At 72.4% G+C, this 55492-nt stretch carries 54 protein-coding genes, 1 pseudogene and 1 riboswitch (2 of these 56 running past the window's edge); of the genes and pseudogenes, 26 read left to right on the top strand and 29 right to left on the bottom strand.

The window, feature by feature from the left end; genetic code table 11:
• A protein-coding gene (locus AMK26_RS06595; RefSeq protein WP_073752853.1) for an ABC transporter ATP-binding protein/permease crosses the window boundary here: on the bottom strand, positions 1-1718 show its 5' portion. Its footprint begins 916 nt before the window's first position; only the first 1718 of its 2634 coding nucleotides appear in the window; the start codon lies at positions 1716-1718; the stop codon falls past the left edge of the window.
• Positions 1719-2006: 288 nt separating this feature from the next.
• Between AMK26_RS06595 and AMK26_RS06590 the strand changes: the two genes are divergently transcribed.
• Both AMK26_RS06590 and serB read left to right on the top strand, forming a co-directional pair.
• Positions 2007-3602, top strand: a complete 1596-nt coding sequence (locus tag AMK26_RS06590) for a streptophobe family protein (RefSeq protein ID WP_073752851.1) — start codon at positions 2007-2009, stop codon at positions 3600-3602.
• Positions 3603-4048: 446 nt separating this feature from the next.
• A complete protein-coding gene (gene serB, locus AMK26_RS06585; protein WP_073752849.1) occupies positions 4049-5254 on the top strand; it encodes a phosphoserine phosphatase SerB in 1206 nt (401 codons plus the stop codon).
• Positions 5255-5320: 66 nt separating this feature from the next.
• Here serB and AMK26_RS06580 read toward each other — a convergent pair whose 3' ends face one another.
• From AMK26_RS06580 to AMK26_RS06570, 4 genes are all read right to left on the bottom strand, one after another.
• Positions 5321-5839: a SixA phosphatase family protein gene (locus AMK26_RS06580; RefSeq protein ID WP_073752847.1), complete on the bottom strand. Its 519-nt coding sequence runs from the start codon at positions 5837-5839 to the stop codon at positions 5321-5323.
• A 58-nt stretch (positions 5840-5897) separates the two neighbouring features.
• On the bottom strand, positions 5898-6119 hold the full coding sequence (locus AMK26_RS06575) for a hypothetical protein (RefSeq protein ID WP_073752845.1): 222 nt from the start codon (positions 6117-6119) through the stop codon (positions 5898-5900).
• 207 nt (positions 6120-6326) lie between these two features.
• Positions 6327-6446 (bottom strand): SGM_5486 family transporter-associated protein, encoded by a 120-nt coding sequence (locus AMK26_RS38315; protein ID WP_274536108.1) that lies wholly within the window; start codon positions 6444-6446, stop codon positions 6327-6329.
• Between the two features lie 17 nt (positions 6447-6463).
• Complete coding sequence (locus AMK26_RS06570; RefSeq protein WP_073752843.1) at positions 6464-7753, bottom strand: CynX/NimT family MFS transporter; 1290 nt, start codon at positions 7751-7753, stop codon at positions 6464-6466.
• Positions 7754-7818: 65 nt separating this feature from the next.
• On the opposite strand from AMK26_RS06570, the gene AMK26_RS06565 reads away from it, so the two are divergent.
• Positions 7819-8508, top strand: coding sequence for a FadR/GntR family transcriptional regulator (locus tag AMK26_RS06565; protein WP_073752841.1), 690 nt, complete (start codon positions 7819-7821; stop codon positions 8506-8508).
• Here the strand turns inward: AMK26_RS06565 and AMK26_RS06560 are convergent.
• The 3 genes from AMK26_RS06560 to fabG form a co-directional block, all read right to left on the bottom strand.
• The gene (locus AMK26_RS06560) at positions 8468-8794 is read right to left on the bottom strand and encodes a hypothetical protein (protein ID WP_443333144.1); all 327 of its coding nucleotides are present in this window, start codon (positions 8792-8794) and stop codon (positions 8468-8470) included. The two genes, AMK26_RS06565 and AMK26_RS06560, sit on opposite strands and share 41 nt — an antisense overlap.
• 196 nt (positions 8795-8990) lie before the next feature.
• The gene (fabI, locus tag AMK26_RS06555) at positions 8991-9758 is read right to left on the bottom strand and encodes an enoyl-ACP reductase FabI (protein WP_073752837.1); all 768 of its coding nucleotides are present in this window, start codon (positions 9756-9758) and stop codon (positions 8991-8993) included.
• A gap of 4 nt (positions 9759-9762) precedes the next feature.
• Complete coding sequence (gene fabG / locus AMK26_RS06550; RefSeq protein ID WP_073752835.1) at positions 9763-10479, bottom strand: 3-oxoacyl-[acyl-carrier-protein] reductase; 717 nt, start codon at positions 10477-10479, stop codon at positions 9763-9765.
• Positions 10480-10677: 198 nt separating this feature from the next.
• On the opposite strand from fabG, the gene AMK26_RS06545 reads away from it, so the two are divergent.
• From AMK26_RS06545 to tyrS, 3 genes are all read left to right on the top strand, one after another.
• Positions 10678-12201: a TldD/PmbA family protein gene (locus AMK26_RS06545; RefSeq protein WP_073752833.1), complete on the top strand. Its 1524-nt coding sequence runs from the start codon at positions 10678-10680 to the stop codon at positions 12199-12201.
• Positions 12198-13589 carry a metallopeptidase TldD-related protein gene (locus tag AMK26_RS06540; RefSeq protein WP_073752831.1) on the top strand — a complete coding sequence of 464 codons (1392 nt, stop codon included), beginning with the start codon at positions 12198-12200 and terminating at the stop codon, positions 13587-13589. The genes AMK26_RS06545 and AMK26_RS06540 overlap by 4 nt, the downstream gene beginning before the upstream one ends.
• 66 nt (positions 13590-13655) lie before the next feature.
• Positions 13656-14924, top strand: coding sequence for a tyrosine--tRNA ligase (gene tyrS, locus AMK26_RS06535; protein WP_073752829.1), 1269 nt, complete (start codon positions 13656-13658; stop codon positions 14922-14924).
• Between the two features lie 349 nt (positions 14925-15273).
• On the opposite strand, the gene AMK26_RS06530 is transcribed toward tyrS, so the two are convergent.
• A complete protein-coding gene (locus tag AMK26_RS06530; protein ID WP_073752827.1) occupies positions 15274-15549 on the bottom strand; it encodes a GlsB/YeaQ/YmgE family stress response membrane protein in 276 nt (91 codons plus the stop codon).
• 215 nt (positions 15550-15764) lie between these two features.
• On the opposite strand from AMK26_RS06530, the gene AMK26_RS06525 reads away from it, so the two are divergent.
• Both AMK26_RS06525 and AMK26_RS06520 read left to right on the top strand, forming a co-directional pair.
• Positions 15765-16184, top strand: a complete 420-nt coding sequence (locus AMK26_RS06525; RefSeq protein WP_073752825.1) for a DUF3099 domain-containing protein — start codon at positions 15765-15767, stop codon at positions 16182-16184.
• A 190-nt stretch (positions 16185-16374) separates the two neighbouring features.
• Positions 16375-16602: a hypothetical protein gene (locus AMK26_RS06520; RefSeq protein ID WP_073752823.1), complete on the top strand. Its 228-nt coding sequence runs from the start codon at positions 16375-16377 to the stop codon at positions 16600-16602.
• A gap of 31 nt (positions 16603-16633) precedes the next feature.
• On the opposite strand, the gene moaA is transcribed toward AMK26_RS06520, so the two are convergent.
• The 3 genes from moaA to AMK26_RS06505 form a co-directional block, all read right to left on the bottom strand.
• Positions 16634-17623 carry a GTP 3',8-cyclase MoaA gene (gene moaA, locus AMK26_RS06515; protein ID WP_073752821.1) on the bottom strand — a complete coding sequence of 330 codons (990 nt, stop codon included), beginning with the start codon at positions 17621-17623 and terminating at the stop codon, positions 16634-16636.
• A 164-nt stretch (positions 17624-17787) separates the two neighbouring features.
• Positions 17788-19416, bottom strand: coding sequence for a solute symporter family protein (locus AMK26_RS06510; protein ID WP_073752819.1), 1629 nt, complete (start codon positions 19414-19416; stop codon positions 17788-17790).
• Positions 19413-19790: a DUF485 domain-containing protein gene (locus tag AMK26_RS06505; RefSeq protein WP_073752817.1), complete on the bottom strand. Its 378-nt coding sequence runs from the start codon at positions 19788-19790 to the stop codon at positions 19413-19415. The genes AMK26_RS06510 and AMK26_RS06505 overlap by 4 nt, the downstream gene beginning before the upstream one ends.
• Before the next feature lie 255 nt (positions 19791-20045).
• On the opposite strand from AMK26_RS06505, the gene AMK26_RS06500 reads away from it, so the two are divergent.
• Positions 20046-21593: a S8 family peptidase gene (locus AMK26_RS06500; RefSeq protein WP_073752815.1), complete on the top strand. Its 1548-nt coding sequence runs from the start codon at positions 20046-20048 to the stop codon at positions 21591-21593.
• A gap of 82 nt (positions 21594-21675) precedes the next feature.
• On the top strand, positions 21676-23076 hold the full coding sequence (locus AMK26_RS06495; protein WP_073752813.1) for a CoA transferase: 1401 nt from the start codon (positions 21676-21678) through the stop codon (positions 23074-23076).
• Here the strand turns inward: AMK26_RS06495 and AMK26_RS37615 are convergent.
• A pseudogene (locus tag AMK26_RS37615) lies at positions 23069-23318 on the bottom strand (IMP dehydrogenase); the annotation flags it as partial. The gene AMK26_RS06495 and the pseudogene AMK26_RS37615 overlap by 8 nt on opposite strands.
• An 88-nt stretch (positions 23319-23406) precedes the next feature.
• Between AMK26_RS37615 and AMK26_RS06490 the strand changes: the two are divergent.
• Entirely contained in the window at positions 23407-26514 is a 3108-nt protein-coding gene (locus AMK26_RS06490; RefSeq protein ID WP_198943997.1) for an NACHT domain-containing protein, read from the top strand.
• 3 nt (positions 26515-26517) lie between these two features.
• Here AMK26_RS06490 and AMK26_RS06485 read toward each other — a convergent pair whose 3' ends face one another.
• Genes AMK26_RS06485 through AMK26_RS06465 form a run of 5 tightly spaced genes read right to left on the bottom strand, consistent with a single transcriptional unit; the run spans position 26518 to position 31450 of the window.
• Positions 26518-27228, bottom strand: a complete 711-nt coding sequence (locus tag AMK26_RS06485; protein ID WP_073753114.1) for a VIT1/CCC1 transporter family protein — start codon at positions 27226-27228, stop codon at positions 26518-26520.
• 24 nt (positions 27229-27252) lie between these two features.
• On the bottom strand, positions 27253-28467 hold the full coding sequence (locus AMK26_RS06480) for an amidohydrolase family protein (RefSeq protein WP_073752809.1): 1215 nt from the start codon (positions 28465-28467) through the stop codon (positions 27253-27255).
• The gene (locus AMK26_RS06475) at positions 28467-29750 is read right to left on the bottom strand and encodes an amidohydrolase family protein (RefSeq protein ID WP_073752807.1); all 1284 of its coding nucleotides are present in this window, start codon (positions 29748-29750) and stop codon (positions 28467-28469) included. The genes AMK26_RS06480 and AMK26_RS06475 overlap by 1 nt, the downstream gene beginning before the upstream one ends.
• Positions 29751-29762: 12 nt before the next feature.
• Positions 29763-30647 carry an SDR family NAD(P)-dependent oxidoreductase gene (locus tag AMK26_RS06470; protein WP_073752805.1) on the bottom strand — a complete coding sequence of 295 codons (885 nt, stop codon included), beginning with the start codon at positions 30645-30647 and terminating at the stop codon, positions 29763-29765.
• Entirely contained in the window at positions 30644-31450 is an 807-nt protein-coding gene (locus AMK26_RS06465) for an acetoacetate decarboxylase family protein (protein ID WP_073752803.1), read from the bottom strand. The genes AMK26_RS06470 and AMK26_RS06465 overlap by 4 nt, the downstream gene beginning before the upstream one ends.
• A 103-nt stretch (positions 31451-31553) precedes the next feature.
• Between AMK26_RS06465 and AMK26_RS06460 the strand changes: the two genes are divergently transcribed.
• The 6 genes from AMK26_RS06460 (at position 31554) to AMK26_RS06435 (ending at position 37171) form a co-directional block, all read left to right on the top strand.
• Entirely contained in the window at positions 31554-32207 is a 654-nt protein-coding gene (locus AMK26_RS06460; RefSeq protein ID WP_073752801.1) for a TetR/AcrR family transcriptional regulator, read from the top strand.
• 160 nt (positions 32208-32367) lie between these two features.
• A complete protein-coding gene (locus AMK26_RS06455) occupies positions 32368-33354 on the top strand; it encodes a DEDDh family exonuclease (protein ID WP_073752799.1) in 987 nt (328 codons plus the stop codon).
• Between the two features lie 65 nt (positions 33355-33419).
• Entirely contained in the window at positions 33420-33656 is a 237-nt protein-coding gene (locus AMK26_RS06450) for a hypothetical protein (protein WP_064071372.1), read from the top strand.
• A 59-nt stretch (positions 33657-33715) separates the two neighbouring features.
• Positions 33716-34561 carry an SURF1 family cytochrome oxidase biogenesis protein gene (locus AMK26_RS06445; RefSeq protein ID WP_073752797.1) on the top strand — a complete coding sequence of 282 codons (846 nt, stop codon included), beginning with the start codon at positions 33716-33718 and terminating at the stop codon, positions 34559-34561.
• Positions 34562-34626: 65 nt separating this feature from the next.
• The gene (locus AMK26_RS06440; protein WP_073752795.1) at positions 34627-36411 is read left to right on the top strand and encodes a glycoside hydrolase family 15 protein; all 1785 of its coding nucleotides are present in this window, start codon (positions 34627-34629) and stop codon (positions 36409-36411) included.
• 4 nt (positions 36412-36415) lie between these two features.
• Positions 36416-37171: an SDR family oxidoreductase gene (locus tag AMK26_RS06435; RefSeq protein ID WP_073752793.1), complete on the top strand. Its 756-nt coding sequence runs from the start codon at positions 36416-36418 to the stop codon at positions 37169-37171.
• 200 nt (positions 37172-37371) lie between these two features.
• On the opposite strand, the gene amaP is transcribed toward AMK26_RS06435, so the two are convergent.
• The 5 genes from amaP to AMK26_RS06410 are packed head-to-tail and all read right to left on the bottom strand — an operon-like array spanning position 37372 to position 39655.
• Complete coding sequence (gene amaP, locus AMK26_RS06430) at positions 37372-37935, bottom strand: alkaline shock response membrane anchor protein AmaP (protein ID WP_073752791.1); 564 nt, start codon at positions 37933-37935, stop codon at positions 37372-37374.
• Positions 37936-37941: 6 nt separating this feature from the next.
• On the bottom strand, positions 37942-38541 hold the full coding sequence (locus tag AMK26_RS06425) for a DUF6286 domain-containing protein (protein WP_073752789.1): 600 nt from the start codon (positions 38539-38541) through the stop codon (positions 37942-37944).
• Positions 38538-38939, bottom strand: coding sequence for an Asp23/Gls24 family envelope stress response protein (locus AMK26_RS06420; protein WP_073752787.1), 402 nt, complete (start codon positions 38937-38939; stop codon positions 38538-38540). Before AMK26_RS06420 ends, AMK26_RS06425 begins: the two co-directional genes overlap by 4 nt.
• Positions 38914-39105, bottom strand: coding sequence for a hypothetical protein (locus tag AMK26_RS06415; protein WP_073752785.1), 192 nt, complete (start codon positions 39103-39105; stop codon positions 38914-38916). The genes AMK26_RS06420 and AMK26_RS06415 overlap by 26 nt, the downstream gene beginning before the upstream one ends.
• 22 nt (positions 39106-39127) lie before the next feature.
• On the bottom strand, positions 39128-39655 hold the full coding sequence (locus AMK26_RS06410; RefSeq protein ID WP_073753112.1) for an Asp23/Gls24 family envelope stress response protein: 528 nt from the start codon (positions 39653-39655) through the stop codon (positions 39128-39130).
• Positions 39656-39755: 100 nt separating this feature from the next.
• Here AMK26_RS06410 and AMK26_RS06405 point away from each other — a divergent pair, with 100 nt between their 5' ends.
• Entirely contained in the window at positions 39756-40499 is a 744-nt protein-coding gene (locus AMK26_RS06405) for a hypothetical protein (protein WP_241837799.1), read from the top strand.
• A 3-nt stretch (positions 40500-40502) separates the two neighbouring features.
• Here AMK26_RS06405 and AMK26_RS06400 read toward each other — a convergent pair whose 3' ends face one another.
• The 3 genes from AMK26_RS06400 to abc-f form a co-directional block, all read right to left on the bottom strand.
• Positions 40503-41303 carry an enoyl-CoA hydratase/isomerase family protein gene (locus tag AMK26_RS06400; RefSeq protein ID WP_073752781.1) on the bottom strand — a complete coding sequence of 267 codons (801 nt, stop codon included), beginning with the start codon at positions 41301-41303 and terminating at the stop codon, positions 40503-40505.
• 153 nt (positions 41304-41456) lie between these two features.
• On the bottom strand, positions 41457-41678 hold the full coding sequence (locus AMK26_RS06395) for a helix-turn-helix domain-containing protein (protein ID WP_006123601.1): 222 nt from the start codon (positions 41676-41678) through the stop codon (positions 41457-41459).
• Between the two features lie 310 nt (positions 41679-41988).
• The gene (abc-f, locus tag AMK26_RS06390; RefSeq protein WP_073752779.1) at positions 41989-43587 is read right to left on the bottom strand and encodes a ribosomal protection-like ABC-F family protein; all 1599 of its coding nucleotides are present in this window, start codon (positions 43585-43587) and stop codon (positions 41989-41991) included.
• A 188-nt stretch (positions 43588-43775) separates the two neighbouring features.
• Between abc-f and ypfJ the strand changes: the two genes are divergently transcribed.
• Both ypfJ and AMK26_RS06380 read left to right on the top strand, forming a co-directional pair.
• Positions 43776-44666, top strand: coding sequence for a KPN_02809 family neutral zinc metallopeptidase (gene ypfJ / locus AMK26_RS06385; protein ID WP_073752777.1), 891 nt, complete (start codon positions 43776-43778; stop codon positions 44664-44666).
• Between the two features lie 130 nt (positions 44667-44796).
• The gene (locus tag AMK26_RS06380) at positions 44797-45198 is read left to right on the top strand and encodes a VOC family protein (protein WP_073753109.1); all 402 of its coding nucleotides are present in this window, start codon (positions 44797-44799) and stop codon (positions 45196-45198) included.
• A 7-nt stretch (positions 45199-45205) separates the two neighbouring features.
• Here the strand turns inward: AMK26_RS06380 and AMK26_RS06375 are convergent, their stop codons facing one another.
• The 3 genes from AMK26_RS06375 to AMK26_RS06365 form a co-directional block, all read right to left on the bottom strand.
• On the bottom strand, positions 45206-46648 hold the full coding sequence (locus AMK26_RS06375) for a hypothetical protein (RefSeq protein WP_443333143.1): 1443 nt from the start codon (positions 46646-46648) through the stop codon (positions 45206-45208).
• A gap of 113 nt (positions 46649-46761) precedes the next feature.
• Positions 46762-47889: an alpha/beta hydrolase gene (locus AMK26_RS06370; RefSeq protein ID WP_073752773.1), complete on the bottom strand. Its 1128-nt coding sequence runs from the start codon at positions 47887-47889 to the stop codon at positions 46762-46764.
• 55 nt (positions 47890-47944) lie between these two features.
• On the bottom strand, positions 47945-48595 hold the full coding sequence (locus tag AMK26_RS06365; protein WP_073752771.1) for a class II aldolase/adducin family protein: 651 nt from the start codon (positions 48593-48595) through the stop codon (positions 47945-47947).
• Between the two features lie 365 nt (positions 48596-48960).
• Between AMK26_RS06365 and AMK26_RS06360 the strand changes: the two genes are divergently transcribed.
• The 6 genes from AMK26_RS06360 to cobO form a co-directional block, all read left to right on the top strand.
• A complete protein-coding gene (locus tag AMK26_RS06360; RefSeq protein WP_073752769.1) occupies positions 48961-50241 on the top strand; it encodes an inorganic phosphate transporter in 1281 nt (426 codons plus the stop codon).
• 12 nt (positions 50242-50253) lie between these two features.
• Complete coding sequence (locus tag AMK26_RS06355; protein WP_073752768.1) at positions 50254-50475, top strand: hypothetical protein; 222 nt, start codon at positions 50254-50256, stop codon at positions 50473-50475.
• 158 nt (positions 50476-50633) lie between these two features.
• Positions 50634-50719, top strand: a riboswitch (cobalamin riboswitch).
• Positions 50720-50851: 132 nt separating this feature from the next.
• Positions 50852-51805, top strand: coding sequence for a cobalamin biosynthesis protein (locus tag AMK26_RS06350; protein ID WP_073752766.1), 954 nt, complete (start codon positions 50852-50854; stop codon positions 51803-51805).
• Complete coding sequence (locus tag AMK26_RS06345; RefSeq protein WP_073752764.1) at positions 51802-53316, top strand: cobyric acid synthase; 1515 nt, start codon at positions 51802-51804, stop codon at positions 53314-53316. Before AMK26_RS06350 ends, AMK26_RS06345 begins: the two co-directional genes overlap by 4 nt.
• The gene (locus AMK26_RS06340) at positions 53313-55325 is read left to right on the top strand and encodes a putative cobaltochelatase (protein WP_073752762.1); all 2013 of its coding nucleotides are present in this window, start codon (positions 53313-53315) and stop codon (positions 55323-55325) included. Before AMK26_RS06345 ends, AMK26_RS06340 begins: the two co-directional genes overlap by 4 nt.
• On the top strand, positions 55325-55492 hold the start of the coding sequence (gene cobO / locus AMK26_RS06335) for a cob(I)yrinic acid a,c-diamide adenosyltransferase (protein ID WP_073752760.1). The gene runs 441 nt beyond the window's last position; only the first 168 of its 609 coding nucleotides appear in the window; it begins with the start codon at positions 55325-55327; the stop codon falls past the right edge of the window. Before AMK26_RS06340 ends, cobO begins: the two co-directional genes overlap by 1 nt.

Below are 55492 nucleotides of genomic sequence, written 5' to 3'. Positions count from 1 at the left end.
GCGTACATCTGGTAGTGCTGCGAGCCTTTCCAGCGGCCCGCCCAGTCGTAGTCGCGGTAGTTCTCGAACGCGGAGAAGACGTCGGCCCACGTCTCGTAGCCGAAGAAGTTGAGCGCCTCCTCCGGCGGGCCGAAGTACGCCACCGAGCCGCCGGGCGCCATGACCAGCAGCTTGTCGCAGAGCGCCAGCTCGGCGACGGAGTGGGTGACGACGAGGACCGTACGGCCGTCGTCGGCGAGGCCGCGCAGCAGCTGCATGACGTCGCGGTCCATGCCCGGGTCGAGGCCGGAGGTCGGCTCGTCCAGGAAGATCAGGGACGGCTTGGTCAGCAGCTCCAGGGCGACGGAGACGCGCTTGCGCTGGCCACCGGAGAGGGCGGTGATCTTCTTGGTCTTGTGGATGTCGAGCTTCAGCTCGCGCAGGACCTCGTCGATCCGCGCCTCGCGCTCCTGCTCGGTGGTGTCCGCGGGGAAGCGGAGCTTCGCGGCGTACTTGAGCGCGGTGCGGACGGTCAGCTCCTTGTGCAGGATGTCGTCCTGCGGGACCAGACCGATGCGCTGGCGGAGCTCGGCGAACTGCTTGTAGAGGTTCCGGTTGTCGTAGAGGACGTCGCCCTGGTTGGCGGGGCGGTAGCCGGTGAGCGCCTTGAGCAGGGTCGACTTGCCGGAACCGGACGGGCCGATGACCGCGATGAGCGACTTCTCCGGGACGCCGAAGGAGACGTCCTTCAGGATCTGCTTGCCGCCGTCGACCGTGACGGTGAGGTGGCGGGCGGAGAAGGAGATCTCGCCGGTGTCGACGAACTCCTCGAGCCGGTCGCCGACGAGGCGGAACGTCGAGTGACCGACGCCGACGATGTCGTTCGGGCCGATGAGCGCGGAGCCGGACTTGGCGAGCGGCTGGCCGTTGACGTACGTGCCGTTGTGCGAGCCGAGGTCGCGGATCTCGAAGCGGCCGTCGGGCGTGGCGTGGAACTCGGCGTGGTGGCGCGAGACCTGGAGGTCGGAGACGACCAGTTCGTTCTCGAGCGCACGACCGATGCGCATGACGCGGCCCAGCGCCAGCTGGTGGAAGGTGGTGGGGCTGCGCTCGGCGTGCACCGGCGCGGCTCCGGCCGGCGCGGCGCCGCCGCCCTGGCCCGGGACCTTCTGGGCGTACTGCTCGGCGGAGCCGGTGGGGCCCGGGTGGCCCGGGTGGTTCTGGTGGTTCTGGTGGTTCTGGTGGCCCTGGTGTACGGCGGGGCCGGGCTGCTGGTGCGGGACGTGCGGCTGCTGGGGCTGCTGCTGAGGCCAGCCCTGCGGCTGCTGAGGCTGCTGCTGGTGGGGCGCGGCCGGGGCCTGCTGCTGCCAGGCCTGCGCGGCCTGGCCTTGCGAAGCCTGAGCTTGCGGCGCGGCGGCCTGTGCGCTGTACGCACCCGCTCCCGCCGCGGCACCGGTCAGACTCAGCCGGGGACCATCGGTCGCGTTGCCGAGGTGCACGGCGGAGCCGGGGCCGATCTCCATCTGGTGGATCCGCTGGCCCTGCACATACGTGCCGTTGGTGGAGCCGTGGTCCTCGATGACCCAACTGCGGCCGTTCCAGCTGATCGTGGCGTGCCGCCACGAAACCCTGGCGTCATCGATCACCAGGTCGCCCTGCGGATCACGTCCGAGGGTGTACGACCTGGACGGATCGAGAGCCCAGGTCCTTCCGTTCAATTCCAGTACGAGTTCCGGCACTCCATGCCCCACTACTTGTCCCCCGAGTTCCCCCCGTCGCAGGGAGTCTAGGGATGGCGAACATCGGGGGGAACTATTTCAGGCCCGGCCCCGGAATCGAAAGTCGGGCGGTGTGAAGACAGCGCGCAGACGCCCCGGCACCCTGCTTCCCTGTGCCGCCGGCTCGCCCCCGACTCGCCGTTGACTCAGGAGAAATACGCCCGGAGAGTGGTAAGAACCCATGAGTACGTACGGATCATTCGTGAATGGGGCAACTCGGGACGGATCACAGGCCTTTCGGGGGTCCTTATGCACGAGGACGGCGGTGGCGGGGGAATCCGGTGGGGCGATGTGATCCTGGCCTCGCTCGCCGCCGTGGGCTGGGCGCTGGTGGGGATGGCGGGCGTCGCGGCGCTCGGCCTGCACCTGTTGGGGGCGGATCCGGCGGGTGCTCTCGGGCCGATGACGGCGGCCGTGGTGGTGCTCGGGGTGGGCGGTTCGGTGACGCCGTGGGGCGATGTGTCCGTGTTCGGTGGGGAGGGCACGGCGGCCGGGACGGCCGTCGACATCACGCCGCTGGGCGTAGGCCTCGTCGGGGCGCTGCTGCTGTCGTACGTGTTCCTGCGGTCGCTGCGGGCGGCGGCGGGGCCGGCGTACGTGTCGGGGCGTGAACTCGCGGCGCGGGTAGGTGTGTTGGTGGCGGCGTTCGTCGCGGTGGCCGGCGGGCCGGTGTGGGTGGGGCGCGGCGTCGTCCCGATTGACGCGGGGTCACTGGGCGTCGGCGGTGTCGGGGACCTCGTGGGCGTGGGCGGTAAGGCGTCGGTGGGGTTCCGGGTGGACGTGGCGGAGTCGTTGGCGGGTGCGGCCTGCTGGGCGCTGGGGGTGGTGCTGCTCGCCCTGCTCGCGTCGCGCCGTGCGCCACTGCCGCCGGGGCGCGGCTGGGACGCGGTACGGCGCGTGGTGCGGCCCGCCGCCTCCGCACTCGTGACGGTCGCGGTGGTGGCGGTGGCCGCGGGGTGGGCGGCGGCGGGGTACGCGGCGATCGGTGACGACCATCCGGGGCGGGTGGTGGGCGCCGCGCTGCTCGGCGCGCCGAACGGGGTGTGGCTCGGGGTCGCCTTCGGGCTCTTCGTGCCCTGGGAGGGGCGCGCGTCCGGCGGGTCGGCGGGGGCGTTGCCGGACCCGTTGGGCGATCTGCTGCGGGTGTCGTCCGGCGAGCCCGTGACGGTGGGGCGGCTGGCCGAACTGGATCGGGGCGTGTGGCTGTTGGTGGGCGCGGCAGGGCTGCTGATGCTGGGCGCGGGTGTGCTGACCGCGGTGCGTACGGCGCGGGGCGGGCTCGGTGCGGTGGCGTTCGCGGGGCGGTGCGCGGTGCGGCTGGCGGCGGTCACGGCGGCCGGGCTGCCGTTGGTGGTGTGGCTGACGGGGGTGTCGGCGGGCGCGTCGTTGTCGGCGCTGGGGGTGGACGGGTTTGGTGGGGTCCCTGTCGGCGGGGTCGACCTCGGAGCGGTCGACGTCGGCGGGGTCGACCTCGGAGCGGTCGACCTCGGAGCGGTCGACGTCGGGGCGGTCGACGTCGGTGGCGTGGACGGGGTCGTGGAGCTGCGGGGCGATGGGTCCATGGCGGTGTTGTTGGGTGCGCTGTGGGGCGGGGCGGCGGGCGGCGCCGGGGCGCTGCTGGCGCGGGGGGCGGGGGTGGCGGGGCGGGCGCCGTCGTTGCCTCCGGTGGCCCGGGCGGTGCCGTGGGGCCCAGGAGCGCCGGGTGTGCCGGGGCCGTACACCCCCTCGGTGCCGTACCGGCCGCCGAACCCCGACACGAACCCGTATCTGCGGCTGCCGGACCCCGGCGGCCCGCCGGAGGGGCGGGCGGACGGGTGGCCGGAGCGGGGGCGGCCGGGCGGCTGAGGTGGGCGGCTTGTCCCCCACCCCCGCCCCTTCCCCGAAACCGGGTGCTCCGCCCCCGGGCCCCCGCGCCGGTCCACGTGGACACCGTCATGCAGCACGGCAGCGGGGCGCCGATCGGCCACCCCGCCCACCGCGGCCACATGTCACACGGTCAACGGCCGCCGGTACCACCGGAGGGGCTCACCGGCCCCGGCGGGGTGGCCGTGGCCCCAAGGCCCTGAGGATGCACGGCGAGAACACGGCGCCGGAGATGGGCGCCCGGGACGTGCCGCCCCGGGGCTCCTGGGGCGCTGGGCGCGGACCCGGCGCCCGAGTGCGGGGCGCGCGGATGGCGGGGCCCGGTCGGCGCGGACCGGTCCGCGAGGCCCGGATGTGCGGGGGCCGGGTGTCCGGTGGTCGGGACGGGGCGCGCTCGGGAGCGTGGGGGCCGATACGGTGGGGGGACCATGAGCGCATCGCAGACCTCTGACGTTCCCACCCTTCTCGTCAAGATCTTCGGGAAGGACCGCCCCGGGATCACCGCCGGGTTGTTCGACACCCTGGCCGCCTTCTCCGTCGATGTCGTCGACATCGAGCAGGTCGTCACCCGTGGCCGCATCGTCCTGTGCGCGCTCGTCACCGAGCCGACGGTGAGCACCGAGGGGGAGCTGCGGGCCACCGTGCACAGCTGGGCGGAGTCCCTGAAGCTTCAGGCGGAGATCATTTCCGGTACGGGTGACAACCGGCCGCGCGGCTCGGGGCGGTCGCACGTCACCGTGCTCGGGCACCCCCTGACGGCTGAGGACACGGCGGCCATAGCGGCCACGATCACCCGGACCGGCGGCAACATCGACCGTATCTTCCGGCTGGCGAAGTATCCGGTGACGGCCGTGGAGTTCGCCGTGTCGGGTACGGAGACGGCTCCTTTGCGCACCGCGCTGGCCACCCAGGCCCATGAGATCGGCGTGGACGTGGCGGTGGTGTCGGCGGGGCTGCACCGCCGGGCGCAGCGGCTGGTCGTCATGGACGTGGACTCGACGCTCATCCAGGACGAGGTGATCGAGCTCTTCGCGGCGCACGCCGGCTGTGAGGAGCAGGTCGCCGAAGTGACGGCGCGGGCGATGCGCGGGGAGCTGGACTTCGAACAGTCCCTGCACGCGCGCGTGGCGCTGCTCGCCGGGCTGGACGAGTCGGTCGTGGACAAGGTGCGGTCGGAGGTCAGGCTGACCTCGGGCGCGCGCACCCTGATCCGTACGCTGAAGAGGCTCGGGTACCAGGTGGGTGTGGTGTCGGGCGGGTTCACCCAGGTCACGGACGACCTGAAGGTGCGGCTCGGTCTGGACTTCGCGTCGGCCAACACGCTGGAGATCGTGGACGGCAAGCTGACCGGACGGGTGACCGGCGAGGTCGTCGACCGGGCGGGCAAGGCGCGGCTGCTGCGCCGGTTCGCCGCCGAGGCCGGCGTACCACTCGCCCAGACGGTGGCGATCGGCGATGGCGCCAACGACCTGGACATGCTGAACACGGCCGGTCTGGGCGTGGCCTTCAACGCCAAGCCGGTGGTCCGCAAGGCCGCCCACACCGCCGTCAATGTGCCGTTCCTGGACACGGTGCTGTATCTGCTGGGCATCACCCGCGAAGAGGTCGAGGCCGCGGACGCGGACCAGGTCTAGGCGTGAGCCCCTGACGCGAGGAGGCCCAGTCACACGCGGTGGCCGGGCCTTCCACGTGTACGGGGGTTACTCGTGGGGTGCCCAGTAGCTCAGCAGCTTGCCCACGCCGTGTTCCACGGACTTCCAGGAACCGCTGAAGCCGACGACGGCGAAGGCGGAGGTGGGGAAACCACCCCGGTTCATCCGGGCGAGCGTGTCGCCGTCGGCCTGGCCGGCGAGGGCGTCGGCGACGGCGTGCATGCCCGGGTTGTGCCCGATGACCAGGAGGTCGTTCACTTCTTCCGGGGTCTCGTTGAGCAGCGCGAGGATGTCGCCGAGTGAGGCTTCGTAGAGCCGCTCCTCGTACACGGTCTTGGGGCGCCGTGGGAGCTCCTGGACCGCCAGCTTCCATGTCTCGCGGGTCCTGGCCGCGGTCGAGCACAGGGCCAGACCGAAGGTGATGCCGGTCTCGGCGAGCCGGCGGCCGGCCACGGGTGCGTCCTTGCGGCCTCGCTCAGCGAGCGGCCGCTCGTGGTCGGACACCTGGGGCCAGTCGGCCTTCGCATGCCGGAGTAGCACGATCCTGCGGGGTGTATCGACGCTCATGCTCCCCAGCTTCGCATGAAACACGCCATGGAGCGGTGGGTGTTGGGCAGCTTGCCCACTACCGCGCGAGCGTGTGCTGAATCTGCTCCAGGATGCGGCCCACCGCCGGGTCACCACCCGCCGCGTGCGCCTCACCGCCGCCGGTTATCAGGCCGAAGAGGACGGCGAAGGCGAGCACGGGCAGTGCCACGGCCCACCAGGGCAGCCGCGTGCCGTCAGTGCTGCTGGTGGTGAGGGTGATGGTGGCGTGCGTCCGTTGCGGGCGTGTACGGGCCGGCATGGCCGCCTCCGTGGGTCCGTGATGCCGAGGTCGAAGTGGTGTCAACGCTACGGATCATGAGCCGCCGCGCCCATCCGGCAACCCACCCACTTCACCCTGAGCCTGACCCCCTAGGGGATGGTGGGGACAGCCCCACCATCCCGGTCACAGCTCGCCGGTCACGGCTCCCGGGTCACGGCTCACGGCTCCCGGGTCACGGCTCCCGGGTCACGGCGAGGCGATGGACGCGACGATTCCGATGACCACGCCGATCGCCAGCATCGCGCCGAGCACGATGAGGAGCTTCTTCTGGCCGTTCTGAGGGTTCGGGTCGAGCACAGGCTGCATGGGACAAGTCTCGCACCTCAGGCTTCGTCCTCGATCGTCCGGTCCCGCCCGGCGATGATCCCCACGATCACCTGCGGCACCATCAGCCCCGTCATCAGCACGAGAGGGGTCCCCCAGCCGCCGCTGTGCTCGTAGAGGGCACCGACCAGCGTGGGCCCGGGGATGGAGATGAGGTAGCCGACGCTCTGGGCGAAGGCGGAGAGCCGTACGACCCCGCCTCCGGTCCGCGAGCGCATGCCGATCATGGTGAGGGCGAGCGGGAAGGCGCAGTTGGAGACGCCCAGGAGCAGCGCCCAGGCCCATGCCCCGGCCGCCGGAGCGAAGTGCAGTCCGGCGTATCCGCTCAGTCCGCACAGACCGAGGGCGACGACGATGGGGCCCTGGTTCTTCATGCGGGTGGCGAGCCGGGGGATGACGAAGGCGAGCGGCACGCCCATCACCATGGTCACGGCGAGCAGCACTCCGGCGGTGCCGGCGGAGACCCCGGCGTCGCGGAAGATCTGCGGCATCCAGCCCATGGTGATGTACGCGCCGGTGGCCTGGAGGCCGAAGAAGCAGGCCAGTGCCCAGGCCGTGCGGCTGCGGGTGATCCTTATGGCGGGGGTTTCCTCCGGGGCCGGGGTGCCCGTCCCGGGCGTGGCCGTGTCGCCGCCCCGGTTGCGTACGAGGGGGAGCCAGGCCACGACGGCGAGGGCGCCGAGGACCGCCCACACGGCGAGGCCGGTGCGCCAGTTGCCACCGAGCGCGTCGGTGACCGGGACGGTCGCGGCGGCCGCGAGGGACGTGCCGAGGGCGAGGGCCATCGAGTACAGGCCCGTCATGGTGCCGACGCGGTCGGGGAAGTACCGCTTGACGATGACCGGCATCAGGACGTTGCTGACGGCTATGCCCATCAGGGCGAGGGCGCTGGCGGCCAGGAAGGCCGCCGTACCGCCGGCGAAGGGGCGGATGACCAGGCCGGCGGTGATGGCCGCCATACCGGCGAAGACGACGGCGCCGGGGCCGAAGCGCCGGGCGAGCCGGGGCGCGGTGATGCCGAAGACGGCGAAGCACAGCGGCGGTACGGAGGTGAGGACGCCGGCGACGCCACCGCTCATGTGCAGCCCGTCCCGCACCTCTTCGAGGAGGGCGCCCAGGCTGGTGATGGCGGGGCGGAGGTTGAGCGCGGCGAGGACGAGCCCGACGATCAGGAGCCGGGTGAGCCACACCGCGCTCGCCGGCCGGGTTTCGGCCCGGGTCGGCGTAGGTGCGGCGGGAGCGGGGGTACGTGCGGGGGTGAGGGTCGGGGGCTGCGGCTCGTCGGACATGAGCCCATCATAGAATCATGGGATGATTGGCTGTCCAATCCTCTTCGAAGGAGCCAAGGAGCACCATGGCGCTCAGCTCACCCCGCCGTTCCGCACTCTCCGACCAGGTGATCGCCGAGCTGCGGAACCAGATCACGACGGGCGAGTGGCCGGTCGGCTCCCGGATCCCCACCGAGCCGGAGCTGGTCGAGCAGCTGGGCGTGGCCCGCAACACGGTCCGTGAGGCGGTCAGGGCACTGGCCCACAACGGCCTGCTGGACATCCGCCAGGGCTCGGGCACGTACGTCGTCGCGACCAGCGAGCTGGCCGGGGTGATGCACCGGCGGTTCGCTGACGCCGACCCGCGGCACATCGCCGAGCTGCGCTCCACACTGGAGTCGTCGGCCGCCCGGCTGGCCGCCGAGCGCCGTACGGAACGGGACATGAAGCAGCTGGACGCGCTCCTGGCCCGGCGGGAGGAGGCCTGGGAGGCGGGCGACGCGGAGCGGTTCGTGGCGGCCGACGCGACGTTCCACCTGGCCGTGGTGGCCGCCTCGCACAATGAGGTCATGTCCGAGCTCTACGCCGACCTGGGCCATCTGCTGCGGGACTGGCTGCGCGACGACGTGGGCCAGGACCTGCGCCCGGAGAACCACATGGACCACGCCCGGCTGGTGGAGGCGATCCGGGCGGGGGACGCCCCCGCGGCGGCCTCGGAGGCGGCCGGCTACCCGTTCATGTGCCTGGGCGGGGATCGGGCACCGGCTGGTGGCTGATCCAGGCGCCACCGACCTCTTTCCAGCAGCGCTGGGTCAGCTCGGCGTAGGCCGTGGGGCCGATGTCGACGGGCGCGCTGTCGGAGTCGATGTCCCACCACCGGGCGCACTCGACGTGCAGCTGGACGCGGTCCGTGGCGGGGTAGGGGTTGTGGCAGTACGCGGTGACCCGGGAGCCCTCGACCGACGTACGGCATGAGGCGACGTACACGTCCCTCTCTGCGGCATGAGCCTGGGCGCTGACGGCCAGCCCCGGCAGCAGGGCCGCGGTGGCGGCCAGGGCCACTGCTCGACGGTGTTTCGCATGGCGCTTCGCTCGGCGATTCGTACGCACAGCCACACCTCCTCCCCGAACTCCCCACCAGTCTGCCCTGACAGCGGTGACTCTTCGACTTGGGAGCGCTGCGGAGCGTACATATGTACGAAGGCCGCGCGCCGCTCCCCAGGAGCGGTGCGCGGCCTTCCGGCGTCAGGAGGGAGGCTCAGGCGCCCATGATGTGCACGCCGCCGTCGACGTGGATGATCTCGCCGGTCGTCTTCGGGAAGAAGTCGGACAGCAGCGCGACGATGCCGCGGCCGGCCGGCTCGGGGTCGTTCATGTCCCACTCGAGCGGGGAGCGCTCGTCCCACACCTTCGCCAGGTCGGTGAAGCCCGGGATGGACTTGGCGGCCATCGAACGGAGCGGGCCGGCCGAGATCAGGTTGCAGCGCACGTTCTGCTTGCCCAGGTCGCGGGCCAGGTAGCGGCTGGTGGCCTCCAGCGCGGCCTTGGCCGGGCCCATCCAGTCGTACTGCGGCCACGCGTACTGCGCGTCGAAGGTGAGACCGACGACCGAGCCGCCGTTCTGCATCAGCGGCAGGCAGGCCATCGTCAGCGACTTCAGCGAGAACGCCGAGACGTGCATCGCGGTCGCCACCGACTCGAACGGCGTGTTGAGGAAATGGCCGCCGAGCGCGTCCTGCGGGGCGAAGCCGATGGAGTGGACGACGCCGTCGAGGCCGCCGAGCTCCTCACGGACCACGTCCTCGACGCGGGCCAGGTGCTCGTCGTTGGTGACGTCGAGCTCGATGACCTTGGCGGGCTTGGGCAGCTTCTTGGCGATGCGCTCGGTCAGGGTGGGCCGGGGGAAGGCCGTCAGGATGATCTCGGCGCCCTGCTCCTGAGCCACCTTGGCGGCGTGGAAGGCGATGGAGGACTCCATCAGCACACCGGTGATCAGGATGCGCTTGCCGTCGAGAATTCCGCTCATGTGATCAGTGACCCATGCCCAATCCGCCGTCAACGGGGATGACGGCTCCAGTGATGTACGAGGCGTCGTCGGACGCGAGGAACCGGACCGCGGCGGCGATCTCGTCGGGCTGCGCGTAGCGGCCGAGCGGCACCTGGGCGACGATGCCCGCCCGCTGCTCCTCGGTCAGCACCTTGGTCATGTCGGTGTCGACGAAACCGGGTGCGACGACATTGAACGTGATGTTGCGCGAGCCCAGCTCGCGGGCGAGGGAGCGCGCGAAGCCGACGAGCCCGGCCTTGGAGGCGGCGTAGTTCGCCTGGCCCGCCGAGCCCAGCAGCCCGACCACGGAGGAGATCAGGACGACCCGGCCCTTCTTGGCGCGCAGCATGCCGCGGTTGGCCCGCTTGACCACCCGGAAGGTGCCGGTGAGGTTGGTGTCGAGTACGGAGGTGAAGTCCTCCTCCGACATCCGCATCAGCAACTGGTCCTTGGTGACACCGGCGTTGGCCACCAGCACCTCCACCGGACCGTGCTTCTCCTCGATCTCCTTGTAGGCCTGCTCCACCTGCTCGGCGTCGGTGATGTCGCACCGGACGGCCAGGAAGCCCTCCTTGGCGAGCTCTGCCGGGTCGCCGGACCGGTACGTGATCGCGACCTTGTCGCCGGCGTCGGCGAATGCGCGGGCGATGGCGAGGCCGATGCCCCGGTTACCTCCGGTGACGAGAACCGAGCGGCTCAACGGATCACCCTTTCCCTAGCGGTCTGGTTCACCGGAAACCTATCGGTCCTGCGCTCACTACGGAGAATCGAGCCCTGACAGTGGCGTACGGGTGTCACTGTCGGGTCCCTACAGAAGGGCCTGCGGAAAGTACTGGGCACGGGACCGTGCGGCGCGACATGATCGGGACGACCGGTCTCATACGACAGGAGACATTTCGTGCCTCATTCCATCGACGAAGCCTTCACGGCACTGCCGCTGCGGGCGCTCGCCGACGCGGCGCTCGCGCGGGCCAGGGCGCTCGGCGCCGAGCACGCCGACTTCCGTTTCGAGCGGGTGCGCAGCGCCTCGTGGCGGCTGCGGGACGCCAAGCCCGCCGGATCGTCGGACACCACCGACCTCGGGTACGCGGTACGGGTCGTGCACGGCGGGGCGTGGGGGTTCGCCTCCGGGGTGGACCTGTCCATGGACGCGGCCGCCAAGGTGGCCTCCCAGGCCGTGGCCATGGCGAAGCTGTCCGCACAGGTGATCGCGGCGGCGGGCTCGGAGGAGCGCGTCGAGCTCGCCGATGAGCCGGTGCACGCGGACAGGACGTGGGTCTCGTCGTACGAGATCGATCCCTTCACCGTGCCGGACGCCGAGAAGAGCGGGCTGCTGGCGGAGTGGAGCGCGCGGCTGCTGCGCGCGGACGGGGTGGCGCATGTGGACGCCTCGCTGCTGACCGTCCACGAGAACAAGTTCTACGCGGACACGGCCGGGACGGTCACCACGCAGCAGCGCGTACGGCTGCATCCGCAGCTGACGGCGGTCGCGGTGGACGGGACGACCGGTGAGTTCGACTCGATGCGGACGATCGCGCCGCCGGTCGGGCGGGGCTGGGAGTACCTGACCGGCACCGGCTGGGACTGGGACGCCGAGCTGGAGCGGATCCCGGAGCTGCTCGCCGAGAAGATGCGCGCGCCGAGCGTGGAGCCGGGGACGTACGACCTGGTCGTCGACCCCTCGAACCTGTGGCTGACCATCCACGAGTCGATCGGGCACGCGACCGAGCTGGACCGGGCGCTGGGGTACGAGGCGGCGTACGCGGGGACGTCGTTCGCCACGTTCGACCAGCTGGGGAAGCTGGCGTACGGCTCGCCGATCATGAATGTGACGGGTGACCGTACGGCCGAGCACGGGCTGGCCACGATCGGGTACGACGACGAGGGCGTCGAGGCGCAGAGCTGGGACCTGGTGAAGGACGGCACGCTGGTCGGCTACCAGCTGGACCGGCGGATCGCGAAGCTGACGGGCCTGGGCCGGTCCAACGGCTGCGCGTACGCCGACTCGCCGGGGCACGTGCCGGTGCAGCGCATGGCGAACGTGTCGCTCCAGCCGGATCCGGGCGGGCTGTCGACGGAGGACCTGATCGGCGGCGTGGAGCGCGGCATCTATGTGGTCGGCGACCGGTCGTGGTCGATCGACATGCAGCGGTACAACTTCCAGTTCACCGGGCAGCGGTTCTTCCGGATCGAGAACGGGCGGCTGGCCGGCCAGCTGCGCGATGTGGCGTACCAGGCGACGACGACGGACTTCTGGGGCTCCATGGAGAAGGTCGGCGGCCCGCAGACGTACGTCCTGGGCGGCGCCTTCAACTGCGGCAAGGCCCAGCCGGGCCAGGTCGCGGCGGTCTCGCACGGCTGCCCTTCGGCCCTGTTCCGGGGCGTGAACATTCTCAACACCGCGCAGGAGGGTGGCCGATGAGCCCCGTAGCGAAGCCGTACGAGATCGTCGAGCGGGCGCTGGAGCTGTCCCGCGCGGACGGGTGTGTCGTCATCGCGGACGAGGAGTCGTCCGCCAACCTGCGCTGGGCGGGCAACGCCCTGACCACCAACGGTGTGACCCGGGGCCGGACCCTTACCGTGATCGCCACCGTCGACGGGGCGGAGGGCACCGCCTCCGGCGTGGTGTCCCGGTCGGCGGTCACCGCCGAGGAGCTGGAGCCGCTCGTACGGGCGGCCGAAGCCGCCGCGCGGGGCGCCGGGCCGGCCGAGGACGCCCAGCCGCTGGTGACCGGCGGGGAGGCGTCGCCCGACTTCACGGACGCGCCCGCCGAGACCTCGTCGGCGGTGTTCGCGGACTTCGCGCCCGCGCTGGGCGAGGCGTTCGCCCGGGCCCGCGCGGGGGGCCGGGAGCTGTACGGGTTCGCCAACCACGAGCTGACGTCGACGTACCTCGGTACGTCGACGGGGCTGCGGCTGCGGCACGACCAGCCGTCCGGGACGCTGGAGCTGAACGCCAAGTCGCCTGACCGGACGCGCTCGGCGTGGACGGGGCACGCGACGCGGGACTTCAAGGACGTCGACCCGATCTCCCTGGACGCGGAGCTGGCGCAGCGCCTGGGCTGGGCCGAGCGCCGTGTCGAGCTGCCCGCCGGGCGGTACGAGACGCTGCTGCCGCCCACCGCCGTGGCGGACCTGCTGATCTACCAGCTGTGGTCGTCGGCGGCCCGGGACGCGGCGGAGGGCCGCACCGTCTTCTCCAAGCCGGGCGGCGGCACCCGGATCGGCGAGACGCTCTCGCCGCTGCCGCTGACCCTGCGCAGCGACCCCAACGAGCCGGGCCTGGAGTCGGCGCCGTTCGTGATCGCGCACTCGTCGGGCGACGACTCGTCGGTGTTCGACAACGGGCTGCAGCTGGCGCCGACCGACTGGCTGCGGGAGGGCCGGCTGGAGCACCTGATCACCACGCGGCACAGCGCGGCGCTTACTCGGTTGCCCGTGACGCCCGGTATCGGCAACCTTGTCCTGGACGGCGGTGGCGCGCGGTCCCTGGAGGAGATGGTGGCCTCCACGGAGCGCGGGCTGCTGCTGACCTGCCTGTGGTACATCCGCGAGGTCGACCCGGCGACGCTGCTGCTGACCGGGCTGACCAGGGACGGCGTGTATCTCGTCGAGAACGGCGAGGTCGTCGGCGAGGTGAACAACTTCCGGTTCAACGAGTCGCCGGTGGACCTGCTGTCGCGGGCCACGGAAGCAGGCCGTACCGAGCGGACGCTGCCGCGTGAGTGGAGCGACTGGTTCACGCGTGCCGCGATGCCGCCGCTGCGGGTGCCGGACTTCAACATGAGTTCGGTCAGCCAGGGTGTGTGACCCCCATAGACTGGCGGGGAACACCGCACCTGTTCGATCCCATTTCGCTCAAGGAGAGACGTCACCGTGACGGACATCGTCGACGAACTGCAGTGGCGGGGGCTGATCGCCCTCTCCACTGACGAGGACGCATTGCGCAAGGCGTTCGCGGACGGTCCCGTCACGTTCTATTGCGGCTTCGACCCGACGGCCCCCAGCCTGCACCTCGGCAACCTGGTGCAGATCCTCACCATGCGCCGGATCCAGCAGGCGGGCAACCGCCCGCTCGGCCTGGTCGGCGGTGCCACGGGCCTGATCGGCGACCCCAAACCGAACGCGGAGCGGCAGCTGAACGCGCCGGAGGTCGTCGCCGGCTGGGTGGAGCGCCTGCGGGAGCAGGTCGAGCGGTTCCTCGACTTCGAGGGCCCGTACGCCGCGACCATGGTCAACAACCTGGACTGGACGGCCGGGCTGTCGGCGATCGACTTCCTGCGTGACGTCGGCAAGTACTTCCGGGTCAACAAGATGATCGCCAAGGAGGCGGTCGCCCGGCGCCTGAACTCCGACGCGGGCATCAGCTACACCGAGTTCAGCTACCAGATCCTGCAGGGCATGGACTTCCTGGAGCTGTACCGGCGCCACGGCTGCGTCCTGCAGACCGGCGGCAGCGACCAGTGGGGCAACCTCACGGCGGGCACCGACCTGATCCACCGGGTCGAGCCCCACGCCTCGGTGCACGCCCTGGCGACGCCGCTGATCACGAAGGCCGACGGCACCAAGTTCGGCAAGACGGAGACGGGCACGGTCTGGCTGGACGCCGAGCGGACCACGCCGTACGCGTTCTACCAGTTCTGGCTGAACGCGGACGACCGGGACGTCTCCAAGTTCCTGCGGATCTTCAGCTTCAAGTCCCGCGAGGAGATCGAGGAGCTGGAGAGGCTCACCGAGGAGCGCCCGCAGGCCCGTGCGGCCCAGCGCGCGCTCGCGGAGGAGCTGACGACGCTGGTGCACGGCGCCGAGCAGTGCGCCGCGGTCGTCGCCGCCTCGAAGGCGCTGTTCGGGCAGGGCGAGCTGGCGGAGCTGGACGCGTCGACGCTGTCCGCGGCGCTCGCGGAGCTGCCGCACGCCCGGGTCACCGAGCCCGGCCCGGTGGTGGACCTCTTCGCGGAGGTGGGCCTGGCGCCGAGCAAGTCGGCGGCCCGCCGCACGGTCAAGGAGGGCGGCGCGTACGTGAACAACGTCAAGGTGACCGCCGAGGACGCCGTGGTCTCCGCCGACGAGCTGCTGCACGGGCGCTGGCTGGTGCTGCGGCGCGGCAAGAAGAACCTGGCGGCGATCGAGGTCGCCGCGGGCTGACGGCCCAGCCGCGGGCGGAGCGCCCCGGGCCGGTACCGCGGGGGCGCTTCAGGCGCGGTTGCGGTGGCCCGGCGCGGTTGCGGTGGTCCGGCGCGGTCGTCGCCGGGCACGGCCCCGGGCGGTCCTCCGGCGCGTGTCGCCCGGCACGTGCCGTCGGGGCGCTTCCGGCGCGATTGGCGCACCGGGCGGCCGGTCCGGGAGCGGGCTCCGGCGTCGTCGGGGCTGCCCTCCCCCGGCGTCGGCACCGATATCGCCGCTGGGCGGGCGGAGCCGGCCGGCCGGCCCATGAGGCGCCGGGGGGCGGCGTCCCGGGTGGGGAACACTCGGGGCGCCGCCCTTCGCCGTTGGGTCAGGCGCGCTGTTTGTTGCCGCGCATCGACATGTAGAGCATGTCGCCGAGGCCGACGATGACGACCGCCGCCACGACCTGGAGGGCGTGCCTGCCCCAGTCGATGCCCGGCGTCGCCTCGATGCCGAATGCCCTGGCGAGGGCATTACCGACGATGCCGCCGATGATGCCGAAAATGGTGGCCAGCCACAGCGGACTGTGCTGCTTGCCCGGCAGGATCGCCTTGGCCAGCAGGCCCAGCACGAATCCGACGATAATCGCCCACAACCAGCCCATGGCTGCCTCCTCGGTACGGATTGACGTGAGCAGTCCCGACTAGTCTCGGCCCACCCGGCATACGGCGCATGTCGGACGCGTCCATACGTGCGAGGCCCGGGACCGTCGGCCCTGGTGAAGGGTGACCCGGTCTCGTACGCGGCGCAGGGCGGGCGTACCGTGGAAGCAAGCCGGTCCGGGGAGCGTCCGGCGTGGATGTCGGGTGGTGGAACGTGATGCGGAAGCGTGGGAGCGACGAGGTCTTCCGGATCACCGGCGCCCGTCAGGGGCTGGCGGACGATGTGCGCGGCCGGCAGCGGCGCTACGTCATCTCCATGTCGGTGCGGACCGTCGCGGTGATCGCGGCCGCGTCCCTGTGGAACGTCGAGCGACACGTGGCGATCGTGGCCCTGGTGCTGGGAGCGGTGCTGCCGTATGTCGCGGTGGTGATCGCCAACGCGGGCCGGGAGACGGCGCCTTCGCTGCCGCAGACCTTCGTGCCGACTCCGGTGACCGAGCACCCTATGCTGACGGCGGGCCGCGCCACGGAGGAGCCCGGGGCACGGGCACCGGAGGAGCCGGGGACGGAACCGGTGTCGGAGGATCGCCGGGACCACCAAAAACCGCAGCAGGAACGCCACTACGAGCAGAGCTGAGGCGGCACCGGTCTGCAAAGCTCAAGAAAAGCTCAGATCAATCATGTGGTTTCAGTGCACTCCACCCCGGTCCCCGTGACATACTTCGTAGGCGCTCCGCATCCCCCGTCGGAGCGACGGACCGACGCCGGGCAGCTCCCCCCGTGGCTGCCCGGCGTCGCCTTTGTTCGGGCCTTTGTTTGGACGTGTTGTGAGCGACGAGACCACCACCCCGATCTGTTCCGCCAAGGGCTGCCGTACCGCGGCGGTGTGGGTGCTGGCGTGGAACAACCCGAAGCTGCACACGCCGGAGCGCCGCAAGACCTGGCTGGCCTGTGACGAGCACCGCGAGCACCTGTCCCAATTCCTGGGCGTCCGGGGCTTCCTGAAGGACGTGGTCACGCTCGCCGAGTGGGAGTCCCACGCCGCGGATCACTGACGGCTCACCGACGGCTCACTGACGGCCCCGCTCAGCCGCCGATCGCCGACATCGGCCGCTCGGGCTGCAGGAAGCTCGGGTCGTCCAGCCCCGAGCCGGCCTTCTTCCCCCACATCGCGAGCCGCCATATGCGGGCGATCTCCTCGTCCGGCGCGTCCGAACGCAGGGCGGCCCGCAGGTCCGTCTCCTCCTGGGCGAACAGGCAGGTGCGCACCTGCCCGTCGGCCGTGAGCCTGGTGCGGTCGCAGGCCCCGCAGAAGGGCCGGGTGACGGAGGCGATGACGCCCACGCGGTGCGGCCCGCCGTCGACGATCCAGCGCTCGGCGGGTGCCGAGCCGCGGGCCTCGTCGGGCTCGGGGTCGAGCGTGAAGCGCGTACGCAGCGACTCCAGGATGTCCCCGGCGGTGATCATGCCGTCGCGCTTCCAGCCGTGCTGGGCGTCCAGCGGCATCTGCTCGATGAAGCGCAGCTCGTAGTCGTTCTCCACGGCCCAGGCCAGCAGGTCGGGGGCCTCGTCGTCGTTGAGCCCCGGCATGAGGACCGAATTGACCTTGACCGGGGTGAGCCCGGCGTCGCGGGCGGCCTGGAGGCCCTCCAGGACGTCCTTGTGGCGGTCGCGGCGGGTCAGGGTCTTGAAGACGTCGGGGCGGAGGGTGTCGAGGGAGACATTGACCCGGTCCAGGCCGGCGGCCTCGAGGGCGGTCGCGGTGCGCTTGAGGCCGATGCCGTTGGTGGTCAGCGACATCTTGGGGCGGGGCTCCAGGGCGGCGCAGCGCTCGACGATCCCGGCCAGTCCGGGGCGCAGGAGCGGCTCACCGCCGGTGAAGCGGACCTCGGTGATGCCGAGGTCGGTCACGGCGATCCGGATCAGCCGGACGATCTCGTCGTCGGTGAGCAGGTCGGGCTTGGCGAGCCACTGCAGGCCCTCTTCGGGCATGCAGTACGTGCACCGCAGATTGCACCGGTCGGTGAGCGAGACGCGCAGGTCGGTGGCCACGCGGCCGTATGTGTCGATGAGCACTGTGGGCGCCCTCCCCCGGTTACCAGGTTCCGTATACCAAGGAGCGTACGTGACACCACTGACAACAACACGGGCCATTGCCCACAGGAGCGGCGGGGCCGCGTCGTAGGGATCTACGACGCGGCCCGGGGGCCGGTCACGTACGGTCGCACACGGTGTGCGCGTCAGTGCGCTCCGACACCGGTGAGGGACTTGACCTCCAGCTCCGCGTACTTGCCCTTGTCCGGCTCCTCCTTCGACAGCAGCGAGCCGAGCCAGCCGAGCAGGAAGCCGAGCGGGATGGAGATCAGGCCCGGGTTCTCCAGCGGGAACCAGGCGAAGTCGGCGTCCGGGAACATCGAGCTGGGCTTGCCGGAGACGACCGGCGAGAACAGCACGAGCGCCACGGAGGCGGTCAGGCCGCCGTAGATCGACCACAGGGCGCCCTGGGTGGTGAACCTCTTCCAGAACAGGCTGTAGAGGATCGTCGGCAGGTTCGCGGAGGCCGCGACGGCGAAGGCGAGGGCGACCAGGCCGGCGACGTTCAGGTCGCGGGCCAGCGCGCCGAGGGCGATGGAGACGATGCCGATGAAGACGGTCGCCCAGCGGGCGGCGCGTACCTCCTCCTTGTCCGTGGCCTGTCCCTTGCGGATCACGTTGGCGTAGATGTCGTGCGCGAAGGACGACGACGAGGCGAGGGTGAGGCCCGCGACGACGGCGAGGATGGTGGCGAAGGCGACCGCGGAGATCACGGCGAGCAGGATCGCGCCGCCCGCGGAGTCGCCACCGCCGCCGATCTCCAGGGCGGCCAGCGGGGCCGCCGTGTTGCCCGCCTTGTTGGAGGCGATGATGTCGCCGGGCTCGAGGAGGGCGGCGGCGCCGAAGCCGAGCACGATGGTCATCAGGTAGAAGGCGCCGATGATGCCGATGGCCCAGTTGACCGACTTACGGGCGGCCTTGGCCGTGGGCACCGTGTAGAAGCGGATCAGGATGTGCGGCAGGCCCGCGGTGCCGAGCACCAGGGCGATGCCGAGCGAGATGAAGTCCAGCTTCGAGATGCCGGTGGCGCCGTACTTGAGGCCGGGTTCGAGGAAGGCCGCGCCCTTGCCGCTGTTGGCGGCGGCGGTGCCGAGCAGGTCGGAGAGGTTGAAGCCGAACTTCAGCAGGATGAGGAAGGTGATGAGCAGGGTGCCGGCGATGAGCAGGACGGCCTTGACCATCTGCACCCAGGTGGTGCCCTTCATCCCGCCGATGGTCACGTACACGATCATCAGTACGCCCACGAGGGCGACGATCGCGATCTTGCCGCCGTCCGAGGTGATCCCGAGCAGCAGCGAGACGAGGACGCCCGCGCCCGCCATCTGGGCGAGCAGGTAGAAGATCGAGACGACGATGGTGGAGGTGCCCGCGGCGGTACGGACGGGGCGCTGGCGCATGCGGTAGGCGAGGACGTCGCCCATGGTGTACCGGCCGGAGTTGCGCAGCGGCTCGGCGACCAGCAGCAGGGCGACCAGCCAGGCGACCAGGAAGCCGATGGAGTAGAGGAAACCGTCGTATCCGAAGAGGGCGATGGCGCCCGCGATGCCGAGGAACGACGCGGCGGACATGTAGTCGCCGGAGATGGCGAGGCCGTTCTGGAAGCCGGTGAACTGGCGGCCGCCCGCGTAGAAGTCGGAGGCGTTCTTGGTCTGGCGGCCGGCCCAGACGGTGATGAAGAGGGTGGCGACGACGAAGGCCGCGAAAAGGGTGATGATCAGCGGCCGGTGCTCGGAGGCGTCGGATGCCGCGGCCAGCAAAAGGGTGGGGCTGCTCATGCGCCGGCCTCCATACGGGACTCCATACCGGACTTGATGGCTTCCGCCTTCGGGTCGAGCTTCTCGGCGGCGTGCCGGGAGTAGAACCAGGCGATGAGGAAGGTGGTGACGAACTGGCCGATACCGAGGACCAGCGCCACGTTGATGTTGCCGAACAGCTTGGTGCCCATGAAGCCGCCCGCGTAGTTGGACAGCAGGACGTACAGCAGGTACCAGGCGATGAAGGCGATGGTCAGGGGGAAGGCGAAGGAGCGGTACGTGCGGCGCAGTTCGCCGAATTCCGCACTCTCCTGCACCTCGACGAACGACTCTGTCGTGGGCTGGGCGGGACTGGTGTCCGTACCGCCCTCGGGCGGCGGTGCATCGGTAACCACGGAAACTCCTCGCGACGCGGGTGCGCTGGGCATGGACAAGAACCTCACGATCGGGGGGCCGGCATGTGCTGGTACTCCTCCCCTGATCAACGGCACGGAAGCGGTGGCGACGCGGTTCACCTGGGGCCTTTTTCTTTCTTCCAATCTCTCCAAGTCATTGATGGGCCGGGATGATCGGCGATAACTTCGCTCGTCATGTACCCGTCCACGCGCACCCGGTGTGTGGGCGGACGTCACGGATGATGTGGAGAACCCATGGCTCATCTGGGAACCGGACGCGGGCGCATACTCGCGCTGCCCGCCGGTCTGGCGCTCACGGCCTCGCTCGGCCTGCTTCCGGTGGGTGCCGCGTCGGCCGCCCCGCTGGAGGGGGCCCCGGCCCCCGCCCCGGCCGCCGCTGTCGCGACGAACGGCCCGAAGATGTCGTACGTCGTGAATGTGACGGGTGGTCACTCCACCGTCAAGGCGGTGAAGAGGGCGATATCCGAGGCGGGCGGCACGGTGGTGATCGCCTATGACCAGATCGGTGTCATCGTCGTCCACTCGCAGAACCCGGACTTCGCCAGGACGATCCGCGAGGTGCGCGGCGTGAAGTCGGCGGGGGCCACGAGGACCGCGCCGCTCGCCGCCCAGACCACCACCGACATCGGGGCCGAGCAGCCGCTGTCCGCCAAGGAGGCACGGGCGGCCGCCGAGCAGGCCACCGACGGGCAGGACCCGTTCGAGCCCCTCCAGTGGGATCTGCCGGCCATCAAGGCGGACAAGGCCCACGAGAAGTCCCTGGGCAGCGAGAAGGTCACCGTCGCGGTCCTGGACACGGGCGTCGACGACACCCACCCGGACCTCGCCCCCAACTTCGACCGGGCGGCGTCCGCGAACTGCGTGACCGGCGCCCCGGACACCACCGAGGGCTCCTGGCGGCCGGGCCCCACCGAGAGCGACCACGGCACGCATGTCGCCGGCACGATCGCCGCCGCGAAGAACGGTGTCGGCGTGACCGGCGTGGCCCCGGGCGTGAAGGTCTCCGGCATCAAGGTGTCCGACCCCGACGGCTTCTTCTACACCGAGTCCGTGGTCTGCGGGTTCGTGTGGGCGGCCGAGCACGGCGTCGAGGTCACCAACAACAGCTACTACGTCGACCCGTGGCTGTACACGTGCAAGAACGACCTCGACCAGGGCGCCCTGGTGGAGGCGCTCCAGCGCGCCACGCGGTACGCCGAGCGCAAGGGCGCGGTCAATGTCGCCGCCGCGGGCAACTCGCGTACGGACCTGGCGTCGGACGAGGTGGTCGACAAGACCAGCCCGAACGACACCACGCCGGTCGAGCGGGTCGTCGACCCGAGCGAGTGCCCGGACGTTCCGACGATGCTCGACGGTGTGGTGACCGTCTCCGCGACGGGCGCGAAGGGTCTGAAGGCCTCGTACTCGAACTACGGCGACGGGGTGGTGGACATCGCCGCCCCGGGTGGTGACCGCACGGCGTACCAGCCGCCGGAGGCGCCGGCCACCAGCGGGCTGATCCTGTCGACGCTGCCGGGCGGGAAGTACGGCTACAAGGGCGGTACGTCGATGGCGTCGCCGCACGTGGCGGGTGTGGCCGCGCTGATCAAGTCGACGCGTCCGCACGCCTCGCCCGCCGAGGTGAAGGCGCTGCTCTACATGCAGGCCGACGACATGGCGTGCACGAACCCGTACGACATCGACGGCGACGGCACGGTCGACGCGGTGTGCGAGGGCGGCAAGCGCGACAACGGCTTCTACGGGACGGGCATGACCGACGCGCTGGACGCGGTGCGGAGGTAACGGATCCCGGGGCCCCGGGCGCGGTGCGCGTACCGCGTCCGGGGCTCTTCCATGCGATGGCACTCAGTGCCATAGTGCGGATATGGACGCTGAACTTCCTGCCGGTACGTCCGAGGCATGGGCGGCACTGAGTGCCGATCCGGCTCTAGTGGAGCGGGTTTCCTACGGCGGTCCGTCGGACGGCCTGCCCGCGCGGCTGCCCGTGATGGAGCTGGCCCGCGCGACCGTCGCGGCCTGCGCCCTGGCGGCCGCCGAGCTCACCGCCGTACGCACGGGGCGGCAGGTGCCGCGGGTGCGGGTCGACGACGGGGCGGTGGCCACGGCGTTCCTCAGCGACCGGCTGGTCGCTGTGGACGGGCGGGCGTGGACGACGTTCGCACCGCTGTCGCGGTTCTGGCGTGCTGCCGACGGGTGGGTGCGTACGCACGCCAACTACCCGCACCACCGCGCCCGGCTGCTCGCCGCGCTGGGCCTGCCGGGCGACGCCGGGGCCGACGCGGTCGGCGACGTGATCGCGGGGCGCCGCGCCGTCGACGTGGAGGAGACCGTGTACGCGGCGGGCGGACTCGCCGTCGCGGCGCGTGGCGCACAGGAGTGGGCGGCGCACGAGCAGGGCGCGCTGGTGGCCGGGCAGCCGCTGCTGACGCTGGAGGCCGTCGGTGAGGGCGGGCCCACGCGCGCGTGGAGCCGGATTTCCGGTACGCCGCTGCTGCCCTGCGCCGGGTTGCGGGTGCTGGACCTGACGCGGGTGCTGGCCGGGCCGGTCGCCACGCGGACGCTGGCGCTGCTGGGCGCGGACGTCCTGCGGATCGACGCGCCGCACCTGCCGGAGAGCCAGGAGGCGCACAACGACACCGGCATGGGGAAGCGGTCGACGACCCTGGACCTCGGCGACTCCAGGGACCACCGGGTCTTCGAGGACCTGCTGAGAGGCGCCGACGTGGTGGTGACCGGCTACCGGCCCGGCGCTCTGGACCGGTTCGGGCTCTCCCCCGAGGCCCTGGCCGAGCGCCGCCCCGGCCTGGTCGTCGCCCAGCTGTCGGCGTGGGGCCGGTACGGGCCGTGGCACGAGCGGCGGGGCTTCGACAGCCTGGTCCAGGCGGCGACGGGCATCGCCGCGCTGGAGGGCTCCGACGGCGAACCCGGCGCGCTGCCCGCGCAGGCCCTCGACCACGGTACCGGCTACCTGCTGGCCGCCGCCGTGCTGCGAGCCCTGACCGAACAGCACCGCCGGGACGGCGGCGGCACGCGGCTCGCCCGCCTCGCCCTGACCCAGACCGCCCACTGGCTGGTGCACGGCCTCACCAAGACCCCGGAGCGGGAGCGCGGCTTCGCCCCGGAGCGCCGGCTGACCGAGACGGACAGCCCCATGGGCCGGCTGCGGCACGCCCTGCCCCCGGTCTCGTACGAAGACGGCCCGGTGAACTGGGCCCGCCCACCGGGCCGGTGGGGCACGGACCCGGCCGCGTGGGTCGCGGCCTGATGAGAACCTTCAGGGCGGTGCGTTCGTCCATCGCCTTGTAGCCGCCCGGCGCGGACGGGCGCGCCGCGGCCGCGCAGGGCGATGTTCCGGTTGGACATGTCGCCCGGGTCGTGCCCCGTCCTGCTGCCGGGCGGCACGCCGTCGTAGCCGATGGGACCGCCGTCGCGGACGATCCCGAGGACAGTGCCCATGGACTGTTCCGTGCCGACGGCCTCGATCACGACGTGGGCGCCCGAGAGCCTGTCAGCGCCTTTACCCACGTCCGGCGAGGGTGACGTCGTACGATCCCGCCCAGGGCGTCTTGGGGGGGGAGCAACCACCGTGCAGGGTATGGAACTTCTGGTCACCCGTCTAGCGGGCACCGTGCTGAGTACGGTGGCCAGATCGATCCTCGCCCCTCGTGCCGGCGCGGGTCTCGTCGACCGCCCGGTGCGCCCGCTGCGCCGCCCGCCGAAACCGGACCGGCTGGCGAAGGTCCTGTCCCGGCGCCTGGCCGAGGCGTATGCCTCACTGCCCGAATACGAACGGCTTGCTGCCGTCGGCGCCGTGCAGGACAGCTTCGCCACGGCGGGCGAGATCGACGCGGAACGGCTCTTCGCGCTGGACCTCGACCCGTCACGGCTGTGCGCGGAGTTGCGCTCCCCGGCGGCTGTTCGCGGGTTGAGCGCGCGAGCCCTGGATCTGTATGAGGAACTGCTGGCCCTGTGCTGCGCGCACGTGGTGGAGCAGTTCACGACGCATCCGACCTTCCCGGCACGGGCGGCGGTCGAACAGACCCGCACGGCCGGCCGTACCCAGGCGTTGGTGGAGGGCCTGGCGGCGGGCAGCCGCCGCCCGGTCGCGGCGGCGCTGGAGTTCGAGCAGCGGTACGCGGACTATGTGGCGGCGACGCACGGACGCCTGGAGCTGTTCGGGCTGACGCTGGGGCGGTCGGCGAGCGAGTGGCCGCTGGACACGGCCTACATCAGCCTGGCGGTGAGCGGGGAGGGCGTTCACCACGACCGATTCAGCCCGCCCGGCACGGGCCAGGTCGCCGTCAAGGCGGAGCAGGCACTCGCCGAGACCGACCGGATTCTGCTACGCGGCCCGGCCGGCTCGGGCAAGAGCACGATGGTGCAGTGGCTGGCGCTGAATGCCGCCCGCCGCCGATTCGACCGGGACCTCGACGACTGGAACCGTTGCGTCCCCTTCGTCCTGCGTCTGCGCGCCTTCACCTCGTCCGGTTCGCTGCCCGGCCCCGGGGACTTTCTCCGGGCGGCCGGTGTGCCACTGCACGGAGCGGCGCCCGCCGGCTGGGTGGAGAACCTGATGACTGACGGCCGGGCGCTGATCCTCGTCGACGGCGTGGACGAAGTGCCGCCGCGGCTGCGCAAGCGGACCCAGGACTGGCTCAAGGGTCTGATCGCAGCCTTCCCGCACGCGCGCTATGTGGTGACGACCCGGCCTTCCGCAGTGCCCGAGGACTGGCTCGCCCCGTGCGGTTTCGCCACCCACTCACTGCTTCCGATGGAACGGGACGACATCCGGGCGTTCATCGAGCACTGGCACGACGCGGCGCGACACGAGTGCGGCGCCGAGCCGGAGCGGGCACGGCTCAACACGTACGAGACATCCCTGCTGCAAGCGGTCGGCACCCGTCGGGCACTGGGGCGGCTGGTCACGAACCCGCTCATGTGCGCGCTGCTGTGCGCCCTCAACCGGGACCGCCGGATGCAACTCCCCCGCGCGCGCAAGGAGCTGTACGACGCCGCCCTGGACATGCTGCTGGTTCGAAGGGACACCGAGCGCGAAGTCGTCGGGGTAGAGGGCGTCGACCTCACGCGCGAGGAACAGATGGCGCTGCTCCAGCGGTTCGCGTACTGGCTTATCCGCAACGGGCAGACCGAGGCGGACCGGGCTGACGCCGTGGCAATGGTGGAGCAGTGGCTCGGTGCCATGCCGCAGGTGGAGGGCACTTCGGAGCAGGTCTTCTCGCACCTGCTGATCAGGAGCGGGCTGTTGCGGGAGCCCCGGCCGGGCGCGGTCGACTTCGTCCACCGGACGTTCCAGGACTACCTGGGCGCCAAGGCCGCGGTGGAGTCACGCGACTTCGGGGTTCTGGTCCGGCACGCGCACGACGACCAGTGGGACGACGTCGTGCAGATGGCGGTCGGGCACGCGCGCGTGGACGAGCGGGCACGGCTGCTGACCGACCTGTTGCAGCGGGCGGACGACGAGCCGTGCCACCGGCACCGGCTGGTGCTGCTGGCGGCGGCGTGCCTGGAACACGCCCCCGAGCTGGACCCGGAGGTCCGGGCGACGGTGCAGCAACGGACTCAGGAACTGTTGCCGCCACGCAGCCAGGGCGACGCCGAGGAGTTGGCCAAGGTCGGCGAGCTGGTGCTGGAACTTCTTCCGGGACCGGAGGAGGGGCTCGACGAGTACAGCGCGGCGGCGGTGGTGCGGACGGCTGCCCTGATCAAAGGCGATGCCGCCTTCCAGGTGGTCGCCCGCTTCCGGGAAGACACGCGTCCGCCCGTCCCGTTCCACCTGTCGCAGGCCTGGGGGTCCTTCGACACGGAGGCCTACCTGCGCGAGGTCCTGGCCGCCCGTGTTTGGGAGGAGGACTACCTGCACGTGAAGACGGTGGAGCAGTTCGAGGCCCTGGGGCGTGTCCCCAAGGTCCACGCTGTGCACATCGAGGGTGATCACAGCGACCTCAGGCCGCTGCTCGCCGTCGACAACCTCCACCGCCTCTTCCTGTACGAGAACGGCACGCTCAGCGATCTCTCCACGCTCAGGCACTTCCGGGGCCTCAAGGACGTCGGGCTGAGCCGATGCTCGTCGGTCAGGGACCTGGCGCCCTTGACCGGCCCGGCCCTGGAGCGCCTGTCGTTGTTCGAGGTCCATCCCGGGGCCTCCCTCGAACCGCTGCGGGAGATGACGAGTCTCACCTTCCTGCACCTGGCCCACTGGGTGCTGGTGGAGAGCGTCGCCGAGTTGCCTGTCGGACACCAACTGACCGGCCTCTCGCTCCAGCGGCAGGCCCGGTACGTGAGCCTCGAGGGGATCGAGCGGTGGCCCTCGCTCACCTCCCTGGCCCTCTCCGGCGCAACCCAGCTGCGCCAGCTGTCCCAGTCACCGGCCCGGTCCCGCCTGACCTCCCTGACGCTTAACGAGCTCGCTCCCTTCGACCTCGAGCTGCTCGGTGAATGCTCACAACTGGAGATGCTCTTTCTCTGGCGGTGCGAGCTGCCGAGCGACCTTGCGCCCCTACGGGACCTGCCGGCGCTGACCCGCCTGAGCCTGTGGCAGTGCGAGTCAGGTGGCAGTCCGATCGATCTGAGCCCCTTCGCCGGCAGGGAGGAACTCACGATCACACTGAGCGATGACATGCCATTCACCGGCGGTGAGCTGCTGGACCCGTCCCGGATCGTGGTGCGACGGACTCAGCTCTGATCCTCACACCCCCGCCGCGCCCAGCAGCGTTCCAGCGCCGTACGTCACGGCCATGGCGAGGGCTCCGCCGCCGACGTTGCGGAGGATGGCCGGGCGGGCGGGGGCGTCGCCGAGGCGGGCGCTGGAGAAGCCGGTGAGGGTGAGGGCCGCCAGGACGGAGAGGACGGTGACGTAGAGGCGGGCGGGGGCCGGGGGGAGGACGATGGCGAGGAGGGGCAGCAGGGCGCCGATGGTGAAGGCGAGGAAGCTGGCGCCCGCCGCGTGCCAGGGGTTGGTCAGTTCGTCGGGGTCGATTCCCAGCTCCACGCGCGCGTGGGCGCGCAGTGCGTCGCGTTCCGTGAGTTGTTCGGCGGCCTCGCGGGCGACGTCGCGGGTCAGGCCGCGGGCTTCGAGGAGATCGGTGAGTTCGTCGAGTTCGGCTTCCGGTTGTTCGCGCAGCTCCCGCTTCTCCACGGCCAGGGCGGCCTTCTCGGAGTCGCGTTGGGTGGAGACGGAGACGTACTCGCCGGCGGCCATGGACATGGAGCCGGCGAGCAGGCCCGCGAGGCCGGCCGTGAGGAGGGTGGCGCGGTCGTCGGTGGCGCCGGCGACGCCGACGACGAGGCCCGCGGTGGAGACGACGCCGTCGTTGGCGCCGAGGACGGCGGCACGCAGCCAGTTGAGGCGTGTGCCGAGCGCGCCGCCGTGTTCCTCTTCATGGGGTGCGTCAGTCACCACGGGAGGGTCTCACCGTTGCGTTCACCAGACGCGTACCGACCCGCCCGGGGCGAACGCGGGGCTCGTCGCGTCCGCCGGGGCCTCCGTCAGAGGTTCGGCGATCTCGGCGACGGTGGGGCCGTGGACGGCCGCGAGCGGGTCGAGGAACGCCAGGTCGAACCCGTACACACGGGCCGCGTTGCCGCCCGCCATGGCGGCGACCTCCTCGCGCGGCAGGCCCGCGTAGGCGATGCGGAGGCCTTCGCGGGAGTACGGGGCCGTGCCCTCGTCGTGCGGGTAGTCGCTGCCCCACATGATCTTGTCGAGGCCGATCCGGTCCCGCAGCGGCACCTCGTGCGGGCGCATGAAGCTCGCGCCGACGAAGCAGTTGTCCCGCCACACCTCGCTCGGGCCCTTGCCCATGGCGGCCGACAGTCCGGCGCCGAACTTGGACTCGGCCGAGGTGGAGGCCGCGACCAGGCGGGCGTGGTAGTAGTCCAGCATCTCCAGGACGCCCGGGATCCAGCCGGAGCCCTGCTCGGTGAGGACGAGTTTCAGCCCGGGGTGGCGGCGGAAGGCGCCGCCGAAAACCAGGTGCCATAGGGCGCGGTGCGAGAACCAGGTCGTCTCCACCATGAAGACCGCCCGCGCGGCCGGTTCGTCGCCGAGCGGCGGGGACGCCGAGCCGCCGTGGTGGTTGACGGGTACGTCCAGCTCCTCGCACACGGCCCAGATCGGGTCGTACGCCCGGGAGTACAGCTCCGGCAGGCGCGAGCCGGGCGGGGTGCCCGGGAGCATGATGCCGCCGGTCAGACCCGCCTCCTTGGTGCGGCGGACCTCGCGGGCGGCCTCCTCCGGGTCGTTCAGCAGGATCTGCGCCACGCCCGCCCGCCGCCCGGGCGCCAGCGAGCAGAAGTCGGCGAGCCACCGGTTGTGGGCGCGCAGGCCCGCCCAGCGCTGTTCGTACTCCTCACCGGTCGGCGCTGGCGCCATCAGGGACGCGGACGGGAAGAAGGGCGGAATGGTGTTGGGGAAGACCACCTCGGCGACGATGCCGTCGGCCTCCAGTTCGGCGAGGCGCCGGTCGGAGTTCCAGTTGCGGTCGGCGGTGTCGGCGAGGAGGTCCTCGTACGGGTTGACGTAGCCGGCCGCCCAGGCGTCGAAGTCGTCGTGGTACTTCTTCTCCAGGTACGGCTTGTAGTCGAGGAGGTCGGCGCCGGCATGGCAGTCGGCGGAGATGACGGTGTAGCGGTCCATCAGGCGCCTCCGAGGTGCGGGAAGTCGTGGCCGGTCAGCCAGTGGCGGCCCACCTCGCGCGAGCGGGCCCAGGACGCCTCCACGGCCGCCTGGTCGTCGCTCTGGCCCAGGTCGGCCGGGGTGGGCCCGATACGGCGGGCGACGGGCTCCAGTTTCGCCGCGTCGAACCCGAAGACCTCCACCGCCGCGAGGCCCAGCATGCGCCGGGTCTCGGCGACGGGGATGTCGTGGAAGGTTTTCCGCAGCCACGCGCGCGTGTCGGGCCAGGTGCCCTCGGGGTGCGGGAAGTCGCTGCCCCACAGGATGTTGTCGACACCGATCTCGTACCGTTGCGCCAGCTCGCGCCGCTTGGTGTTGGTGGCGCAGATGAAGACCTGGCGGTCCAGGTACTCGCTGGGGGGCCGCTTCAGCTCGGCGAAGGGCGAGAGTTTCTTGCCGCCATGGGCACCCAGGTAGAGCCGGTCCATGAACCACAGCAGGTTCGGCAGCCACCAGCAGCCGGACTCGGCGACGCCGAACCTCAGCCCCGGGTGGCGTTCGAAGACGCCCGACCAGAGCAGGAACCACAGGGGCCGGGCCGGCCACCAGGTCACCTCGCTGACGTAGATGCCGAGATGGTCGCCGTACTCGTGGTGGGGCGCCGCGCCCGAGTGGGTGAGCACCGGCATGCCGGTCTCGGCGGCGGCCGCCCACACCGGGTCGTAGCGGCGGTCGTGGTACGGCGCCTTGTCGACCCACATGGAGGGGATCATCAGCGCGCCCAGCCCGGACTCCCTGGCCCGGTGGATCTCGGCGACGACCCGGTCCACCTCGCCCGTGACGGGCAGCAGGGCGACCCCGCAGTGCCGTTCGGGATGCTCCGACACGAACTCGGCCAGCCAGCGGTTGTGCGCCTGCGCGCCCGCCATGCCCAGTTCCGGGTCCTGGTCGCCGGACAGGCCCAGGCCCACGCCGAACGGCGCGGCCGTCCGGCTGTCGACGGCGTCCGCGTCGGGGAAGACGACCTCGGCGGCCACCCCGTCGCCGTCGAGCTCCTTGAGCCGCTGGGCGGGCTCCCAGCCGCCCCGGAGGCCTTCCTCGTTGTCGCTGAACCACTTGCTCGCGAACGCCTCGTTGCGTACGCCGAGGCGGGTCATCTCGGCGCGGCGGGCGTCCCGCCCGGCGAGGAACTCGTCGAAGGCGCGGTGGAAGCGGGAGTCCAGGTAGGGCCGGTACCGCTCGGTCGGCAGTCCGGCGTGGCAGTCGGAGGAGATGATCAGATACGGATCGTTCGCGTCGGTCATGGGGCACACCCCTCAGTCGAGTACGAAGTTCTCCAGGTACGTCGGGTCGGCGCGGTCGAGCATGGACCGTGCCCTGGCCCTGATCTGCCGGTCGCTGTGCTCGCTCGGCGGCAGCATCCAGAAGCGGTCGGCCCTGATGCCGTCCACCACGTGCTCGGCGACCTCCTCCACCGGCGTGAAGGCGACCTCGTGGCCGGCTTCCTTCATGGCGGCCTCCCACTGGTCGAGGCTGCGGTACGGGGTCCTGCGGGGGCGCTGTTTGGCGTACCGGGCGGGCCGGTTGCGGTGCGACTCCCACAGGCCGGTGCGCAGCATGTGCGGGCCGGGGAAGAGGACGGAGGCCCCCACGCGCGCGTGCTCCGCCTTGAGGTGGGCGTACAGGGACTCGGTCATGGTGACGACGGCCGCTTTGGTGACCGCGTACACCGAGGCGGTGGGCAGCGGCGCGATACCGCCGTCCCCGGAGGAGGTGTTGACGACGTGGCCGGGCTCGCCGGAGGCGATCATGCGCGGGACGAAGGCCTGGATGCCGTGGAAGACGCCCCAGACGTTGACGGCGAAGGCCCACTTCCAGTCGGCCGGGTCGTGTTCCCACATCCGGCCCTCGGCGCCGGAGCCGACGCCCGCGTTGTTGCACAGCACATGGACGGCGCCGAAGGTGTCGTACACCGCGTCGGCCAGGGAGGCGACCGAGTCGGGCTCGGAGACGTCGACGGTACGGGCGAGGACCTCGGCGCCCTCCTCACGCAGCCGCGTGAACGCCTTGTCCAGGGCGGCCTGTTCCACGTCCGCGAGTACCACCTTCAGGCCCTCGGCGGCGAAGCGGCGGGCCATCGCGAGCCCGATGCCGCTCGCGGCGCCCGTGACCACGGCGACCTGGCCCGCCTCCAGCCTCATCGGCCGTCCCCTCGGGGCGGCGGGGCGTCGAGGATCTGCTGCGGATCGTCGTAGCGCTGGTGGATGTACGGCAGGAGGGCCTGGGCGCTGACCCGTTCCACCACCCGGCCGCGCTGGTCGGTGGTCTTCTCGCCGATCGTGATCTCGACGAGGCGGCGTACGGCGAGGTCGGCGACCGGGTCGTACATGGACTCGCGCAGCACCACGTCGCCCGTGATCCGTTCCAGTGCGCGCACCTTCTCGCGGCGTACGCAGTGCACGAGGACCGGGTCGGTGTCGAAGCCGGAACCGTCCACGGCGGGCAGGAACTTGAAGTAGAAGTCCACCTTGGCGACCGGCTCGGCGGGCAGCGGCAGCGGGCCGTCCACGGCGCCGCGCACCTCGACGAAGGCGATGCCGTGCCGGGCCAGTGCCGCCCGTACCGTCAGCCCGTCCCGCTCGACGGTCACCTCGCCGAGCTTCTTCGGCTCGCCGAACACCTCGCGTCCGCCGGTCAGCGCCCGCTCGTGCGTCATCGGCATGACCAGCGGATACCAGCCCTCCTGGTCGTCGTGGGTGGCCGCGACCGCGACCGAGCCGGCGCCGAGCGGGTAGCCGGGGAGTTCGACCTTGCTGATGGCGGCCCGTACGAGCGGGCGTGGTGCGGGCTTGAGCGGCGGCGGGAGCACGGCCGCGACCACATCGGGGTCGCTCTCCCACACGGCGACCACGCCGGTGGACCAGATGTCGGGGAGCTTCGCGCCCGCGGCGCGGGCCGCGGCGATCTCCTGCTCGGTGCGGGCGCCGTACCGTACGCGTGCCATGGCGTACCACCCTTCGTCGGCGGGTGAGGAGCAACTCTGTAACACTGTTACACCGAGGGCGATGAAGTGGGAACAGTCGTGCGCGTACGGGGGTGGAGCACCGATGCCGAAGCCGTCACTGACCCGGGAAGAGGTCCTGGACGCCGCCACCCGGCTGGTGAAGCGGGACGGTCCGGCGGCCCTCACCATGCGCAAGCTGGCCGCCGAGCTGGGCACGGCCGTCACGTCGATCTACTGGCACGTGGGCAACCGCGAGTCGCTCCTGGACGCCCTCGCCGACCGTACGGTGGCGGACCTGGGCGCGATCACGCCCCGGGGCGGCACCCCCGCCGCGCGTATCGTCTCCGTCGCGCGCACGCTCCGCCGCGAGCTGCTGGATCGCCCGCACCTGGTCGCCATGGTCCATGAACGGGGCCTTACGGAGCGGATGTTCCTGCCCGCGCAGCGCGCCCTCGTCCACGAGGTCCACGCGGCGGGCCTGCGCGGCGCCCGCGTGGCGGAGGTGGTGCGGGCGGTGCAGTTCCAGGTCGTCGGGTACGTCCTGGTGGAGCGCAACCGAGAGCGGGCCCCGGCGCAGTCGCCGGCCGAGCACGAGCTGTGGGACACGGAGACCGCCGAGCACGACCCGGCCCTGGCCCGCGCGCTGACCCGCCCGGTGGACGCGGAACGGCTGTTCGTCACGTCCGTACGGGCGCTGGTGCAGGGCCTGCTGGGGCCGGACGCGCGGAACGCCGGCCCGTCGGGGCGGACCGGCTGACAGGTGCGACGTATCCGTACGAAAAGGGCGCGGGGTGCGCGGTGACGGCAATCTTCCCAACTGGCCCCCGGGCCACGGCTTTCCGGGTGCGGGGCGTCAACACGGCCGCCGCACGGGGCATGCCCGGCGGTGCCACTGTCAGTGGCGGCCTCTATTCTCAGTGACCATGCTCGACGACCGTACGACAGCAGCACCGTGGCCGGCCGCCTACCCGACGCAGGGGTACGCGGTCGTCGACGTGGAGACCACCGGCCTCGCCCGCGACGACCGGATAGTGTCCGCTGCCGTCTACCGGCTCGACGCGCAGGGCAATGTGGAGGACCACTGGTACACACTGGTCAATCCCGAGCGGGACCCGGGACCGGTGTGGATCCACGGGCTGACGAGCGACGTACTGGAGGGCGCGCCGCTCTTCACGGACATCGCGGCCGAGTTCTCCGCACGGCTCGACGGCCGGGTGCTCGTCGCGCACAACGCCATGTTCGACTGGTCGATGATCTCCCGCGAGTACGCGCGGGCCGAGCGCACGGCGCCGGTGCGGCAGCGGCTGTGCACCATCGCGCTCTCCAAGGAGCTGGGGCTGCCGCTGTCCAACTTCAAGCTGGAGACGCTGGCCACGCACTTCGGCGTCGTGCAGCGACGCGCGCACAACGCGCTGGACGACGCGCGCGTACTGGCCGAGGCCTTCCGCCCGAGTCTGCACGCGGCGGCGGAGCGGGGCGTACGACTGCCGCTGCTGGAGTGCCGTCCGCTCACCGAATGGGCCTCGTCGCCCACCTCACCGGGGGTGCCGCGCATCGGCCGCCAGACGTCGTACGGCACCAACAGCTGGCGGCCGTCCCGCAAGCGGCCGGCGTGCCCGTACCCGAACCCCGGGCGGTACGAAGTGGACAAACCGCTCAAACAAGGCATGCGGGTGGCGTTTTCGGGCGATACGTCCATCGACCGTGAGCTGCTGGAGGACCGGGCGGTCGAGGCGGGCCTCCATGTGGCCACCAGCGTCTCCCGCCTGACGAGCCTGCTGGTCACCAACGATCCCGACTCGGCCACCTCCAAGACGGTCAAGGCCAAGTCGTTCGGCACACCGATCGTCGACGAGGCGGCGTTCACCCAGTTGCTCCGTGACGTGGCCCCGGCAGACGAGTAAGCAGACGGGTGACCGCCGGGCGTTTCGCCGCCCCTTACGGGACGCCGGACAGCACCCTGTGGCGCATGGCACGTTGTGAGGTCTGCGGAAACGATTACGGCATGTCCTTCGAGGTGCACGCGCAAGGCGCCGTGCACGTCTTCGACTGCTTCGCCTGCGCCATCCACCGCATGGCGCCCATCTGCGAGCACTGCCGGGTCCAGATCATCGGCCAGGGCGTCGAGGCCGACGGCCAGTGGTTCTGCGGGGCGCACTGCGCCCGCGCGGAGAAGGGCCAGGTGGGCATCGTCGACAAAGTGTGATCCGTCCCGGATGGGACCCCCCATCCGGGACCCGGACCCGAGCAGGTACGGTCGAAGCCGTGTACCGCTTCCTGTTGTCCCGGCAGTGGGTGATCCTCACCCTCATCGCCCTCGTTCTCATCCCCGTGATGATCGAGCTGGGCTTCTGGCAGTTCCACCGGCACGAGCACCGCGTCGCGCAGAACCAGCTGATCGAGGACAACCTGAAGGCGGAGCCCGTCCCCGTGACGGAGCTCACCTCGCCCGGGCACACCGTCCCCCGCGCCGACTACTGGCGCCGCGTCACCGCCACCGGCACCTTCGACACGGACCACGAGGTCGTCGTACGCCGCCGGACCTCCGCCGACGAACGGATCGGCGTCCTGGTCCTGACCCCCCTGGTCCTCGACGACGGCCGCGCGGTCCTGGTCAACCGGGGCTGGATCCCGGCCGCCGCCGACCAGAGGAGCTTCCCCGACGTGCCGCCCGCGCCCAGGGGCGAGGTGACCGTCACCGGCCGGCTCAAGGCCGACGAGACGACCGGGGCCAGCGGCATCAAGGACCTCAGTGGTCTGCCGGACCGCCAGGTCATGCTGATCAACAGCGAGCAGCAGGCGAAGAGCCTCGGCCGCGAGGTGCTCGGCGGCTACCTGGAGCAGACCGCGCCGGCCCCGGCCGGGGACACCCCGGAGCTGATCCCCGAGCCCGACCACGACTCCATCGGCGCGCACATGGCGTACGCGGTGCAGTGGTGGCTGTTCGCTGCGGGCGTGCCGGTCGGCTGGGTGGTGCTGGTACGCCGCGAGAAGCACGACCGCGCGGTGGCGGCGGCCGCCGCCGGGACGGCAGGCGAAGGCGGTGGCGGCGACGGCGGTGGCGGTGGTGTCGACGGCGACGCGGAACCGGCCGCGCACGCGGCCACGTAGAGCGCCGCACGCCCCAGCCGTACCCCGCTGCTTAGCCGTCCGTCCTGGCGGGAAGACGCCAGAGCGTGACGCAACGCATCGAGGACTACGCCCTCATCGGCGATCTGCAGACCGCGGCCCTGGTGGGCAGGGACGGTTCGATCGACTGGCTGTGTCTGCCGCGTTTCGACTCGGCGGCGTGTTTCGCCGCGTTGCTCGGCGACGAGAACAACGGCCACTGGCGGATCGCCCCCAAGGACGCACACGCCTGCACCCGGCGCCGTTACGTCGGCGACTCCCTCGTCCTGGAGTCCCTCTGGGAGACCCGCACCGGCACGGTCAAGGTGCTGGACTTCATGCCACAGCGCGACGAGGCCCCCGATGTCGTACGCATCGTGGAGGGCGTCTCCGGCACGGTCGAGATGGCCGGGGTACTGCGGCTCCGCTTCGACTACGGCAAGATCGTGCCGTGGGTGCGCCGGACGGACGGCCACCGGGTGGCGATCGCGGGCCCCGATTCGATATGGCTGCGCAGCGAGCCTGAGGTCAAGACGTGGGGTCAGCAGTTCAGCACCTGCTCGTCGTTCACGGTCCGGGCCGGCGAGAAGGTGGCGTTCGTCCTCACCTGGCACCCCTCGCACCGGCCGCGCCCACCGCTGATCGACCCGCACGAGGCACTGGAGCACACGCTCGAGGACTGGAAGTCCTGGGCCGCGCAGTGCACGTACGAAGGGCCCTACCGCGAGGCCGTGCTGCGCTCGCTGATCACCCTCAAGGCGCTGACGTACGCCCCGACGGGCGGCATCGCCGCCGCGCCCACCACCTCCCTGCCCGAGGACATCGGGGGCGTACGCAACTGGGACTACCGCTACTGCTGGCTGCGCGACTCGACGCTCACCCTCGGCGCGCTGCTGTCGGCCGGTTATCTGGACGAGGCGGCCGCGTGGCGCGACTGGCTGCTGCGGGCGGTGGCCGGTGACCCGGCGGACCTCCAGATCATGTACGGGCTCGCGGGCGAGCGCCGGCTGCCGGAGACGGAGCTGCCGTGGCTGCGCGGGTACGCGGGGTCGGCACCGGTACGGACGGGCAACGCGGCGGTGCGGCAGTTGCAGCTCGATGTGTACGGGGAGGTCATCGACTCGCTGTACCTGGCGCGCGAGGCGGGGCTGGCCGCGCAGTCGCACGCCTGGAACCTCCAGCTGAGCCTGCTGGGGTTCCTGGAGTCGACCTGGCGACAGCCCGACGAGGGGCTGTGGGAAGTGCGCGGGCCTCGCCGCCACTTCGTCCACTCCAAGGTGATGGCATGGGTCGCCGCCGACCGCGCGGTGCGCACGCTGGAGAAGGACCCGTCGCTGCGCGGTGACGCGGGCCGGTGGCGGGCGATGCGCGACGAGGTGCACCGGGAGGTGTGCGAGAAGGGGTACGACCCGGAGCGGAACACGTTCACGCAGTCGTACGGCTCCCGCGAGCTGGACGCAGCGACGCTGCTGATCCCCCGGGTCGGTTTCCTGCCGCCGGACGACCCGCGCGTGGTCGGCACGGTGGACGCGGTGTGGGCGGAGCTGAACCACAACGGGTTCATCCGGCGGTACAGCACCGAGGGCGTGTCGGTCGACGGGCTGCCGGGCGACGAAGGGACGTTCCTCGTCTGCTCGTTCTGGATGGCGGACGCCCTGCGCATGACCGGCCGTACGAAGGAGGCGCGGGAGCTGTTCGAACGGCTGCTGGCGCTCCGTAACGACGTGGGGCTGCTGGCAGAGGAGTACGACGCGGCGGCGCGGCGGCATCTGGGCAACTTCCCGCAGGCGTTCAGCCACATCGGGCTGGTGGGGACGGCCCTCGCGCTGGCGCGGGAGGAGGCGGCAGGATAGGCCCATGGATCTTGGACTGAAGGATCGTGTGTACGTCGTGACCGGCGCGTCCCGCGGGCTGGGCCACGCGTCGGCGCGTGCGCTGGTGGCGGACGGCGCGAAGGTCGTGGTCTCCTCGCGCGACGAGAAGGCGGTGGCCCGGGCGGCGGAGGAGCTGGGCGCCGGTGCGGTGGGCGTCGCGGCGGACAACGCCGACCCGGCCGCCGCCGACCGCCTGATCGGCGCCGCCCGGACGCACTTCGGGCGCTTCGACGGCGTCCTCATCAGCGTGGGCGGCCCGGCCCCGGGGTGGGCGGCGGACAACACCGACGAGCAGTGGCAGGCGGCGTTCGACTCGGTGTTCCTGGGCGCGGTGAGGATGGCCCGGGCGGCGGCGGCCGCGCTGCCGGAGGGCGGGGTGATCGGGTTCGTCCTGTCCGGCTCGGTGTACGAGCCGATCCCGGGCCTGACCATCTCCAACGGCCTGCGCCCGGGCCTCGCCGGCTTCGCCAAGTCCCTCGCCGACGAGCTGGGCCCGCGCGGCATCCGGGTCGTCGGCCTGCTGCCGGGCCGCATCGACACCGACCGCGTCCGCGAACTGGACGCCCTGTCCGGCGACGCCGCCGCCGCCCGCGCGGACAGCGAGTCCCGCATCCCGCTGCGCCGCTACGGCACCCCGGAGGAGTTCGGCAACACGGCGGCGTTCCTCCTCTCCCCCGCGGCCTCCTACCTGACGGGCGTGATGGTCCCCGTCGACGGCGGCGCCCGCCACGGCTTCTGACCGGGGCGGTGCCCAGTGTCCCGGGCGGTGCCCAGAGTCCCGGGGCGCGCGCCCGGAGGCCGGGCGGCTCGCCCGGAGGCCGGGGCGGTGCCCAGAGCCCAGGGCGGTGCCCAGAGTCCCGGGTGCGCCCAGTGTCCCGGGCGGTGCCCAGAGTCCCGGGGCGCGCGCCCGGAGGCCGCGCGGACGTCCGTGCGGCGGCGTCAGGTGACGCGGCGGGGCGGGTGTTTGGCGGCGCGGAGGTGGGCCTCCGTCGGGAGGGACGGCAGGCCCGCCGAGTCGCGGGCGTGTTTCAGCGCACCGTCACGGAGGCGGGACAGGGCCTCGGCCGGGGACGCGTGGGGCTCCAGGAGCATCGAGACCCGCGCCGAGGGCGCCGTACGGCGGCCGGTGAGCCGGACGCGGGCGCGCGACACGCCGTCCACCGCCTCCGCCTCCGCCTCCACGGCGCCCTCCAGGGCCCGGCCCCGCAGCACCGCGCTGTCCCCGTCCCGGCTGTCGACCAGCACCTCGTCCAGGCGCGGGCGCCGCAGCTGTGCCAGCAGCCATCCGAGCGCCAGGAGCACCACGGCCGCCAGCACCGCGATGACGACCACCCACCCCCAGCGCCTCCGCGCCGACTCGCTCAGCAGCACGGCGTCCGGGCCCCGCCAGGGCCACCAGGACGGCACGCCCAGATCCAGGCCGGCCGCGAGCACCGCCCCGCCCGCGCACACCAGCACCGCTCCGGCCAGGCCCAGCACCACGCGGTTCACCGCCCGCAGCATGTCCGCTCACCCCTTCCGCGCCGGGCGCACCACGTGCACCGACAGGTCCGGCGGCCGTGCCAGGTCCAGTTCCCCGACCCCGGCACGCAGCGCGTCGTCCAGGTCGGCGCGTACGTCGTCCAGTTCGCGGAAGTGGGACACGGCCCGTACGACGGCCTTGCGACGCCGCGCCCGTACGCGTACCGCCTGCACGCCCGCCACCGCCATCGCCCGGTCGCGCAGCACGATCTCGACCGCTTCCCGCCCGAGCCCGGCGCGCAGCGGGTCCTCGCCGCGCCGCATCGGCAGGACGGCGCGCAGCCCGGGCGTGGCGGCCAGCACGAGCAGCCACACGCCCAGCCCGATGGCGACCACGGCACCGATGAGTACCCACAGGTTGTCGAGCGGCCGCGTGGCCAGCTCGTCGGCGAGGGCGCGCCGCCATCGCATGCCGGGCCGCCCGGCCCGTACCGCGGCGACGTCGTACAGCAGCAGCCCCGCACCGGCGAGGACCAGCAGCGCGAGCAGCGCGGCCGGGACGCGGCGCACGGACCAGAAGCGGCGCGCGGTGCCGACTCCCGTCTTCTCCAGGACCGGCACGGGATCGGCGGGCACGGTCGTGCTCATCGCACCCTCCCCCGCCCCTTGTCGTCGCGGTCGCGCGTGTACGAGGAGTGCAGCCGCTCCACCTGGACCGTCACCTCCCGCACCTCCATGCCCGCCAGTGTCCGCACGCGCCGGACCACCTGGCTGCGTACGGCGCCGCACTGGGCGCCGATGTCGGAGGGGTAGCCGAGCTCCAGGCTGACGCGGACGCGCGCGACGTCCCGGTGCACGACGACCGTCGCGTGCGGCGGACGACCGCCTTCCCCGGCACCTCGCTCGTCCTCCGGTACGCCATCGAGCGCTTCCCGCGCCGCGTGTGCGGCGATCTTCGCCACCACGCGGTCGGCGATGGTGGTCGCTCCGCGTTCCGCCGCAAGGACCGCCGTCACCGGGTCACCGCCGCCGGTCGTCGCGGTCACGGCTCCGGAAGAAGTCGCCGGGCTCCAGGTCCCCGTCCAGGAACCGCCCCGCCACGAATCCGACCGCACCCAACGCGGCCACCAGCAAAAACGCCCCGAAACCGCCGAAGTATCCGGCGAAGCCGAGCGCCATTCCGGCCAACAGGCCGACCACCGACATGCTCATCGTGCGCTCCTCGATCCGCTGGCTACTGGAGCCGTGTCTCCGGCTCTTCTTCCTCGTCCTCCGGCAGCTTCACATCGCTCACCGCGACGTTGACCTCGACGACCTCCAGTCCGGTCATCCGCTCGACGGCCGAGATCACGTTCTCCCGCACCGCGCGGGCGACGTCGAGGATGGAGACGCCGTACTCGACGACGATCTCCAGGTCGAGTGCCGTCTGCACTTCTCCGACCTCGGCCTTCACGCCGCGCGTGACGCTGGGTTTGCCGCCGGGGACGCGGTCGCGCACCGCGCCGAAGGTCCGGGAGATGCCGCTGCCCATCGCGTGGACGCCGACGACGTCACGGGCCGCCAGCCCGGCGATCTTCTCCACGACACCGTCGGCGATGGTGGTGCGGCCACGGGACGCGGGATCGCCGTCGGCGCCGCTCCGCTTGGCCACGGAGGTTTTCCTGCTCTCCTCGGCCGCCGGTTCCTTGACCCGCGCGGCCTTCGCCGCCTGGGCGGACCGGGCTGCCTGGTCGGGCGAGGCGGACTGCGACGCGTCGGTCATCACCGTTGTCCCTTCGGGGCGATGGGGAGGATTCGGTCTCCTTCGCTCACATTAAGGGTGGTTTCCGTATCTCGCGCCAGGGATGCGGCAGGCTGGAGGAATGACGACGGCTGACGGATGGATGGCGACGGTACGAAGCAGGATCGGCCTGGGCCGGCTGATTCCGCTGGGTGACGCGGCCGACGGGGCCTGGATCGCGGAGCGCGCCGCCGACGCGGTGCTGCGCCGGGCGGCACGGCAGGTGCCGGGGGTGGAGCCGGGCCGGCTACGGATCGCCCTCGCGGGCGCCGCATCGGCGACCGTACCGGCGTTTCCGGCCCCGCCGGGCTCGGTGCCGCCCGGCGCGTTGCGCGTCGAGGCGGAGTTCGCCGCCGGGTACGGCGTGCCGTTGCCGGACCTCACCGAGCGGGTGCGTACGGCGCTGTTCACGGCGGCGGAGGTCCACCTCGGGCTGGCCGTGTCCGAGGTGGACCTCCGGGTCACGGCGCTCCTGGACGCCCCGCCGGATTCCCCGGCCACCCCCGCTCCCCCATCGGAGGACCCGGCGGCCACCCCGGCGGCCACCCCGGACGGCCCCGCGAAGGGCCCTGCGGACGACCTCTCGGACGATCACTCTGACGACCCCGCGGACGACCCCGCGGCCGCCGCCGCGGCCGCCGTCCCCGGCGTGGCCCGGCTGACGACGGTCCTGGGGCCGTCGGTCCACCGGGCGGCCGGCCACCTCCGTATCGAACTGGCGACGGCCCCGGACCACCGCGCGCTGGATGTGGCACGGGCGGTACGCGGGGCCGTGGACAGCACTGCGCCGGTGACCGTCCTGGTCACCGAGGTGCTCCAGAGCTGAGAGTCAGTCGGCGAGGCCTGCCAGGTCGCGCAGGCGGCGCGCCTGCGCCGCGCGCTCGGCCGTGCGCTGCTCCTCGTACGTACGCTCCCCCGCGCCCCGCAACAGCGCCTTGGTCTCGACGACCGCGTCACGCGGCGCCGCCAGCAGCGCGGCCGCCAGGTCCCGTACCGCACCGTCGAGGTCGTCGGCGGGCACGACGAGGTTGGCCAGCCCGATGCGCTCGGCCTCGTCGGCGTGGACGAACCGGCCCGTGGCGCAGATCTCCAGCGCGCGGGCGTAGCCGACCGCCGCGACGAGGGGGTGCGTACCCGTCAGGTCCGGGACGAGGCCCAGGCTGGTCTCGCGCATGGCGAACTGGACGTCCTGCGTCACGACCCGCAGGTCGCACGCCAGGGCGAGCTGGAAGCCCGCCCCGATCGCGTGCCCCTGGACGGCCGCGATCGACACGATGTCGTTACGGCGCCACCAGGTGAACGCCTCCTGGTACTCGGCGATGACCGCGTCGAGCTCGGCGTCGGAGCCGCGCGCCAGATCGAGGAACGACGGCTCGCCGTCGAAGCCCTCCGGCGTGAACGCCTGCCGGTCGAGCCCGGCGGAGAAGGACTTGCCCTCGCCGCACAGCACCACGACCCGCACGCTGCCCGGCAGCGACCGGCCGGCTTCCGCCAACGCCCGCCACAGAGCGGGGGACTGGGCGTTGCGCTTGGCCGGATTGGTCAGGGTCACCGTGGCAACGGCGTCCTCGACGGTGAGCCGTACGCCGTCCTTGTCGAGCACTTCGAGGACTGGGTCGAGCGAGGTCATGGGGCGCCTCCGGGTCCGGTGCAGGGGCAACAGTGCAGCCATCAAGTGACTGCACAGTAACCACCCGGCCGATACTGCGATCGACCGGGTGGCCCTGCCGTAACCGGTGGGGCCGGACGAGCCGCGCTCGGGTTCGTCAGGTCGCGGGGGCCGTCAGGCCGAAGCGGCCTTCTTGCCTCGCGTCGCTCCGCCGCGTCCACGCAGCGTGACTCCGGACTCGCTCAGCATCCGGTGGACGAATCCATAGGATCGGCCCGTCTCCTCGGCCAATGCCCGGATGCTCGCACCGGAGTCGTACTTCTTCTTCAGGTCTGCCGCGAGCTTGTCGCGCGCGGCGCCGGTCACCCGGCTGCCCTTCTTCAGAGTCTCGGCCACCCGTGCCTCCTCATGGGAAGTGCGCTCTGGTCTTCTCATGATCACCCCTCGGGCGCTTCCTGGCCAGCCATTCGACAAGGTCTGTGCCGCAAGGTTTCGCCGCCCCGGGGCCTCATTCCGGCCCACGATTCCGGTCCGGGACCGGCCCAGGGGGTGAATGGCCAGGTCAGGGAGGTGGGAGGAGGGAAGGGGCGGCGTGTGGCCGGGACGGGAAATTGGCCCGGCGCCACGCCGCAGTACGAGACGTCCTCACTCAGATGATGGATCACGCGTAAGCCGAATGATCCATACGGAGACGATCAGGGCGTGGTTACGCCAGTGCCACGAGGTCCGCGTAGTCCGCGCCCCACAGGTCCTCGACCCCGTCGGGCAGCAGGATGATCCGCTCCGGCTGGAGGGCGTCGACGGCGCCCTCGTCGTGCGTGACGAGGACGACGGCGCCCTTGTAGGTGCGCAGGGCGCCGAGGATCTCCTCGCGGCTGGCCGGGTCGAGGTTGTTCGTCGGCTCGTCGAGGAGCAGGACGTTGGCCGAGGAGACGACCAGGGTGGCCAGCGCCAGCCGGGTCTTCTCGCCACCGGAGAGGACACCCGCCGGCTTGTCGACGTCGTCGCCGGAGAAGAGGAACGAGCCGAGCGTCTTGCGCACCTCGACGAGGTCGAGGTCGGGCGCGGCCGAGCGCATGTTCTCCAGGACGGTGCGGTCCGGGTCGAGGGTCTCGTGCTCCTGGGCGTAGTAACCCAGCTTGAGGCCGTGGCCCGGCGTGACCTGGCCGGTGTCCGGCTTCTCGACCCCGGCCAGCAGCCGCAGCAGCGTCGTCTTGCCGGCGCCGTTGAGGCCGAGGATGACGACCCGCGACCCCTTGTCGATGGCGAGGTCCACGTCGGTGAAGATCTCCAGGGATCCGTACGACTTGGACAGCCCCTCCGCGGTGAGCGGCGTCTTGCCGCAGGGCGCGGGCTCGGGGAAGCGGAGCTTGGCGACCTTGTCGGAGGCGCGGACCTCCTCGAGGCCCGACAGCAGCCGCTCGGCGCGGCGGGCCATGTTCTGCGCGGCGACGGTCTTGGTGGCCTTGGCGCGCATCTTGTCGGCCTGTGAGTTGAGGGCGGCGGCCTTCTTCTCGGCGTTGGCGCGCTCGCGCTTGCGGCGCTTCTCGTCGGCCTCGCGCTGCTGCTGGTAGAGCTTCCAGCCCATGTTGTAGACGTCGATCACCGACCGGTTGGCGTCCAGGTAGAACACCTTGTTGACCACGGTCTCGACGAGGTCGACGTCGTGGGAGATCACGATGAAGCCGCCGCGGTACGTCTTGAGGTAGTCACGCAGCCAGACGATCGAGTCGGCGTCGAGGTGGTTGGTCGGCTCGTCCAGGAGCAGGACGTCGGCGTCCGAGAACAGGATGCGGGCGAGCTCCACGCGGCGGCGCTGACCACCGGAGAGCGTGTGCAGCGGCTGGCCGAGGACCCGGTCGGGCAGGCCGAGGGCGGCGGCGATGGTGGCGGCCTCGGCCTCGGCGGCGTACCCGCCCTTGGTCAGAAACTCGGTCTCCTGGCGCTCGTACTGCCGCATGGCCTTCTCGCGGGTGGCGCCCTGGCCGCCCGCGATGCGCTCCTCGTTCTGCCGCATCTTGCGGAGCAGGACGTCGAGGCCGCGGGCGGAGAGGATGCGGTCGCGGGCCAGCACGTCGAGGTCGCCGGTGCGCGGGTCCTGCGGGAGGTAGCCGACCTCGCCGGAGCGGGAGATCGTGCCGCCCGCGGGGACGCCCTCGCCGGCGAGGCACTTGGTGAGGGTGGTCTTGCCGGCGCCGTTGCGGCCGACCAGGCCGATGCGGTCGCCCTTGGTGATGCGGAAGGACGCGGATTCGATGAGGACGCGGGCGCCGGCGCGCAGCTCGATGCCGGAAGCGGTGATCACGGACAGACTCCAGGGCGGGGTGGAAGACGGCGGAAGGACGGCGGGTGCGGTGGCTTCGACGCCGGTCTAATGCACGGGGAGAATGGCCATACGGGCCAGTCTAACGGGCGTGTGCAACTGCTTTTCGGCCAAGCTGGAGTGTTCGCGGCCACGGTACGGGGCCGCCAGGCACGCAGGGTGGTGGCCCCATGCAGTTCGACGACGACGCCGACCTGGACAACTCGGAGGTCCGGGACGCACGCGGCAGCCGGGTGCCCGGCGGCCGGGCCACCGTCGGCGGCGGGATCGTGGGGCTCGTCGCGCTGATCCTCGGCGTCTTCTTCGGGGTGGGGCCGGAGGAGCTGGGCCTCAGCGAGGAGGGCGCCGATCCGGCGGCGAGCGCCTCGTCGGCGGGGCAGGTGGCCCAGGCGTGCCGCAAGGGCGCGGACGCGAACGCCCGGGAGGACTGCCGGATCGTCGGGGTGGTCAACAGCGTGCAGGACTACTGGCGCGGGGAGTACGCGCGGCGGGGCGGGCGGTACGCCGACGCGCGGACGGTGCTGTTCACGGGCCGGGTGGGGACGGCGTGCGGGGCGGCGACGTCGGCGGTGGGGCCGTTCTACTGCCCGGGGGACGGGCAGGTCTACCTGGACCTGGGGTTCTTCGGGGAGCTGCGGACGCGGTTCGGCGCGACGGGCGGGCCGTTCGCGCAGGCGTATGTGGTGGCGCACGAGTACGGGCACCACGTGCAGGGCCTGATGGGGACGCTGCGCCGGGCGGAGGACGGGCGGCAGGGGGCGGGCAGCGCCGCGGTGCGGGTGGAGCTGCAGGCGGACTGCTACGCGGGGGTGTGGGCGCGCCACGCGGCGGCGACGCCGGACGACCGGACGGGCCGGCCGGTGCTGTCGCGGCTGACGGATGCGGACATCCGCGACGGGCTGGACGCGGCCGCGGCGGTGGGGGACGACCGGATCCAGCGGCGGTCGCAGGGGCGGGTGACGCCGGAAAGCTGGACGCACGGGTCGGCGGAGCAGCGGCAGGCGTGGTTCGCCACCGGCTACCGGACGGGCGACATGGCCCGGTGCGACACCTTCCGGTGAGCCGTGGCCGCTCGGGGCGGCGTTGTCAGTGCCGGGTGCCAGACTGAGGAACAGCTGAGATCCGGATCACAGTCGAGGGGCCGAAAGGCCGGGAAGGCCGAACCGAGCGCCGAATCGGAGAGTGATCAGCATGGCGAACGTACCGAGCATCTACCCGACGATCCTGTACGAGGACGCGAAGGCGGCCATCAGGACGCTGAAGGAAGCCTTCGGTTTCACCGAGGTGAGTGTGTACGAGGGCGAGGACGGCTACGTCGTCCACTCCGAGCTGTCCTATGGCAACGGCATGGTGATGCTGGGCACCAAGGGCGGTGACGGGGTGTTCGCCAAGGCGATGGCGGGCGGGGGCCCGGTGGGGGTGTATGTGGTGGTGGAGGACGTGGACGCGCACCACGCGCGGGCGGTGGAGCACGGCGTGGAGATCCTGATGCCGCCCACGGACCAGGAGTACGGCTCGCGGGACTACATGGCGCGGGACGCCGAGGGCAACGTCTGGAGCTTCGGGACGTACGCCCCCGGCGGCACGGGGTAGCGCCAGGTCACGCTCCGCCGGTGTGGACCTGGAAGGCCGCGCGGCGCACCGCCTTGGCGAGGGCGGGGTCGGGGTGTGCCGCCGCCAGGGCGACCAGGACCTGGACGGTACGGGGGTGGCCGACCGCCCGGACCTCGTCGAGCAGGGCGGGGACCGTGCCCTGGACGGCGGACTCCAGGTGGCGGACGAGGAGGGCGCTCTCGCCGTGGTCGGCGACGGCCGCCGCGGTGTCCACCCAGAGCCAGGTGGCCTCCTCGCGGGTCAGGACGTCGGGGGCGTCGTCGGGGTCGGCTCCTTCGTACTCGGCGAGCCAGAGCAGGGCGTAGGGGCGCAGGCACACCTCCTCGGCGGCGGCCCGGACCTCGGCCTCCGCGGGGGCGCCGACGACCCGGAGGGCCTCGAAGGCGAGGCCGCGCAGCAGGGCGTCCTCGCCGCGGGCGACGGCGAGCAGCTCGGTGACGGCGCTGCGGACGGGGCGGGCGGCGAGCCAGGCGCGGTATTCGACGCGGGCCGGGCCGGGAGTGAGGCGGGCGCAGCCGCGCAGCATGTCCTCGGCGGACTGCTCGATGTGGCCGGCGGGGCTCTGCGCGGCGACGCAGATCTGCTCCAGCTTGACCCACACCGCCCAGTTCCCGAGGGGGGTGAGGGTGGCGTGACCCTCGCCCAGGGTCAGGGCGCCCACGGCGGCCAGGCCCTCCAGGGCCCAGTCGAGCAGGCGGGAGAGGGAGTCGGGCCCGGGGAACGGCTGGGGCTGGGCCTGCGGCTGCGATGGGGGCTGCGACGGCGCCTGGGCCTGGTTCTGGGCCTGGTTCTGGGCCTGGCGGTCGTCGGGTACTTCGCAGCGCTCCTCGCGGAGTTCGGCGACGCGCTGCTGGAGCAGGTCGAACAGGGCCGGGACGTGCACCGGACCGGCGGAGAGCTGGAGGAGGGAGAGCACCTGGGGGACGGCTTCCACGACCTCGGCGACTGCGGCGGGCGCGACGTCGCCGGGCGCCGGGTGGACGAGCGACCAGGCGTCGAAGAGGGCGACCCAGCCGCGCAGCACGGCCGAGTCGTCACGGTCCCAGGCGCGCAGCCGCCAGCCGGGGCGGGCGGTGTCGCCGTGGAGTTCGACGAGTCCGGCGAGCCGGGCGCGGTCCCAGCCGGCGCGTACCTGAGCGGGAGTCAGGTCGAGGGCGGCGGCCGCCCGTTCCGTGGCGGGGGTGGCGTCGCGGTCGTCGTCGCGGTCGCGCTCGACGGCGGCCCAGCGGGCGATGCGTACGGCATCGGCGAGCACCGCCCTCGCCTGTCGGGCCAGCTCGGCGGGCGGCGGGGTGCCCTCCGGTGGCCGTGGCACCGGCCGGGTACGCCGGGTCGTCACGGCCCGTCGGGCCGTCGTCAGGGGCCGCGGACGGACGAGTCGGAGTCTGGAATTGCGCGCCAGTTGCTCATCGGGCTTTCGAGACGTCACGGGGGCAGTCTTCCCGCTGACGCCCCGAAAGCCCAAACGGAATCCGATTCGCCGGGTTCGTGGCCCGGGGAGGTGCCATTGGGGGGTGGTGTGCGGAGGTCTGCCGAGGCCGTTCAGACGAGGGAGGTGAGGAAGCGGCGCATGGCCTCTTCGTAGCGGTTCGGGTCGGCGTTCCACATGGCGGCGTGGGGGGCGTCGCGGACGGTGTGGAGCGTGACCAGGTCGGCGCGGCGGGAGGCGAGGTCGCGGGAGGCCTGCCAGGGGGCGAGGTGGTCGTCGGGGCCGTGGAAGACGAGGGCCGGGACGCGCAGCCCTTGCGGGTCGGCCGCTTCGGCGAGCCGGTCGCCGTGCACGCCGGTACTGCCCTGGGCGGCGCGGACGGCGAGCGGCAGCAGCGGGGCGGGGATGCGGCGGGCGGTGGCGAGGGCGCGGAGGGTGGCTTCCCAGTCCAGGACGGGTGAGTCGAGGACGAGGCCGCCGATGCGGTCGCGGAGGCCGCAGTTGGCGGCGGCGTGCAGGGCCATGGAGGCGCCGGTGGACCAGCCGTGGAGGATGACGCGCTGGGCGCCGTTGCGCACGGCGTGGCGGATCGCGGCGTCCAGGTCGCGCCACTCGGAGTCGCCGAGGTGGCCGAGCCCGCCGGCGGGGCGGGGCGCTCCGGGGTCGCCGCGGTAGGCGAGGTCGAGCACCGGGAGGCGCATGCGGTTCAGGAAGCCCATCACGTTCATGGGGTGTTCGCGGGTGGTGCCGATGCCGTGGACGGCGATGACCCAGGTGGAGCGGGAGGCGGGGACGAACCAGGCGGGCAGGGCGCCGAGTTCGCCGGGTACCTCGACGTCCTCGTACTCCAGGCCGAGCGCGGTGGCCGGGGTGCCGGTGTGGAGCTGGGGAGTGAGCCTGACGCGCCCGCCGACCTCCAGCCGGCCGCTGACAACGCGTTCCAGGCGGCGTACGACGGTGTCGGGCGAGTGCGGTACGTCGTCCAGGACGGAGCCGACGACGGCGTGGACGTCGGGTCCGGACAGACCGTAGGTGCCGGGGCGCCGGGAGGCGAGGCAGCGGGTCAGGGTGACCTGCCCGGCGGCCGTGGCGTGCACGGTGAGGCGGGGTTCGCCGGGCAGGGGCCGGCCGTGCGGCACCTTGAGCGCGGCGCTGCTGGCGTACCGGCCGGCCGCGACCGCGGCCGCGCCGACACCGATCAGGGTGGTGACGGCCGCTGCCGTCGCTGTAGCCGGGCGCACCGTTCCAGTGTCGGCGCGGCGGTGGCCGCCTGCCAGTGGGCGACGCCCGGCGGGGTCAGCGGGGCTGGCCGTACCCGCGGAACTTCTCCGCCACCTCGTGCAGTTCGGCGGCCGACAGCAGGCTGGGCGCGTGCCCGGGTACGGAGGCGGCGGTGAGCCAGACGCGGCACATCCACTCCAGCTGGGCCGTGCGGTCGTAGGCCTGGTCCAGGGAGTCCCCGTAGGTGACGGTTCCGTGGTTGCGCAGCAGGCAGCCGGTGCGGTCGTCCAGGGCGCGCAGCATGTTTCCGGCCAGTTCCTCCGTCCCGTACAGGGCGTAGGGGGCGACCCGGACGGGGCCGCCGAGGGCCGCGGCCATGTAGTGGATCGGCGGGAGCTCGGTGACGAGGGCCGAGACGGCGGTGGCGTGCACGGCGTGGGTGTGCACGACGGCGCGGGCCGGGGTGTGGCGGTAGATCTCCAGGTGCATGGGCAGTTCGCTGGTGGGGGCGAGCCGGCCGCGCACCTGGGTGCCGTCCAGGTCGACGGCGACGGTGTCGGCGGGGGTGAGCCGGTGGTAGGGCACGCCGCTGGGGGTGACGAGCACGAGGTCGCCCACCCGCGCGGAAACGTTTCCGGAGGTGCCGACGACCAGCCCGTCCGTGACTGTCCTGCGGGCGGTGTCCACCAGCGCATCCCATGCCCGCTCGATCGCGTCCTGTGTCATGCACCCGATCCTTTCAGCCCCGGCCCCGTCCCGGCCCGGCAGCCCCGGCCCGGCAGCCCCGGCCCGGTGGGACCTATCGGTGGCGGGCTGGAGGAAAGTGCGGCGGGGCGGGGGGTGACAAGAATCTCTTCTGCGGGCCGACCGATCCACTGGAGGACCTTCACGAAAGGACAGGAAGGGGCGGTAAGAGACCCGAAACCGCCCCAATCACTGGGCCCACGGCCCTCCGGACCGGCGCCGCGGGGCGTAAGCGGAACGGCGGCAACCCGGTTGGGGTCACCACGAAGCCCGACCCAGTTCACCTTCCGTTCACTCAGGTTGCCTACGTTCGCCGAGCCACTGACGTCGAACGATTGCCTGGGTAAATGGAACACATCACGCTGCTGCTCGCCATTGTGGTCGTGACAGCTCTCGTGTTCGATTTCACGAACGGTTTCCATGACACCGCCAACGCGATGGCGACCACCATCTCGACCGGCGCGATGAAGCCCAAGACGGCGGTGGCCATGTCCGCCGTGCTCAACCTGGTCGGCGCCTTCCTCTCCGTCGAGGTCGCCAAGACGATCTCCAGCGGGCTCGTCAACGAAGAGGGCATCCAACCCGAAGTGATCTTCGCGGCGCTCGTCGGCGCGATTCTGTGGAACCTGCTGACCTGGCTGGTCGGCCTGCCCTCCAGCTCCTCCCACGCCCTGATGGGCGGCCTCGTCGGCGCCACCATCGCCTCCGTCGGCCTGGGCGGCGTCAACGGCGGCGTCGTCGTCACCAAGGTCCTGATCCCGGCCGTCGCCGCGCCCCTGGTCGCCGGCCTCGCCGCGATGCTCGCCGCCCGCCTGACGTACAAGGCCGGCGCGAACATCGACGAGAAGACCGGCCGCAAGGGCTACCGCGCCGGCCAGATCGCCTCCGCCGGTCTGGTCTCCCTCGCCCACGGCACCAACGACGCGCAGAAGACCATGGGCATCATCACCCTGGCCCTGGTCGCCGCCGGCGCCCTCGCCCCCGGCTCCAACCCGCCGGTCTGGGTGATCGTCTCCGCCGGTGTGGCCATCGCGCTCGGCACCTACCTGGGCGGCTGGCGCATCATCCGCACCATGGGCAAGGGCCTCACCGACCTCCAGCCGCAGCAGGGCTTCGCCGCCCAGACCAGCGCGGCGGCCGTCATCCTCGCCTCCTCCAACCTGGGCTTCTCGCTCTCGACGACGCACTCCTGCTCCGGCGCCGTGATGGGCGCGGGCCTCGGCCGCAAGGGCGGCGTGGTCCGCTGGTCCACGGCCACCCGGATGTTCGTCGCCTGGGGCCTGACCCTCCCGGCCGCGGGCCTGGTCGCCGCCGGCTCCGAGCTCGTCACCCGGCAGGGTGACTGGGGCGTCGCCGCCGTCGTGGTCTTCCTGGTCGCCTCCTGCGCCGCCATCTGGTTCATCTCGCGCCGCCAGGTCGTCGACCACACCAACGTCAACGACGTGGAGCCGGAGGGCGAGCCCGCCGGTGTCGTGACGGCCGCGATCGCGGCCGTCACCCCGCCGCCGGCCGGCACCGTCGCCGCCGACGACCACGACCACGACCACGACCTCAAGGCCACCATCCCGGCTCCGGCCGGCGAGGCCACCCCGGCGTCCACCGCCCCGGCTCCCGCCGCCACGGTGTAAGGAAAGAACAGCATGAAGATCGACTGGGCAGCTCTCGGCTCCGTCTTCGGGGTCAGCCTCCTGGCCACCGTCGCACTGGTGGGCCTGTTCACCCTCGGCATCGTCGGCCTCTCCAAGCAGGAGACGGCCTCCGCGAACGGCGGCTCCGCCGCCCTGGCCCGCACCGGCGCGTACGCGTGCTTCGCGCTCTGCGCGGCGGCCGTGGCGTACGGGATCTTCCTGATCGTCACCTGATCCGCAAACGCGTGAGGCGCCCCCGGAACGGTTTCCGTTCCGGGGGCGCCGTCGTGCGCCGGTGTGTGCCTCAGCACAACCTCCCGTCGCAGGTCAACGGCGAGTTGACGGGCGTTCGCGGCGCGTGGTGGACTGCCGGGGCCATTACGGCGGCAGGAGAGGAAGCCGGTGCGAATCCGGCGCGGTCCCGCCACTGTGAGTCCGGCCCGCCCAGCGAGGCGGCCGCCGGATGAGTCAGGAACTCTCGTCGCCGGTCACGTCGAGCCAGGGCGCGGACCCTGAGTGAGGACATCGCCCATGCCCGGCTGCCTGCAGTCAGCTGTACGGAAACCCTTGTGCCCCAGAGGTCGGCGAGGCGTATCGGCGGACTGATCCGATGCGCAGTGACCATGTCTTCGCGTACGGCGCCACCGCTGGGCTCGCCGCCGATCTGATCCTCGCCGATCCCCGCCGTGGGCACCCCGTGGCCACCTTCGGGCGCGCCGCCGCCGGTGTGGAGGGCGCGTTGTGGCGCGACCACCGCGCCTGGGGCGCGCTGCACGCCCTGGTGTGCGCCGGGGGCGCGGCCGGGGCGGCAGCGCTCGCCGCCCGGGCGGTACGGAACCGGGGCGGCGCCCTTTCCGTCGCGCTGACCGCCGCCTCCGTGTGGGCCGTCGTCGGCGGTACGTCGCTGGGCCGCGAGGCCCGCGCCATCGGGGGCGCGCTGGCCGCCGGTGACCTGGAGGTGGCCCGGGAGCGGCTGCCGCACCTGTGCGGGCGCGACCCGCAGGCCCTGGACGGCCCCGGTATCGCCCGCGCGGTCGTCGAGTCGGTCGCCGAGAACACCTCCGACGCCGTCGTCGGCGCCCTCGTGTGGGGCGCGATCGGCGGCGTACCGGGGCTGGTCGGCTTCCGGGCGGTGAACACCCTGGACGCGATGGTCGGGCACAAGTCCCCGAAGTACCGCCGCTTCGGCTGGGCGTCCGCCCGCCTCGACGACGTGGCCGGCTGGCCCGGCGCCCGCCTGACGGCCACCCTGGCGACGGTCGCGGGCGGGAACCCGCGCGGCGCGGTACGGGCCTGGCGGGCCGACGCCGCCAAGCACCCGAGCCCTAACGCCGGCCCGGTCGAGGCGTCGTTCGCGGGCGCGCTGGGCGTACGGCTCGGCGGGACGCTGTCGTACGGCGGCCGCGTCGAGCACCGGCCCGTGCTCAACGGGGAGGGGCGGGCCGTCGAGGTGGCGGACATCGAGCGGGCGGTGCGGTTGTCGCGCCGGGTGAGCGGGCTGGCGCTGGCGGTGTGCGTGGGCGGTCGGCTGGCGTACGGAGCGATCAAGCGGAGGCGTACATGAGCAAGGGTGGGGGGCTGCTCGTCGCGGGCACCACGTCCGACGCGGGCAAGAGCGTCGTCACGGCCGGGATCTGCCGCTGGCTGGTGCGGCAGGGCGTGAGGGTCGCGCCGTTCAAGGGGCAGAACATGTCCCTCAACTCGTTCGTGACGCGCGAGGGCGCGGAGATCGGGCGCGCGCAGGCCATGCAGGCGCAGGCGGCGCGGGTGGAGCCGACCGCGCTGATGAACCCGGTGCTGCTCAAGCCGGGCAGCGACCGCTCCAGCCAGGTCGTCCTGATGGGCAAGCCGGTGGGCGAGCTGAGCGCGCGCGGCTACCACGGCGGCCGGCAGCAGGCGCTGCTCGGCACGGTGGTGGAGTGCCTGGAGGAGCTGCGGAGCACGTACGACGCGGTCATCTGCGAGGGCGCGGGCAGCCCGGCCGAGATCAACCTGCGCCGCAACGACATCGTCAACATGGGCATCGCGCGGGCCGCGCGCTTCCCCGTCGTCGTGGTCGGTGACATCGACCGGGGCGGGGTCTTCGCCCAGTTCTTCGGTACGACGGCGCTGCTGGCGCCCGAGGACCAGGAGCTGGTGGCGGGCTACCTGGTGAACAAGTTCCGGGGCGATGTGACGCTGCTGGAGCCCGGCCTGGACATGCTGCTGGGCCTGACCGGCCGCCGGACCTTCGGTGTCCTGCCGTACGCCCACGGGCTCGGCATCGACGAGGAGGACGGGCTGCGGGTCTCGCTGCGGGGCGCGGTGCGCGAGTCGGTCGTCGCGCCGCCGGTCGGCGAGGACGTGCTGCGGGTCGCCGTCTGCGCCGTGCCGCTGATGTCCAACTTCACCGACGTCGACGCGCTGGCGGCCGAGCCCGGTGTGGTCGTGCGTTTCGTGGACCGCCCGGAAGAGCTGGTCGACGCGGACCTGGTCGTGGTGCCCGGCACGCGCGGCACGGTCAAGGCGCTGGCGTGGCTGCGCGAGCGGGGCCTGGCCGACGCCCTGGCCCGGCGGGCCGCCGAAGGCCGCCCGGTGCTCGGCATCTGCGGCGGGTTCCAGGTGCTGGGCGAGCACATCGACGACGAGGTCGAGTCCAAGGCCGGTGAGGTCCCGGCCCTCGGGCTGCTGCCGGTACGGGTGCGTTTCGCACCCGAGAAGACCCTCGCCCGCCCCGTGGGCGAGGCCCTCGGCGAGCGGGTCGAGGGGTACGAGATCCACCACGGCGTCGCGGACGTGCTGGGCGGCGAGCCGTTCCTGGACGGGTGCCGCGTCGGGGCCGTGTGGGGCACGCACTGGCACGGCTCCCTGGAGAGCGACGGCTTCCGCCGGGCGTTCCTCACGGATGTGGCGCGGGCGGCCGGCAGACGGTTCGTACCGGCGCCCGACACGTCGTTCGGCGCGCTGCGCGAGGAGCAGCTGGACCGGCTCGGCGACCTGATCGAGGAACACGCGGACACCGACGCGCTCTGGAAACTCATCGAGCAGGGCCCGCCCACAGGACTTCCCTTCATCGCACCCGGAGCACCTTCATGAGCGCCACACCGCACTACCCCTTCACCGCGATCGTCGGCATGGACGACCTGCGGCTCGGGCTGCTGCTGAACGCGGTGTCCCCGGCCGTCGGCGGTGTCCTCGTACGCGGGGAGAAGGGCACCGCCAAGTCGACGGCCGTCCGCGCCCTCGCGGCCCTGATGCCGGACGTCGACGTCGTCCCGGGCTGCCGCTTCTCCTGCGCGCCCGGCTCCCCGGACCCCGCCTGCCCGGACGGGCCGCACACCGTGCACCAGGCGGTGAGCCGGCCGGCCCGCATGGTCGAGCTGCCCGTCGGCGCCTCCGAGGACCGGCTCGTCGGCGCGCTGGACATCGAGCGGGCGCTCGCGGACGGCGTGAAGGCGTTCGAGCCGGGCCTGCTGGCCGACGCGCACCGGGGCGTGCTCTACGTCGACGAGGTCAACCTGCTCCACGACCACCTGGTGGACCTGCTGCTCGACGCGGCCGCCATGGGTGCCTCGTACGTGGAGCGCGAAGGCGTCTCCGTACGGCATGCCGCGCGGTTCCTGCTGGTGGGGACGATGAACCCGGAGGAAGGCGAGCTGCGGCCTCAGTTGCTGGACCGGTTCGGGCTGACCGTGGAGGTGGCCGCCTCGCGGGAGCCCGACCAGCGGGTCGAGGTGGTGCGGCGGCGCCTGGCGTACGACGACGACCCGGCCGGCTTCGCGGCGCGGTGGGCCGGTGAGGAGGCCGCGCTGCGGGAGCGGATCGTGGCCGCGCGGGCGCTGCTGCCCGCCGTGACGCTGGGGGACGCGGCGCTGCGGCAGATCGCGGCGACGTGCGCGGCGTTCGAGGTGGACGGCATGCGCGCCGACATCGTGATGGCGCGTACGGCGACGGCGCTGGCCGCGTGGGCGGGGCGTACGGAGGTCACGTCCGACGACGTACGGCAGGCGGCGCTGCTGGCGCTGCCGCACCGGCGCAGGCGCAACCCGTTCGACGCGCCGGGGCTGGACCAGGACAAGCTGGACGAGACGCTGGAGGAGTTCGGCGGCGGGGACGGGAACGGGGACGACGACCCCGATCCGGGGCCTGACGGTGGCGGCCCCGGCGGTGGGGGCGGCGGTGGCGTGCCGCCGCAGGGCGGGGAGCCGGAGGCTGCTCCGGAGGAAAGCCCGGCTCCGGCGCCCGGAGCCGGCGGCGGTGCGCCCGAGCAGGCGCCCGTCAAGGCCGCCGAGCCGTTCCGTGCGAAGGTGCTGAGCGTGCCGGGCCTGGGCGAGGGCGCGGCGGGGCGCCGTTCCCGCGCGCGTACCGAACACGGCAGGACGACCGGGGCGCGGCGGCCGCAGGGCACGCTGACGAAGCTGCACCTCGCGGCGACCGTGCAGGCGGCCGCCCCGCACCAGCGGGCGCGCGGCCGGTCGGGTCCCGGGCTGGTCGTACGGCGTGACGATCTGCGCCAGGCGACGCGCGAGGGGCGCGAGGGGAACCTGGTGCTGTTCGCGGTGGACGCGTCCGGTTCGATGGCGGCCCGGCAGCGGATGGGCGCGGTGAAGGGCGCGGTGCTGTCGCTGCTGCTGGACGCGTACCAGCGGCGCGACAAGGTGGGGCTGGTGACGTTCCGGGGCTCGTCGGCGGATCTCGCCCTGCCGCCCACGTCGTCGGTCGACGCGGCCGCCGCCCGCCTGGAGCTGCTGCCCACGGGTGGGCGCACGCCGCTGGCGGCCGGGCTGCTGAAGGCCCATGACGTGCTGCGCGTGGAGCGGCTGCGCGACCCGGCGCGCCGCCCGCTGCTGGTCGTCGTCACCGACGGCCGGGCGACCGGCGGGCCGGAGCCCGTGGCGCTGGCCGCGCGGGCGGCCGGCCTGCACGCCGCGGAGGGCACCGCGTCCGTGGTCGTGGACTGCGAGACCGGGCCGGTACGACTGGGGCTGGCCGCCGAGCTGGCCCGCAACCTCGGCGGCACCGCCGTCACACTCGACGAGCTTCGGGCGGACTCGATCGCGGGTCTCGTGAGGGACGCCCGGGCAACTACTGGGAGGGCCGCTTAATGCCGCAGGGACAGCCGACCGTCGTACCGGACGACGGACTCACCACCCGCCAGCGCCGCAACCGCGCGCTGGTGATGGTGCACACGGGCGTCGGCAAGGGAAAGTCGACCGCCGCCTTCGGGATGGCGCTGCGTGCCTGGAACCAGGGCTGGCCGATCGGGGTGTTC

Origin of the sequence: Streptomyces sp. CB03234, assembly GCF_001905885.1 — a bacterium.
Taxonomy (GTDB): Bacteria; Actinomycetota; Actinomycetes; order Streptomycetales; family Streptomycetaceae; genus Streptomyces.
The sequence above is the reverse complement of the archived record's forward strand: the minus strand, read 5'-3'. Positions and strand labels throughout refer to the sequence as shown.

What these genes read in the sequence shown, in the direction of transcription:
- AMK26_RS06435 (WP_073752793.1), top strand. Translation starts at nt 36,416, where the DNA reads ATGGATCTTGGACTGAAGGATCGTGTGTACGTCGTGACCGGCGCGTCC.
- AMK26_RS06410 (WP_073753112.1), bottom strand. Translation starts at nt 39,655, where the DNA reads ATGACCGACGCGTCGCAGTCCGCCTCGCCCGACCAGGCAGCCCGGTCC.
- AMK26_RS06425 (WP_073752789.1), bottom strand. Translation starts at nt 38,541, where the DNA reads ATGAGCACGACCGTGCCCGCCGATCCCGTGCCGGTCCTGGAGAAGACG.
- AMK26_RS06500 (WP_073752815.1), top strand. Translation starts at nt 20,046, where the DNA reads ATGGCTCATCTGGGAACCGGACGCGGGCGCATACTCGCGCTGCCCGCC.
- AMK26_RS06400 (WP_073752781.1), bottom strand. Translation starts at nt 41,303, where the DNA reads ATGACCTCGCTCGACCCAGTCCTCGAAGTGCTCGACAAGGACGGCGTA.
- AMK26_RS06580 (WP_073752847.1), bottom strand. Translation starts at nt 5,839, where the DNA reads ATGAGCGTCGATACACCCCGCAGGATCGTGCTACTCCGGCATGCGAAG.
- AMK26_RS06345 (WP_073752764.1), top strand. Translation starts at nt 51,802, where the DNA reads ATGAGCAAGGGTGGGGGGCTGCTCGTCGCGGGCACCACGTCCGACGCG.
- AMK26_RS06350 (WP_073752766.1), top strand. Translation starts at nt 50,852, where the DNA reads ATGCGCAGTGACCATGTCTTCGCGTACGGCGCCACCGCTGGGCTCGCC.
- AMK26_RS06380 (WP_073753109.1), top strand. Translation starts at nt 44,797, where the DNA reads ATGGCGAACGTACCGAGCATCTACCCGACGATCCTGTACGAGGACGCG.
- AMK26_RS06510 (WP_073752819.1), bottom strand. Translation starts at nt 19,416, where the DNA reads ATGAGCAGCCCCACCCTTTTGCTGGCCGCGGCATCCGACGCCTCCGAG.
- AMK26_RS06470 (WP_073752805.1), bottom strand. Translation starts at nt 30,647, where the DNA reads ATGAGGCTGGAGGCGGGCCAGGTCGCCGTGGTCACGGGCGCCGCGAGC.
- AMK26_RS06590 (WP_073752851.1), top strand. Translation starts at nt 2,007, where the DNA reads ATGCACGAGGACGGCGGTGGCGGGGGAATCCGGTGGGGCGATGTGATC.
- AMK26_RS06525 (WP_073752825.1), top strand. Translation starts at nt 15,765, where the DNA reads ATGCGGAAGCGTGGGAGCGACGAGGTCTTCCGGATCACCGGCGCCCGT.
- AMK26_RS06565 (WP_073752841.1), top strand. Translation starts at nt 7,819, where the DNA reads ATGGCGCTCAGCTCACCCCGCCGTTCCGCACTCTCCGACCAGGTGATC.
- AMK26_RS06365 (WP_073752771.1), bottom strand. Translation starts at nt 48,595, where the DNA reads ATGACACAGGACGCGATCGAGCGGGCATGGGATGCGCTGGTGGACACC.
- AMK26_RS06415 (WP_073752785.1), bottom strand. Translation starts at nt 39,105, where the DNA reads ATGAGCATGTCGGTGGTCGGCCTGTTGGCCGGAATGGCGCTCGGCTTC.
- AMK26_RS06450 (WP_064071372.1), top strand. Translation starts at nt 33,420, where the DNA reads ATGGCACGTTGTGAGGTCTGCGGAAACGATTACGGCATGTCCTTCGAG.
- AMK26_RS38315 (WP_274536108.1), bottom strand. Translation starts at nt 6,446, where the DNA reads ATGCAGCCTGTGCTCGACCCGAACCCTCAGAACGGCCAGAAGAAGCTC.
- AMK26_RS06480 (WP_073752809.1), bottom strand. Translation starts at nt 28,467, where the DNA reads ATGGACCGCTACACCGTCATCTCCGCCGACTGCCATGCCGGCGCCGAC.
- ypfJ (WP_073752777.1), top strand. Translation starts at nt 43,776, where the DNA reads ATGCAGTTCGACGACGACGCCGACCTGGACAACTCGGAGGTCCGGGAC.
- AMK26_RS06530 (WP_073752827.1), bottom strand. Translation starts at nt 15,549, where the DNA reads ATGGGCTGGTTGTGGGCGATTATCGTCGGATTCGTGCTGGGCCTGCTG.
- AMK26_RS06540 (WP_073752831.1), top strand. Translation starts at nt 12,198, where the DNA reads ATGAGCCCCGTAGCGAAGCCGTACGAGATCGTCGAGCGGGCGCTGGAG.
- AMK26_RS06460 (WP_073752801.1), top strand. Translation starts at nt 31,554, where the DNA reads ATGCCGAAGCCGTCACTGACCCGGGAAGAGGTCCTGGACGCCGCCACC.
- AMK26_RS06465 (WP_073752803.1), bottom strand. Translation starts at nt 31,450, where the DNA reads ATGGCACGCGTACGGTACGGCGCCCGCACCGAGCAGGAGATCGCCGCG.
- serB (WP_073752849.1), top strand. Translation starts at nt 4,049, where the DNA reads ATGAGCGCATCGCAGACCTCTGACGTTCCCACCCTTCTCGTCAAGATC.
- AMK26_RS06340 (WP_073752762.1), top strand. Translation starts at nt 53,313, where the DNA reads ATGAGCGCCACACCGCACTACCCCTTCACCGCGATCGTCGGCATGGAC.
- AMK26_RS06490 (WP_198943997.1), top strand. Translation starts at nt 23,407, where the DNA reads ATGGAACTTCTGGTCACCCGTCTAGCGGGCACCGTGCTGAGTACGGTG.
- fabI (WP_073752837.1), bottom strand. Translation starts at nt 9,758, where the DNA reads ATGAGCGGAATTCTCGACGGCAAGCGCATCCTGATCACCGGTGTGCTG.
- AMK26_RS06360 (WP_073752769.1), top strand. Translation starts at nt 48,961, where the DNA reads ATGGAACACATCACGCTGCTGCTCGCCATTGTGGTCGTGACAGCTCTC.
- AMK26_RS06495 (WP_073752813.1), top strand. Translation starts at nt 21,676, where the DNA reads ATGGACGCTGAACTTCCTGCCGGTACGTCCGAGGCATGGGCGGCACTG.
- AMK26_RS06405 (WP_241837799.1), top strand. Translation starts at nt 39,756, where the DNA reads ATGACGACGGCTGACGGATGGATGGCGACGGTACGAAGCAGGATCGGC.
- AMK26_RS06570 (WP_073752843.1), bottom strand. Translation starts at nt 7,753, where the DNA reads ATGTCCGACGAGCCGCAGCCCCCGACCCTCACCCCCGCACGTACCCCC.
- AMK26_RS06575 (WP_073752845.1), bottom strand. Translation starts at nt 6,119, where the DNA reads ATGCCGGCCCGTACACGCCCGCAACGGACGCACGCCACCATCACCCTC.
- amaP (WP_073752791.1), bottom strand. Translation starts at nt 37,935, where the DNA reads ATGCTGCGGGCGGTGAACCGCGTGGTGCTGGGCCTGGCCGGAGCGGTG.
- AMK26_RS06355 (WP_073752768.1), top strand. Translation starts at nt 50,254, where the DNA reads ATGAAGATCGACTGGGCAGCTCTCGGCTCCGTCTTCGGGGTCAGCCTC.
- AMK26_RS06475 (WP_073752807.1), bottom strand. Translation starts at nt 29,750, where the DNA reads ATGACCGACGCGAACGATCCGTATCTGATCATCTCCTCCGACTGCCAC.